We start from the raw sequence: 54,879 nt of genomic DNA, 5'->3' as shown, positions 1-54,879 counted from the left end.
ACGGCTTTATTCATCGGATTGTCAGGCAACTCGTTAAAAGATGTAGGGCAAAAGCGGGGGCATCGGCCAGGCTTTCGCGCGATGGGCGCAAGGTTACCATGGGCAGTCTGCCGGACGCAGGCATCGCAGCCGGGTAACGGTTTTCTTCGCCGAAAGGTGTAGTTATGCACGATTTATGCAAATCAGCATTTGTCTTCATTAAAAACTTCAAGCACTATGCGCGTTATGCAAAAACGCAACGTAGCCTCCGTCTTAAGAGCACTGCTCGACCAGCACGGGATCTCCCCCACGGAGCTCCACCGTCGCACCGGCGTGCCTCAATCCACTCTCTCGCGGATTCTCAGCGGGAAGATCGTCGATCCCTCGGATAAACATATCTCGAAGATCGCCGAGTACTTCGCCGTGAGCACCGATCAGTTGCGCGGGCGCGCGGATGTCGCGCCGTCGGCCGGTGCCGCGCGTGATGATGTACACGCGGAACTCAAGGACATAATGCTGTGGGACGACGATACGCCGGTCGATGATGACGAAGTATCGGTGCCGTTCCTTCGCGAGGTTGAATTGGCTGCTGGATCAGGAAGATTCGTCATCGAAGAGAGCGAGCGCTCTAGCCTGCGCTTCGGCAAGCGCAGCCTGCGCCATAACGGGGTGCAGTTCGACCAGGCCAAATGCGTGACAGTGCGTGGCAACAGCATGTTGCCGGTCTTGCGTGATGGTGCCACCGTCGGCGTCAATGCGGGCAAGTGCGGCATCGGCGACATCATCGATGGCGACCTGTACGCGATCAATCACAACGGCCAATTGCGCGTGAAGCAGCTTTATCGCTTGCCTACCGGCATTCGTCTGCGCAGCTTCAATCGCGATGAGCATCCAGACGAGGACTACAGCTTCCAGGAAATCCAGGAAGAGCAGATCGTCATCCTCGGTCACGTCTTCTGGTGGGGCATGTACGCCCGCTAACCAGACCTCTTCCAGATAAACCCGCCTTCGTTGGCGGGTTTTTTTTCGCTTGGATAAAACCACCAAACCCTTTCGCTGCGGGGCTTTCATGCGTTTGCGCATTTCTAATGCATAAATAAATGCATTTGCGCATTGACTGGATATGCATACATGCATATTCTTGCCACCAAGCCGCTCGACAAAGCGGCTGGCAAGAAAGCTCTTTAGTTCCACAAGAACAGGCAGCGATGAACCGGCCTCAACGGTTCAGAGGGTTGGCAACTGACCCGGGTGTGCAGCGTAAAGCACCAGAAGCAGTTATCCGGCGGGCAGGGACCGCGGTCGGAAAAACAATTTGAATGGACTCGTACCGCGCCAGTAGCGCCGAAAAGTCAGCTTCCTTCTTGAACACAGGATTTGAAGGAAGGCGAAGGAGCGCATTACTGAAAAGCCCGGGGTGCAAGCGCCGGGCTTTTTGGAATGCCTGCCTGATCAAACACGACATGCATTGAAAAACACACATCGAGGAATACACATGAATCTTTATGCACTGGTCGAATACAACAGAGTGGTCCAACTGAAAGAGAGCGAAATCGCTCCTGAAGCACCGGCTTCGCCAGCCTCCGTCTGGGTTGATGTCACCGGCTCGGATGTTCGATTGGGGTGGGGAGCCACATTCAACGGAATCTGGACCTTTTCTCCACCGACCGAGGAAGACCTGCGAAATGAAGCCGAACAGCAGAAATGGCAATTGCTGAATGCTGCCGCCAACTGGCTGTTGATGAACTCGTTGCAGTTCAAGGTTGACCTGGCCATGGCCACGGCAGAAGAGCAGGCCCGGCTGCTGGCTCACAAACAGTACTGCATCGCTCTCAGCGACATCGATAAACAGTCGGGGTATCCGGCAAACATCATGTGGCCGGTCGCTCCTTACTGACGCATCAAGTCTGCTGTGAAAGCAGACCCATCGTGCCTGGTTCCTTGAGCCAGAAGACCACAACCAATTCCGAAATTTATCAGGGATGAAAAACAAACCATGTTGAACAATAAAATCGCTGCGCTTTTCACGACTTTTGTACTGCTCGGCACAGGTACCCACGCACTGGCTGCCAATCTGTTGGTGAACGGCAGTTTCGAGCAATCAACCTGCGGCGCAGGCTGCATTTTGGACACTCCCGCAAAAGCCAACGCCATCACAGGCTGGACGACATTTCTGTCTGGTGCCGAATATTTCAATATGCCTAATGCGATTGGCGGCTCTGTTGCAGCAGATGGCGTGATGATCGTTGACTTGGCCAACTACGTGTACGGCAACGGCGGTGGAATACAGCAGAACTTTGCAACGACCGTGGGCGCCAAATACCGAGTGACCTTCAGTGCGGGCAATTCGCGTTTTGCCAGCCGCTCGGGCGACGGTGTCATCCAGATGAAAGTGGCAGGACAAACCGCAACCTTCAACACGCCGACCGCCAAAGGCGTTGCAGTTGAATGGGCCACTCTGACCTACGATTTCACCGCAACCACGCCGCAGACAACGCTGGCGTTTTCCAACGAGCAGAACCCGTACGCCAACTTTGCCTTTATCGATGACGTCATTGTCGAGCGTTTGTAACGCCTGTAGACGGGGAGCGCTGGTTTTACTCAAACGTGAGAGATGACCTCAACGCATCGGGTCTGCTCACAATTTCTTGTTTCCTCAACGCTACCCCGGAGGCGTGACATGACAAACGAGCAACAAGCCCTGGCCGACATGCCGATCTGGCTGGTCATCCTCCTTGCCGTAGTGGGCGGGGTGTCCGGCGAAATGTGGCGCGCCGACAAGGAGGGCGCTCGCGGCTGGTCATTGCTGCGGCGCCTGGCCCTGCGCTCGGGCGCCTGCATGATCTGCGGCGTGTCGGCGATCATGCTGCTGTATGCCGCCGGCATGTCGATCTGGGCCGCCGGCGCCTTCGGTTGCCTGACCGCAATGGCCGGCGCCGACGTGGCAATCGGGTTGTACGAACGCTGGGCTGCCAAGCGCATCGGCGTCTGCGAAGTACCGCCTCGCGACCAACCTTGAACTTGGTATTTCTCCGTGCCGCCATTTTGGCGGCAGGGCTGCGCGTGGACGATTGAAAAGGAGGTCATGTATGCCCACACCGATCCAGCAGCCGTCGCAACTGTTCACAGCCATCGCGACGACACTGCGCAACACTACCGGACTCAACCTCAGCGTCGGCAATAATGATGATTTCACTGCACCGGGCGATCAGGCCTGGGTGCTGATCGACTTCGACCGCAATGGACCGGGAGTGCGTGCCGCTGACGGGCGAATTGCTCATGTCATGACGGTCTCCCTGCAAGTCATCCCGGCCCTTGCCGCCAGCGCATTTGCAGCGTGCGATCTGATCGCGGTGCTGAAAAACCTGATTACTGACAACCGCTGGAACCTGCCCGGCGATCAATGCGATCTGCCGATGAATATTGATGGCTTGCCGTCATTGCTCATCCGCGGCGATCAGCAATACAAAGCCTGGACCCTGACGTTCAACCAGACCCTCTACCTCGGCCCGACCTTGCTGGACGATCCACTGGGTACGCCGAAATTCGCTCGCACCTGGGAGGTCAGCAATATCGACGACCCTGACCAATACACCGCGCTGGAGGCCTGACCGATGTTCGACGCATTACTGCGCATGCAACTCGGCCCGATCATCGAGCGCCTGGCCGAAATGGAAGCGGAAATCGACGACCTGCACCGCCGTGCCGAGAGCTTCTGCCGTATCGGCATTTGCCAGACCGTCGACGCCGCGAGCAACACCTGTCAGGTCAGTCACGGTGGCTTGCTCACGCCAGCCATCAAGTTCTTCAATCCCAGCGCTGGCGCGCAGAGTGAGTCGCGGATTCCGACGGTGGGCGAGCAGTGTCTGCTGTTCAACTACGGCAGCGGCGAAAGCGGTGCACAGAGCGTGGCGTTGTTCGGTTTGAACAGTGACCGTTTTCCGCCAGCCTCTACGATCCCGACGCTGACCCGTCGCGTGTATCAGGACGGTAGCGAAAGCGGCTACGACGATGCTTCACACACCCTGCACTGGCAAAACGGCCCGGCAGCTTTCAACGGTACTCGTGAATCGCTGGAGCTGAGCATCGGCCCGGCACGACTGGCAATGACACCGCAACTGATCACCCTGCAACTGGGTGCAGTCGGCCTGACCATTGACGCTTCGGGCGTGCACTTCAGCGGCCCATTGGTCGATCACCAGGGCCGTGTCATCAGCCCCTGAATCAAGAGCCTTCCATGATCGGAATCGATAGAGACAGCGGGGCCACGGTCGACGACTGGCTGCAATTTGTGCAGCGCGCGACCCGGGCCCTGACTACGCCGCTGGGTACCCGGCAAAAAAGGCCCTTGTACGGATCGCTGATCCCCTCGTTGTTGGGGCAGAACCTCGGCGACGACGTCCTGCTTCTGGCCCAGAGCCACGCGGCGCAAGCGTTCTACAACACGCAGAACGGGATCAGCGATTTTCAGCCGCAAGTGATCGTCGCCAGCCGTCAGGGCGCCGGTCTGCTGCTGCGTTTCGCCGGCACCTGGAAAAACCGTCAACAAACCTTCGAGGTCGTGACATGAGCATGTTGATCCCCGGCCAGAACCAATTGGCCGAACCCGCGCTGATCACCGTTGAAGCCTTCGAAGAATTGCTCGCTGAGTTCAAGACTTTCGTCGTCGAATACGTCGGGGCGCGTTCGCCGGACAGTGCTGCGAAACTCAAGACCAGCCTGGAAAACGAAAGTGAACTGCTGACCCTGGCGCTGGAAGCTTTCTGCGTGCGGCTGCAAACCCATGAGCGCAAATACAACGCTCGCATCAAACAGATGCTGGCGTGGTGGGCGACGGGCAGCAACCTCGATGCACGGCTGGCGGACATGGGCCTTGAGCGGCAGTTGCTTGATCCAGGTGATCCGGCAGCATTTCCACCGGTGCCGGCGATTTATGAAAGCGACGACGATGCTCGCTTGCGTTATTACCTGGCACCGCATGCACCGGCAGCGGGCTCACGGATGCAATATCGCCGCGAAGTCTTCACCCTCGGCGAGCGGCCAACGGTGAAGGTCGAATCCACCGATGCCGGTGTGGTGAGTGTCACTTACACCTTCAACCCCGATGGTCTCGCCGCGCAGGTCAAGGATGGCAACGGTCGACGCACCGCGCCCGGTGAAGTGCAGGTCACGGTGCTGTCGCGAGAGGGTGATGGGACGCCATCTGAAGGATTGCTTGAAGGCGTGCGTGAACACTTCGCCCGGCCGGATGTGCGACCGGAAACCGATCTCGTCACCGTCAAGGCTGCCGACATTCAGCGCTACAAGATTCGCGTCGTCGCCAAAATCAATTCCGGCCCCGATTCCGGCCTGACCAAAGTCGCCGCGCAACAGCAACTGCAGGCCTACGCCGACAGTTGCCATCGCCTCGAAGGCCGGGTCGATCCGAGCTGGATCGACTACACGCTGCACAGCGCCGGTGCCGTGCAACTGCAGATTCTCGAACCGCTGGCGCCGATCGTGACGACAGCGTTTCAAGCGCCGTATTGCACGGCGGTCGAGGTTGAGGTGCTGACGCTATGAGTGAACAAACTCAGCGCCCGACGCTGTTGCCGGCCAACAGTTCGGCACTCGAACGAGGTCTGGATCTCGGCTTTGGCGCCTTGCTTGATCGCATCGCACCGCCGTTTCCGGAACTGATGAACCCCGCAGAAACCCCGGTCGCCTTTCTGCCGTATCTGGCAGCGGATCGCGGTGTTGCCGAATGGAGCAGCGCCGCACCGGAAGCGGAAAAACGCCTGACCGTCGAACTGGCCTGGCCCACCGCGCGTCAGGCCGGCACCCGCAAGGCGCTGGAAAACGCCGCCAAGGGTTTGCAACTGCGCCCGGAAATCCGCGCCTGGTACGAACAGACACCGCCCGGTGCGCCGTACAGCTTTTCCGTTCGCGCCTTCAGCGACCAACCCTACAGCGAAGAAATCGATGCCCGTCTCGACCGACGCCTGGCGGATGCCAAGAGCGAGCGCGATGTGCTGACGGTCTCCGTTGGCTTGAGCGCTTTCGGCAATCACGTCATCGCCGCCGCGACATTCTGCGGAGAACTGACCACGGTTTATCCGGTGTTCATCGAAGGGCTCGAAACCTCGGGAGAGGCGTTCATGGCTGCCGGTATGTACACCGTCGAAACATCCACTATTTATCCTCAGGGGGCCTGAATGGCTGACTATTACACCCTGCTCACCAACGCAGGGATTGCCTACGAAACGGCGTGCAAGGCCGCGGGCACGCCGATCAAGTTGACACAGATTTCCGTCGGCGACGGCGGCGGCACGGTCTACAACCCGGCCGCGACCGCCACTGCGCTGAAACGCGAAGTCTGGCGCGGGCCGCTCAATGCGCTGTTCCAGGACGAGAAGAATCCGAGCTGGCTGCTCGCCGAAGTGACCATTCCGCCGGATGTCGGCGGTTGGTATGTACGAGAGGCCGGGTTGTGGACTGACACCGGGATTCTCTACGCCATCGTCAAATATCCGGAGTCGTTCAAACCGGTTCTGGCCACGTCGGGTTCGGGTAAAGAGTTCTACATTCGCTCGATTTTCGAGACGAGTAATGCGTCGCTGGTGACGTTGTTGATTGATGACACCGTGGTTAAAGCCACGCGTGCCTGGGTCATGAGTTACCTCGCCGAAGAACTCGGCAAGCTCGATGGCAAGCAGTCGGTGCGTGTTGCTGCGACTGGCAATGTCGTGTTGAACGGTGCGCAGCAGATTGATGGTGTGGCAGTGATTGCTGGCGACCGCGTGCTTGTTGCGAACCAGATCTTGGCCAAGGACAACGGCCTGTGGATAGTCGCCAATGGCGACTGGGTGCGGGCGACCGATGCCAACAGCAGCGCCAAGGTCACGCCGAGCCTGACGGTCATGGTCGAGGAGGGCGCGGCGAATGGAGATTCTTTGTGGCACCTGACCACCAATGCGCCGATTACCCTCGGCACGACCGCGCTGACGTTCAAGATGCTCGCCGGGCGCACCGGGATTGCCGCCGGGACTTACAAAAGTCTGACGGTTGATGAATATGGCCGGGCGACTGCCGGTGCGAACCCTGAAACGTTGGCCGGGTTCGGAATCAAGGATTCGTACACCAAGGCTGAAGTTGAAGCGCTGATTGCCAAGGCGTCGGCGTTGCCGGTGGGTTCGATTGTCGCGTTTCCGGTTGATGCACCACCGCCGGGTTTTCTGGAGCTGGATAACAGCGTCAAGAGCAGTGCTACGTACCCGGACCTGAGCGCTTATCTGGGCGGCAAGTTCAACAAGGGTGACGAGGGTGTTGGCAATTTCCGCTTGCCCGAGGCGCGTGGGGAGTTCTTGCGCGGTTGGGATCATGGGCGCGGAGTGGATGTCGAGCGAACTATTGGCAGCCAACAGGCCGCTACGGCGGTTTGCGCAGGGGATGCCACGAAAACATCGCAAGTTGTGGGCAGTTTTTATAACACTCAGGATGACAATGTAGCAGCCTTCAAAGCCCGATTGAATTCAGATGGTGATGCTTCTCTTACAGGTATTTCGCAGTCCTACGCCGCAGCTACCGGCAGCAACGACATTGCGAATACGGCAATCACTGTCCGTCCGCGCAACATCGCCGTCATGTGGTGCATCAAAGCCTGGAACGCCCCGGTCAATCAGGGAACCATCGATGTCGCCGCGCTGGTCAAGGAAGTCGAACGGCTTAAATCCGCTGTTCCAGTTGGCGCTGTTCTGGCATTTCCGACCGGCATCGTCGCTCCCGGTTATCTGGAACTGGATGGCAGTGTGCAGAGCATTGCTACCTATCCGGATCTGGCTGCCTATCTCGGCGCCACTTACAACAGGGGTAATGAAGGCGCAGGCAACTTCCGTTTGCCGGAATCACGCGGTGAGTTCCTGCGCGGCTGGGATCATGGGCGCGGTGTGGATGCCGGGCGGCAGATCGGAATTTATCAGGGGGACGAAGTAAAGTCCCACTATCACGATGCCCTGTTCGCAACAGGTCCAGTAGGCACTGGCTCCGTTCTGGGGATCACCAACTCGGCTGCCGGTGACAGGGTGGGAAGTGGTGCGCAATATGCGTCCAGCGGCGGCCCTCAAAGCTACATTGCCAGTACCGGAGGCGCTGAAACCCGCCCCCGCAACATCGCCGTCATGTGGTGCATCAAAGCCTGGGATGCGTCGATCAATCAGGGAAACATCGATATCACTGCGCTGGCGACTCTGGCGCAACAAGCTTCCGAAAGCAATCAAGGCACAGCAAAAATCGCCACCCAAGCCCAGACAGACGCGGGCACTGATGACAAAGCTGTAGTCACCCCCAAAAAAATGCGTTGGGGCTTTTCAATTGGCATTTCTGAGAACCTGGGCAGTAGCTACGTCGTATTTCCGACGTGGCTCGGAGGTTTGATCATTCAGTGGGGGATGACGAACGCAATCGCATCCGGCGCAAATTACCTCCAGCCCTTTCCGGTAGCGTTCCCGTTGTTTGTGCCAGCAGTGTTTACGACTTATCCCAATGCTGCAGTGGATGCGCCGACGGGCTCGACCTATATCGGGCAGGTTCGAGCTCAGAGTAGGGCGAACGTGACCATTCGCAACATTGGCCCCACCCCGGCACAATTTTATTTTCTGGCTATCGGCCGTTGAGGCCGAGAACCAGTCGAGGGTTAGCTATGAAGTTTGCAACATTTAGTGAAACCGGTGAGTTGACCGGACGTTATGACTCGGCCCTTCACTCAGTTATTCCTGAACAAGCGGTCGAACTGAGCGATGAAGTTTTTCTCGCCACCAGAACCGATCAAACGGGTGAGTGGAGGCTGGTCGATGGCGAGGTCGTAAAAGTACCCTTTGCAATAGCGGAGCCGAATTACCCCGAACTGTTTGCGCAAACGCGGTTCTTGCATGAAACACACGGTATCGCTATAGAGGGATTGAATATAGAAACAACTCGCGACAGCCAGGCGCTGATCGCCAGCACAGGTCTGTCTGCCATTCTCGACCCCGAGTATCGCTGCAACTTCAAAACCCTCGATGGTTTTGTCGAGATCGGCGCCGAGCAGATTCTCGCCATTGCCAAGGCTGTGCGCAGCCATGTCCAGGCCTGCTTTGATCGCGAACTGGATTTGCTCCGGGCCCTCGAGGCGCGAACTTATAAAGATGAAATGCTCGCTGAAGGTTGGCCGCTCTCGCCACCGATCACCGCGCATCAGTAAACGCCCCATTCTCTGGGGCGTTTTCATATCTGACCACTCACGAGGGTGGTTTTAGAGTCGTCGTTAATCACACAAGGAAGAACCTATGTTTTACGCACCCTCCACGGGCGGTTTTTACGATTCCGCCTTTCATACCGAAATTCCAAGCGATGCAGTTGAAATCTCTCAGGAGTACTGGCTCGAGTTATTGAACGGGCTGTCTACCGGCAAGATGATTGTCATGAATGAAAATAACTATCCGGTGCTGGTTGATCGGCCGGGGCCAACGCCTGCGGAACTTGAGAGCATTGAACGCTACTGGCGCAAACAGCAGATCGCGCTCACTGATCCCGTGGTCAACCGTCATCGCGACGAGGTGGACCGTTGGCCAACCCAGCTGACCCCGGCGCAGTACATCGAGTTGCAGACCTATCGCCACGTGCTGCGCATCTGGCCGGAGGGCGGTGAGTTGCCCTTGAGCGAACACCGCCCGGCAGCGCCGGAATGGCTCGCTAGCCTGCCTGAATAAAAACGCCCCGCACTGACGGGGCGTTTTCTTATCCGCTGATCAGCAACTGATAGCCCCTTGTTGAAACCAAGGGGCTTTTTCGTCTTTGGAGAAACCCGAATGGCAACCCGCCAAACCTACACCGTGCTCGTCCCATTCCCCACCGGCGGTGGGCATTGGTCGAGCATCGGTCAAGACCTTGATCTGCTCGACGTCGAGGCCAGTGCCTTGCACTTCGCCGGTCGACTGGAACTGAAAACCCCCTCCACCCAGGCCAAAAAGGCCGCTGCCAAGAAGGCTGACTGAATATGGCTGAGGTTCTGAACTTCGAGCACAACGGCATTACCGTCAATGCCACCGAATCCCCTGAGGCCATGGGTGGCCTGGGTGACAACGTCATCGGTCTGGTCGGCACTGCGCCGAAAGCCGATCCGCTGATTCCGCGCAACGCACCGTTCCGCATCAACAGCTTCACCACCCAGGCGCTGCTCGATCCGACCGGTTCGGAAGAGGGCACTTTGTACCACGCGGTTTACCAGATCCTCAAAGTGGTCAAGGTGCCGGTTTACGTGGTGATCGTCGAAGCGGGCGCAACCCCGGCTGACACCGTCAACAACGTGATCGGCGGCGTTGATCCGCTGACCGGTCGCAAGCTCGGTCTGGCTTCACTGGGCAGCGTTCCGGAAGACCTGACCATCATCGGCGCGCCGGGCTTTACCGGCACCAAAGCAGTGGCCAGCGAGTTCGCCTCGTTCGGCAAGCGCATCAAGGCCCGTGTGGTGTTGGACGGCAAGGACGCCTCGGTCGCCGATCAAGTGCTGTACAGCCAGGAACTCGGCGGCGCCGATCTCGGTTTTGACCGTTGCCTGGTGGTGCACAACATGCCCGCCGTGTATTCGAAAGCCGCGAAGAAAAACGTCTTCCTGTCGCCTTCCAGTCTGGCGATTGCCGCGCTGGCCAAGGTCAAGCAGTGGGAGAGCCCGGGCAACCAGGTGACCTACGCCGAGGACGTTTCGCGGGTCGTTGAATACAACATTCTCGACACCTCCACCGAGGGCGACCTGCTCAACCGCTACGGCGTCAGCTACTACGCCCGCACCGTGCTTGGCGGCTTCTCGCTGCTGGGTAACCGCTCGATCACCGGCAAATTCATCAGCTACGTCGGCCTCGAAGATGCGATCAGCCGCAAGCTGGTCAAGGCCGGCCAGAAAGCCATGGCCAAAAACCTCACCAAGTCCTTCATGGATCAAGAGGTCAAGCGCATCAACGACTGGCTGCAAACCCTGGTCGCCGACGAAACCATTCCTGGCGGCAGCGTGTATCTGCACCCGGAACTGAACAGCGTCGAGAAGTACAAGAACGGCACCTGGTACGTGGTCATCGACTACGGCCGCTACGCGCCGAACGAACACATGGTTTATCAACTCAACGCCCGCGATGAAATCATCGAGCAGTTCCTGGAGGACGTTCTCTAATGTTTACCAACCGCGTAAGACAGGCCATCGCGGCCACTCTGCAAGGCCTGCCGTTGTCGGCGACCGTTGAAGAATTCACCCCGCCGAAAATCGATTTCGACATGGAAAACATGACGGGCGGACGCTTCATCGTTGAGGAAATGGCCAAGAGTGCCAAGCCGCTGAATGCTCAGATCAAGCTGCAGGGCACGGGCGCCGAAGTGTTGCTCGCCATGGGTGTGAAATTGGGCGATGACATTCTGCTGAACGTGCGTGAAGCCGGTCAGGATCAGGACGGAAACACCTGGTTCACCTATCACACCATCGGCGGCAAGCTCAAAACCATGGGGGAGGACGCCATCAAAATGGGTGGCAAAGCCCTGACGACGCTGGACTTCTCGTGCCGTACCTACAACCGCCTGGAAAACGGCATTCCGGTGATCGACATCGACGTGCGCACCCAGAAGTTCGTGCTCAACGGCGTCGACATCCTCGGTGATGCGCGTCGTGCGGTGCTGATGCCGTAACCCTCCCATCACCACAAAACCCTGTAGGAGTGAGCCTGCTCGCGATGGGCCAGCACATTCAACATCAATGTGCCTGAAAGACCGCTATCGCGAGCAGGCTCACTCCTACAAGGGAATTGCTACACCCCTCAAGAATCACCAAGGAATTCATTCATGTCGTGGATGCCACCCCAGCATGACCTGCTGTCGCCAATCACCGGCGATGACGGTTCGCAGATCGAAACGATCCAGCTCAAGCCGCTGTTCTACGCCGCGCAAAAAGACGCGCTGGAGCGCGCCGGCGATGACGAAGACGATCAGTTCTTCGAACTGGCGCTGCTCGCCACCGGCCTCTCGGTCAAGGAACTCGACCAGCTCAAGCGCCCGGATTACGTGAGCATCGCCCAGTACGTGCACGAGATGTCGACACGCCCTGCGTCGTACTTTCTCGATCAGGTCGAAGACGCGGAAAAATCCGCCGATCCCGACCAGGTGCAGTTGCTGCAACCGCTCGCCGTGACCGGCCGCACCGTAACCTCGCTGTCGCTGGAAATGCCGGCACTGCGCGCGACCAAAGTGATGAAGAAACTGAAAACGGCCAAGGAACGCGCCGAGTTCATCACCGCCCATTGCACCGGCCTGATGATCCCCGATCTGGCCCTGATGACCGTCCCGGACTGGACGCAATTGCAGGTGCGCATCGACGATTTTTTAAACCAGCCGGCGGCCTACTTTCGGAACGCGACATCGAAGTAATCCTCGATATCGTCCCGCTCATTTACCCGGTAAGTGAAGCGGAGATTCTGGAATGGGACGCCGAAAAGGCGTTGCGCCGCTACGACATAGCGATCACTCGCCTTGGCGTGAAACAGGAGTAGAGCGGCATGGCAGAAACAAGGTATTCGCCAATGCTGGCCAGCGCGAACAGCAGCGTCGGGTTCAGCAACACTGGCTTGGCAGGTGAGAGGTCTGCATTCGATGTTATCGCCAATCCGCTGGCGGAGTTGAAGCTGGCGGTCTTGACCGCCAGTCAGGACATCCGGTTGTTGATCAAGGAGCAGATCAAGCTCCGGGAAGTCATGGTCGCGCTGCAATCGCTGTCGAAGGCCAGTTCGCCGACGTCGGCGCCAGTAACTGCGCCGAAGTCAAAACTCACGGCCGAGATCGAACAGCGTCAGCCTCCCGCGTTTCTGCAGCCGACCATGGCGCTTCAAACGGCCATGGCCAGGCTAAAACAAGTGCCGGGCATGGACGGCGATCTCAAGAGCATGGAGATCGCCAACCTGGCAATGGCCAGCGAAAAAACGGTGGCGGGCAGTGGTGCGACCGCGGTTAGCCTGGCCGAGGTCGAATATGCCGCGGGCAAATCCGGGGTAGGCGCCAATCTCACTGGCGACGCAAAGGAAAAGGAACTGCTGGATTTCGGCCGTGATGCCGCCACGAACGCGACAGCGTTTGGCATTGAGCTGAAAGCTGCTGGAGAAATGCTGACGGTCTGGAGAACCTCGCTCAAGCTTGATCGCGCGCAGGCTCAAAGCTTGGCCGACGCCAGTATTCATCTCGGGAAGAATTCGCTGAAAGCGACCGCAGCCGACATCGGCTCGGTGGTACAGAGTTCTGGCGAAACAGGAGTCGCGGCGGGTATTGCACCTGAGCAACTGGCTGCTCTTGCGGCCGCTTTGCTCAACGCAGATGTGAACACGTCTGGCGCCGCTACATCGGTGAAAAGCATCAGCGCTGCGCTGGCCAAAGGTACCAAAGGCTCTGTCGCCGAGCGTGCCGCTTGGGCAACACTTGGACTCCAGCCGGACAAGCTCACCGAGAATGTGCCGCAAACCGTTTTCAAAGCACTCGAGGCTCTTAAACAAAAGCCTGCGAGCGAACAATCGGCACTGATCAAGACGTTGTTCAACGGTGATGAAGGCGTCAGCAAACTGCTGGAGAAACCGCAGGATGTCGAAAAGACATTTGCGTTGCTGACCGCGAGAAAACCGCTTGATCCACAGACCGAGTTGCTGAAGACGTTGTCGACCGGCAGCGACGGTTTGCATCAGTTGATGGCGAAACCTGCTGATACGCCGGTCTCGCCGGTTCCCCTTCAAGGACCGACCCAAAGCATCGAGCCGCAGTACAAAGGTGCGGTGCAAAGGTCAGCCGATCCGACAGGCGGGAGTCCTCAGCAGAGCTGGAATGCTTTGGAGGCCAGTAGAAATCGTTTGGCGACAGCGGTAGCTCCGGATGCACAAACGCTGGACTCGCTTACCAATACATTGAACTGGGCGGCGGAAAAAGCCGAGGCAAATCCGAAAGTCGCCACGTCTCTGACTATTGCGGCGGCGGGGATTACGGCGTTTGTGGGGGCATTGCTGGCAAAGGCCGCCGATAATTTCGTTGGCAAGCTTGTGAAGGGTATCGCAACGAAACTGCCGAAGGGACTTGGCAAATGGATTGCGGATATCGATGTTGCCGGCGATAGCGGTAAACCCGTTGAGAACTCGACTTTTGATGAGCCAGATCCGAAAAAGCCTGCCCAGAGAAAGCGTGGAGGCCTGAAACCACGCAGGGTGAGCCTCGGTTCTTTGACCCAACGAAAGAGCCATCAACCATTGATAAGCTCCGGCAGCTCTGCAGCTCGCAATCCTCTCATTCGCCAGACCTCAGCGTGGCCGGCAAGCATGACGGCATTCGCCGGCTCATCGAGCGCCAGCCCAATGCACGCCGCGCCGCTGTCCGGCTCCTACGCCAAGGCCGGCGCGCTGCTGGCCAAAAAAGCGCCGCCGCTGCGCCTGCTCAGCGCAGGTTATGAACTGGTCAATGGTGTGAGGCACGGGGACACGCGTTCAGTGGTGTCATCCGGTGCTTCGTTGGCCGGGGCTTCAGCGGGCGCTGCTGTCGGTGCCGCGCTTGGCACGTTGATTCTGCCTGGCGTGGGCACTGCAATTGGCGGGTGGCTCGGAAGCATGGCGGGGGGAGCCATCGGTGAGTCGCTGGGCGACAAGCTGGGGACCCAAGTCGATCGTCTTGGCGCGCCTGCTCAGGTCAGCAAGGATCTGATCACGACCTCGGCGACCTCGGCGATCCCAGCCACCACAGCCGCCAGCCAGCCTGTCACGTTCAACTCAACAATACAGATCAATGGCCAGGATCTGGCCAGCGCCCAGGCGCTCGCCAATCTGGTGGTCCAAACAACCATGGGGCAGTTGGGGCAGATCATGCCAACCAACCCCCTCGCCACCCGCCGTGACGCAGCCCTGACCGATGGAGTCGCCTGATGAAACAACAAATGGCACTGGGCAATTTCATCTTCGGCCTCTCGCGTCAATTTGCGTACCACCAGTTGTTGCGCAAGTCCGATGGCGGCTGGAGCGAAATACAGATCCTCACCAGCAAACCGAAATCCAGCCAGACCGGCCAGAAGTCGGAAACCCTGACCATCACCGGCAGGTCGATGTACGCCGTGGCCATGGATCGGCTCGATGAACTGCGCGCCTTGCAGGCACTGCGCATACCGCTGCCATTGATTGACGGCATTGGTCGCAACTGGGGTCTTTGGCGGATCAACAACGTTCAGGAAACCCAGACCCAGATCATCGATGACGGTACGGCGATGGTGGTCGATTGGGTCATCGAATTGGCGGAGTTCAACAATGCGTAAGGTTCGAAGCATGGCCGGTGATTCGGTGAATTTGCTGCTCTACCGCGAAACCGGGCGCAGCGACGATGCCGCTGAAGAAGCCCTGTGGAAACTCAATCCGACCCTGGCCGAACACGGCCCGGTTCTGCCCGCTGGCATCTGGGTCGTGCTGCCTGAACTCGACAGCAAACCTGCTGCGATCAAAGCGCTCACGGCCTGGGATTAAGGAGGTTGTATGGCATTGGGTTTTACCCCGGTCGTGCAGATTTATGGCGCAAACGCGGATCTTCTCAACCAGCGTCTGATCAGTTGGGAGCACATCGATGCCGCCGGCATCGAGTCGGATCAACTGACCCTGACCATTGATCTGGAGGGCCTCGAAGGGCTGCCGAGCCTCGGCGGGAAAATCGGCCTGCTGGTGGGTTACCTGGAAATGGAAGAAATGGTCGATAAGGGCCAGTTCAAAGTCACTCGCCTGACACCGACGCTGTTTCCGTTTCGCCTGACCCTGGTGGCCACTGCAGCGCCGTTCAGCAAGGATGATGAAACCGGCTTCAAGCAGCGCCGCACCGCCACTCATGGACCGACGACGCTCGGTCAACTGTTTAGCAAACTGGTGTCGCAGCACGGTTTTTCATCGCGTGTCGCTGCGGACGTGTCGATGATCAAGATCGCCCACGTCGACCAGTCCAATGAAACCGATATGGGCTTTCTGACGCGGCTGGCGAAGAAGTACAACCTGGTCGCCAAGCCTTATGGCGATGCGTATGTGCTGGCGCGACCTGGGCAGATCAAATCAATCTCGGGGCAGAAACTGCAGGATGTGACGTTGTCGGTCACCCACGACAATCGTCCCGGCGATCACGCCTTCATCAGCGCCACGCTGGAAGAGGCCGCCCGCGAACAGGCAAAGGGCTGCAAGACCTGTTTTGTCGATGCTGTTACAGGCGTTTTGCATTGGGTCGAGACGGGACTCGCGCCGTTCAAGACCATCCGCCAGAAGCAACCCAATGAAGCGGATGCCATCGCCGTCGGCGAGGGCGAAGTGCGCAAAATGCTCCGGCAGAAGTACAAGGTGAAGATCACCTGCCCAGGCGATCCACGATTGGCCGCCGAAGGCCTGGTGTTGCTCGATGAGACCTGGCCGGACTTCATGCGCGGGCGCTGGTCGATCGACAAGGTCACCGCCAGTGGCAATCGCGAGAACAGCTATCGCTGCCTGATCGATGCGTCGTGCCTCGACCCCAAAGCCGAGTCCAAAGACTGACCCACGAGCCCCCCCTGTAGGAGTGAGCTTGCTCGCGATAGCGGTGCCACATTCAAAACCAACGCGCCTGACACACCGCTATCGCGAGCAGGCTCACTCCTACAGGGGCCTGCGGTAACTCCCACTATTTTGGAACACCCCCATGAAGATCACCCCGATCCTCACGCAACTGCGTGGGCAATGCCCTGGCCTTGCCAATCACATTTCGGTGGGCCTCGATCTGGCCTTGCTGCAAGGCAACCCGGATCTGCCAACACCTTCGGCCCACGTGCTGCCAAGCGCCGATCTGGCCAGCAACAGCACCACACAAAACCTCATCACCCAACCGATCCGCGAGCGCTTCGAAGTCGTCCTGGTGCTTGACGCCAGCGACGCTACAAAAGCGCTGGATCTGTTGCACGACCTGCGCGCCGAACTGTGGCGCGCGGTGGTGGGGTTCAAGCCCGATTCCGACTACAGCGCCATCGTTTACGACGGCGGCGAGATGGTCTCGATCAACAGCAGCCGCGCCTTCTACCGGCTGCGCTTTTTTGCCGAGTTCCAGCTCGGCCGCAATCTGCCAAGTCAGCCTGCGGAGAGTTGGCACGAACGCGAACTGGACGGTTTGTCGTCCTTTACCGGGGCCACCGTGCGGGTCGATGCGATCGACCCGGCCGACCCCAACCTGAAACGCCCGGGCCCTGATGGGCGCGTGGAAATGACTTTCTCTGGAGACGTAACCCCATGAGCAATCGCATCACCGTACTGCCGGCCGAAGGCCGCGTTGTACCTGACCCGGAGGCCGGCGATCTGCTGCCGCTGGAAGGCCGTGAAGTGCTGGACAGCGCCTGGTGGCGCCGACGTCTGGCCGACGGCGATATCACCCTCAAAACCGCACCAGCCAAACAAAAGGGAGCCAAATAATGGCGATCGGATTCAGCAACATCCCCGCGGACATTCGTGTACCGCTGTTCTATGCCGAAATGGACAACTCGGCCGCCAATAGCGCGAGTTCGACCCTGCGTCGTTTGATCGTCGCTCAGGTCAACGACAACATTGCCCCGACCGAAGTCGGCAAACTGGTGTTGGTCTCCAGCGTTGCGCTGGCCAAAAGCATCGGTGGTCAGGGCTCGATGCTCGCCTCGATGTACGAGACCTTCCGCAAGGCCGACCCGATCGGTGAGATCTGGTGCCTGCCGCTGCACAACACCGAAGGCGCGATCGCCAAAGGCGTGCTGACCCTGACCGGCACTGCCACTCAGGCTGGCGTGCTCAATCTGTATGTCGGCGGCGTGCGTGTGCAAGCCACCGTGGTCAACGGTGCCACTGCTGCGCAAGCAGCCACCGCACTGGCACAGAAAATCAACGCTACCGCCGACCTGCCGGTCAGCGCTGCTGCTGCCGAAGGTGTGGTCACCCTGAGCGCCAAATGGACTGGCGACAGCGGTAACGACATCAGCCTGCAATTCAATCGCCTGGGCAAGAGCAACGGCGAAGATACCCCGGCCGGCCTGACCACTGCGATCACCGCCATGACTGGCGGCGCCGGTGTGCCGGATCAGGTGGCGGCAATTGCCGCGCTGGGTGACGAGCCGTTCGAATTCATCGCACTGCCATGGTCCGATCTGTCGACCCTCAACACCTGGCAAGCGGTGATGGATGACAGCACCGGTCGCTGGTCCTGGGCCAAGCAGCTGTTCGGTCACGTCTACAGCGCCAAGCGCGGCACTGTCGGTACTCTGGTTGCCGCGGGCCAAGCGCGTAACGACCAGCACATGACTATTCAGGCGTTGGAGCCGGGTGTACCGCAACCGTTCTGGGTACAAGCCGCCGCACTGGCTGCACGCACCGCCGTGTTCATCTCTGCCGACGCCAGCCGTCCGACGCAAAGCGGCAGCCTGCCGGGTGTCGACCCTGCGCCGGCCAGCGAACGCTTCACGCTGACCGAGCGTCAGTCGCTGCTCAACTACGGCATCGCCACCGCGTACTACGAAGGCGGCTACGTGCGCATCCAGCGCTCAATCACCACCTACCAGAAAAACGCTTACGGTCAGGCCGATAACTCCTACCTGGACAGCGAAACCATGCACCAATCGGCGTTCATCGTGCGTCGTCTGCAAAGCGTGATCACCAGCAAATACGGCCGGCACAAACTGGCCTCCGACGGCACCCGTTTCGGCGCCGGTCAGCCAATCGTGACGCCAGCGACCATTCGCGGTGAGCTGATCGCCCAGTACGCCAAGCTCGAACTGGAAGGTCACGTGGAGAACGCCGAGCTGTTTGCCGAGCACCTGATCGTCGAGCGCGACGTGCAGGACCCGAGCCGCGTGAACGTGCTGTTCCCGCCGGATTACATCAACGGTCTGCGCGTGTTCGCGCTGCTCAACCAATTCCGTCTGCAGTACGACGACGCGGCTTGATCCGCGCGTTTGACGGCAAGTTTTCAGCCCACCTCGCGTGGGCTTTTTTATTCAAGGGAGTAACACCATGGGTCAACTGATTGCAGGCACCTGCTACGTCAAAGTCGACGGCGCACAACTGACCATCAATGGCGGCTGCGAAGCCCCGCTGATGGCGGTCAAACGCGAAACCGTCGTACCCGGCTTCTACAAGGAAACCGACATCGCGCCGTCTTTCAAAGTGACCGCGCTGCACACCGCCGACTTCCCGCTGAAGAAGCTGATCGAAGGCACCGACATCACCGTCACCTGCGAATTCAGCAACGGCAAAGTCTACGTGCTGGCCGGTGCCTATCTGGTCGAAGAGCCAGTTTCCAAGGGCGATGACGCCACCATCGAACTGAAATTCGAAGGCATCAAGGGGACCTGGCAATGAGCGGCGCCGTGAAGCTTCAGGTTGCGATCGAAGCTCACGGCGAGCCCCTGACCGAACTCGTCCTGCGCCGTCCGACGGTGCAGGAAGTGCGAGCGATCAAGGCGCTGCCGTACAAGATCGACAAGAGCGAAGAAGTCAGCCTCGACATGGACGTGGCGGCCAAATACATCGCCGTGTGCGCCGGCATTCCGCCGTCGTCGGTCAACCAGCTCGATCTGGCTGACCTCAATGCGCTGAGCTGGGCCGTTGCGAGTTTTTTCATGAGTGCGGCGTCGGCGCCATCACCGACCTGATCGCCGTCGCCTATGACCTGGCCTGGTTCTGGAAGGTTGACCCCGAACAGATGATGGCCAGGCCACTGGATGTGCTCCGCGAATCGCTGGAGCACGCGCAACGGATCAATGCGATGCAGCAGGTGCAGTGATGGCAGAAGAAACCAAAGCTAAAGCGTCGGTGTTGCTTACCGGCATCGATGAACTGTCGCCCAAACTCGGCGCTTTGCGAGTCAAGGTCGAGAGCTTCAAGAACAACCTCGAACAGGCCGGCCTCGGCAAACTGGACATCAGTGGTCTGTTCAAGGGCGGCAGCGTGATCACGCCGTTTGTGGACGGGATCAAATCGGCCGTAGCGTTTCAGGGCAAATTGACTGAAGTCAGCGACACGGCAAAAACCGTCGACTTGCCCGCCACACCGAAAGTCGCTGCGCAAAACATGAACGTGTTCAGTGCGTCGATGGAAAAGGTTTCCGCAGCCGTCGATGCCGCACTGGTGCCGGCGGTGGGGGCGTTGGTGGTCGGGCTGGAACCGATGTTGACCCAGGTCAGCAGTCTGCTCGCCGACAACCCGAAACTGGTCGAAGGCCTAGCGGCGGGGGCGATTGCCTTCTCGGCGATGCAAACCGCCGTCACCGGCATGACCCAAGTGATGGACGTGATGAGCATGGTGCTCAAGACCAACCCGATCATGCTGATCGCCATGGGCATCGCGGTGGCGGCCAGTCTGATTTATGCCAACTGGACGCCGATCAGTGCTTTCTTCAAAGGCATGTGGGAGGGCGTGAAAAACATCGGTGCGAGTGCGATGGCGACGTTGCGCTCGATCCTCGATTGGCGACCGCTGGATGCACTGGCGGCGCTGTGGTTACCGGTCGCGGGGTTCTTCTCGGGCATCTGGGACAAGGTAAAAACCGTCACCGCCCCGGTGATCGACTTCTTCAAATCGGTGTTCTCGTGGACGCCCGCCGGCATGATCCTGGAAAACTGGGCGCCGCTGACCGGGCTGTTTTCGGCGATCTGGGAATTGCTCAAGGCCTTGAGTGTGCCGGTGATGGCGTTTCTTAAAGGTCTGTTCGACTGGACACCGTTGGGGATGATCATCAACAACTGGGGGGCGATCACCGGGTTCTTTGCCTCGATATGGACGGCGCTGCAACCGGCGGCACAAGCCATCAAGGATTTCTTCGGCACGTTGTTCGACTATTCCCCGCTGGGGATGATTGTCAACAACTGGGGCGCCATCGTGACCTTCTTCGAACCGATCTGGACCGCGTTGCAAACGTCGGCGCAGCAGATCAAAAGTTTTTTCCAGAGCTTGTTCGAATGGTCGCCGTTGGAACAGATCGCCATGTACTGGCAACCGATCAGCGAAGTGTTTTCCGCGCTGTGGGGCGTGGTGCAAGCGTTGGCCGCGCCGGTGCTGGAGTTTTTGCACACCATGTTCGAATGGACCCCGTTGGGGCAGATCATCAAGAACTGGGGGCCGATCACCGAGTGGTTCGGCGAGTTGTGGCAAAAGCTGCAAACCGTGATCGCGCCGATCAAGGAGCTGTTCGACGGCGGCTTTGCCGGACTGATCGCCAAGGTTACCGGCAAGGTTGAAACGTTCACCGAAGCGCAACGCCAGACCAATGCCGAAGGCAAAGGAGAGCTGGCGCCGGCGTTCTTCGGGGCAAGTCCTCAAACATCGGCCAACGGTGCGCTGCAGGGTGGTTCGTTACCGCAAAGTTCTGGCGCCCTGATCCAGCAAAGCGCGGCCAACAACCGTACGCAACTCGAAGGCGGCCTGACCGTGCGCTTCGAAAATGCGCCGGCCGGGCTGCGCACCGATCAACCGCAAACCAATCAACCGGGCCTGGCGCTGTCTTCGCGCATCGGCTATCGCTCGCTGTCGATGGGAGGTTCCAATGAACTGGCGTGACCGCTTGTTGCCGGCATCCTTTCGTGGTGTCGGCTTCTGGATCGATCAGGCGAAAACCCCGGTCGGTCGCAAAGGTCAGTTGCATGAATATCCGCAGCGTGACCTGCCGTTTTTCGAAGATCTCGGTCAGCAGGCCAAGACCCACGACGTCACTGCATTCATCATCGGCGCCGATTGCCTGGAGCAGCGTGACAAGCTGCTCAAGGCATTGGAGGCGGGCAGTGGTGAACTGGTGCATCCGTGGCTCGGACGCCTGCAAGTCAAGGTCGGCGAATGCGACATGACCCACACCCGCCAGGACGGCGGGTTGGTGACCTTTACCCTGAAGTTCTATCCAGACCAACCGTTGCCGTTTCCGACCGCTACCGTCAGCACACAGAAAGTGTTGCTGGCCAAGGCTGACACGCTGTTGGGTTCGGCGGTGGCACGCTTCGAGCAGGCGATGACGTTGATCAAGGCTGCGCGGATCGGCATCGCCAATCTGCGCAACAGCCTCACCGGGGTTTATGAGGTGATCAAAGAACAGCTCAAGCCGCTGATCGAGCAGTACCGGCAGATCACCGAACTGGTCAAGGCAGTGAAAGAGTTGCCCAAGGAAGTGGCGGCTGAGTTCAAAGGTTTGCTCGGCGATATCAAAGAGCTCAAGGCATTCGCGAAGGAGGGCTACCGTGGCGTGATTGCCGACGTCTCCCAACAACTCGAAGCCATCCGCAAGGCGGATGCACCGAAGATCACCACCGGCAAGGACACCAACGCCGCGGCGCAGGCCATGGCCGATCTGGTGCAGGACACGATGCTGGTCAAAGTGGCGCAGTGGGTGGCGTCGATGCCAGTGGCGACCCCCGCGGTGAAACTGTCGTCGACACCTTCGGTGGCACATCAGGCGGATCAACCGGTGACCCGTCAGGAAGTACCGGTGACCGACGAAATGAAAGCGCTGCAGAAGGCGGTCGGGGTGGCCATTGATCCAATGCTGGACAAGGCCGATCCCAAGCACCACCAGGCAATCAACGATGTCAAGGAAGCGCTGCTGGCGCATCTCAAGGCAGTGGCGTCATCCGGTGTGCGACAGGTCACTAAATCGTTCCAGGAAAGCCTGCCGGCGCTGGTTGTGGCCTACAAGCAATTTGCCGATGCCACACGAGTGACTCAAGTGACTCAGAGCAACGCGATGAACCATCCGGGCTTTTCACCCAACGACGTGAAAGTGTCCAGGGAGTGAGCCATGAGCGAGATGGATAACCGCGTCACGTTGACCGTCAACAACATGGAATACGGCGGCTGGAAAAGCGTGGAAATCACCGCTGATCTGGAGCGCCAGTTCCGCACTTTCAAACTTGACATCACCTGGCAGTGGCCGGGGCAGACGGTGGACCAGCGGATCAAGCCGGGTGACCCCTGCGAAGTGAAAATCGGCCAGGACCTGGTGCTCACCGGCTATGTTTTCAAGGCGCCGATCCGCTATGACGGACGCCAGATCAGCCTGACCATCGAGGGCAGTTCCAAGACCCAGGATTTGGTCGATTGCGCCGCCAGGAACACGCCGAACCAGTGGCAGGAACAACCGCTGCTGAGCATCGTTCAGGCGCTGGCGATGGAGTACGGGCTGATGGTGGTCAATGAAATTCCCGAGACCGCGCGGCTGACCAAACACACGATCGTGCCGGGTGAAACGGTGTTTCAGTCGATCGACCGTTTGCTCTCGCTGCTGCGGGTATTTTCCACCGATGACGAGCAGGGCCGGCTGGTGCTGGCCAAGCCGGGCAGCGGTGGGCGGGCCAGTGATGCGCTGGAGCTGGGCAAGAATATTTTGTCCGCCAGCGCGTCGATGGATTACAGCCAGGTGTTCTCCGAATACCGGGTGATCGGCCAGCAAAAAGGTTCGGACAAGAAGAGCGGGGCGGCAGTCAGCGAGGTTGAATCCAGCGCGACCGATCTGAGCTTCAAACGTCGACGCACCACGATCATCAACGAGGGCACCGCGCTGACGTTCGAACTGGCCCAGCAACGCGCCCAGTGGGAAAGCGCCACCCGTATGGGGCGGGCGCAGACCACCACGTATCAGGTGCAGGGCTGGCGCCAGGCCAACGGTGATCTTTGGCGGCACAACACGCTGGTCAAAGTCACGGATCCGGTGCTTGGGTTTGATGGCGACATGCTGATTTCCAAGGTCACTTATTCGCTGTCGGCGCAAGGCTCGGTGACCACCCTGCAAATGGCCCCGCCGCACACCTTCGATGCCAATCCCAGCCCTCCTAAAACAACCTCATAGGCCCGGAAAAGATCGCAGCCTTCGGCAGCTCCTACAGGTGTACGCCGATCTTATGTAGGAGCTGCCGAAGGCTGCGATCTTTTGACCTCGGCCCGTTTCTTACAGGAACCAAGCATGAGCCTACTGACACGCCTGCTGGCGCGCGGCACTGTCGTGCTCGCCAATTCGGCATCCAAGCTGCAATCGCTGCAAATGCGCCTCACCGCCGGTGAAGTGAACGACGACATGGAACATTTCGAACCCTACGGCTTCACCAGCCATCCGCTGGCCGGCGCCGAGGGCGTCGTCACCTTCATCGGCGGTGACCGATCCCATGCCATCGCCCTGGTCATCGCCGACCGCCGCTATCGCTTGCAAGCGCTGGCCGCTGGTGAAGTGGCGATCTACACCGACGAGGGCGACAAGATTCATTTCAAGCGCGGGCGGATCATCGATATCGAAACCGCCACGCTGAACATCCGCGCCAGCAGCGCGGTGAACTTCGATACGCCAGTGATCAATCAGACCGGCAAGATCGTCTCCAGCGGCGATCAGCTCGCCGGTGGCATCAGCCAGATCAACCACGTGCATGTCGGCGTACAGGCCGGCAACGGCCAGACCGGCGCGCCGGCAGGAGGCAAGTGATGCTGATCAGCCCAAACCTCCACGCCGCGCTGACCCGCGCCGTGCTCATCAGCCTGTTCACCTGGCGCCGCGCCGCCGATGACGACGCCCTCGACGACGAAGAGCGTTTCGGCTGGTGGGGCGACACGTTTCCCACCGTTGCCGACGACCGCATCGGCTCGCGGCTGTGGCTGTTGCGCCGGGTCAAGCTGACCCGACAAACGCAGATGGACGCCGAGTTCTATGCCCGCGAAGCCTTGCAATGGCTGATCGACGACGGCCACTGCAGCGCCATCGACATCATCAGCGAACGCCTCGACGCCCAGCGCCTGAACCTGCGCACGGTCCTGACCCTGGCTGACGGCGAACGTCTGGACATCAACCCCGATAACAGTTGGCAGGTGATCTATGCCGTTTGAAACCCCTTCGCTGCCGGTGCTGATCAAGCGCACCCAAAGCGACCTGGCCGGCGATTCGCTGCGCCAGTCCGATGCGCAAGTGCTGGCCCGTACCCTCGGTGGCGCGGCTTATGGTCTGTACGGTTATCTCGACTGGATTGCCGAGCAGATCCTGCCGGACAAGGCCGATGAATCGACCCTGGAGCGCATCGCCGCACTGCGTCTGAATCAACCGCGCAAACCCGCGCAAGTCGCCAGCGGCAGCGTCAGTTTTACCGCCACTGCCGGTGCAGTGCTGGACGTCGACACGTTGCTGCAATCGAACGACGGTCGTACCTACAAAGTCACCGCCGCGCGCACCACGGTCAATGGCAGCAACACCACTACCATCGCCGCGCTGGATGCCGGCAGCCTCGGCAATGCCGACGCCGGTCTGGCGTTGACACCGGTGCAGCCGATTGCCGGGGTGGTCGGCACCAGTTTTGTCGTGCTGGCGCCGGGGCTCAGCGGCGGCGTGGCACGGGAAAGTCTGGAATCGCTGCGCTCGCGGGTGATTCGTTCCTACCGCGTGATTCCCCATGGCGGCTCGGCCAGTGATTACGAGACCTGGGCGCTGGAAGTGCCGGGCGTAACGCGCGCCTGGTGTCGTGGTGGCTTGCTCGGGCCAGGCACGGTGACGGTGTTCATCATGCGTGATGAAGACCCGCAACCGGTGCCCAACGATGAGCAATTGGCGGAGGTTCAGGCGTACATCGAACCGCTGCGTCCGGTGACTGCGGAAGTGCACGTACAGCGGCCGATTCAAGTGCCGGTGGTGTATCGCTTCAAGAGCGTCAATCCGGACACCACCGCTGTGCGCGCCGCCGTTGAAGCGCAGTTGCGCGACCTGCACAACCGCGAGGCCGACCTGGGTGTGCCGCTGCTGATCAGCCATATCCGCGAAGCCATCAGCAGCGCCGGTGGTGAGTACGATCACACCCTGACCGCGCCGGCCGTTGACGTGCCTGCCGGGCAAAGCGAACTGCTCACCTTCGGAGGTTGCGTATGGGGGGCATAAGAACCGCCGCGCAATATCAGGCGCAACTGCGCGCCTTGCTGCCCAGTGGCCCGGCGTGGGACCCGGAGCGTGTACCGGAACTCGAAGAAGTGCTGCAAGGCGTCGCCGTCGAACTGGCCCGCCTCGATGCCCGCGCCGCTGACCTGCTCAACGAGATGGACCCGGCCGGCGTCAGCGAACTGGTGCCGGACTGGGAGCGGGTGATGAACCTGCCCGATCCGTGCCTGGGCGCCACGCCGCTGTTCGACGACCGCCGCCTCGCCGTACGCCGGCGCTTGCTCGCGGTCGGCAGCCAGGCTGTCGGTTACTACCTCGACATCGCCAAAAGCCAGGGCTACCCCAACGCGACCATCACCGAACTCGAAGCCCCACGCATGGGCCGCTCGCGTTTTGGCTCGGCGCATTGGGGCACGTGGGAAGCGCAGTTCATGTGGACGCTCAACACCGGCGGCCGCTTGCTGCTCGGCCGGCGTTACGGCGCGAGCTACTGGGGCGAGCGTTTTGGCGTCAACCCGGGCTCGGCGCTGGAATGCCTGATCCACCGCAGCGCCCCGGCGCACACCAAGGTGCACATCAATTATGACTAGGGAGGCATGAGCCATGGATTATCCGAACAGTGTTCCCAGCGCCGGCTTGGTGAACGGGAAGTTTGTCGATGAGAACCCGATGACCGGAACCCCGGGATCGCTGATTCCGGCGGATTGGGGTAACGGGGTTACGCAGGAAATTCTCAATGTGATCAATGCGGCCGGGCTGACGCCGGACGAGAAGAAATACGATCAGCTGTTGCAGGCGATTCAATCGGTGACGGCCAAGGGCTGGAATCAGGATCTGGCGTTGCCACTGGTGGCGTTGCCGCTACCAACGGTAGCCACTGCCGATGGCCGGCTAACGGTCAGCCCGGCAGCTGCCGCTACCAGCGGTGGCAAGGTTTCGATCGCGGCGGGTACGTTTATCAGCCTGGGGCAGGAAGTGGTGAATGGCCAGTTGGGCCGCTCGCGCACTTTTGTGACATCGGCCTGGAGCAGCGTGGATCTGTTGCCCAGCAGCCATTACTTTCTGCGCGCGCAAGTTTCCGGTGGTGCGCTGACGTTCTACGTGCAGCGTGGCAACATTCATGACGTGACGCCCGAGTCGTTGAAAGGAACGGTAAACGGTGCCGCCGGTGGTGGGTTCCAGTCAACGGCACTGGACATGTGTCTGGCCTGGGTCGTGACCGGCGCACCGGGTTCGGTGCCGACGGTGCGAACGATTTACAACCGTGCCCGCTTGACCTGGACCCAGACCGTCAACGGGACCGGCGCGATTTTCCTGCCGCTGGATCCGCACGCACGTTCTGCCCGATTGGTTGCCGGCAATCCAACGCCGTCCTCGACGGCAGTGACGTCGGTCGCCTTTCCGTCAACGGGATGGGCGGGCGGTAACTATTGCTTCCTTTCGCCCATTATTGCGGGAAGTTCCAACAACCCCGGGGGCTGGAACCCGGCAACGGTTTCCCCTTGTGTGTTGTTTACCAACAACATCGTTAACGACGTGACGGTTTCAACGCTGGCCGCCAGTTTCGACCATGCCAATCTGCGCTCGTTGTGGCAGTGCTATCAGGCAGAACACAACCTTGGTCAGTCGAACGCCGACAGTGATGAGCTGTTACTCAGCATGGGCATCAAGAGCCACCCTGTCACCGACTACAGCGTCGGGATTGCGATCAACTTTGCAGACGCCGTGAACGTCCAACTGTCGTGGGAGCTTATTCGATGATCGTGATTCAGGAACTTCATCAGTTCGACGGCGAAATGCGCCTTCCTCAACCTTCTGCCGCCCATGACTGGGACGGTGAGAAGTGGGTCGTGAACGGCGATAAGCAGGCTGTGCTGAACGAGCAGGAAACTGAACGTCTGTGTACCAAAGTCGACGCCACCGCCGACAACATCCGCACCGCGCTGGCCGGCGACCCCCTCAAAGCCTTGGAGTACGCCCAAGCCGCCGCTGACGCGCAGGCTTATCAGGACGCCGGTTACCCGAAAAAGGAAGTGCCGCTGTCAGTCGCCGCGTGGGTTGTCAAAGGGCGCACGGCCAAACAGGCCGCCGAGCAGATTCTGAGCAAGGCCGATCAACTGACCGACCATCTGCTGGCGCTGCGTACGCTGCGCCTGAAAGCCAAAGCGCAAATTCGCGCACAGGCCGCCAAGGGCAACATGGATCTGGCGCGCAGCGCGGGTGAGGAAGCTTTGGTCGCCATTCGCGAGCTGGCCAGCGGCCTTTCCAACTAAGCCGAAAAGCCTCCGTTCAGCGTCACCCAAGCCCACTTCAATGTGGGCTTTTTATTTTCAGAAAACAGACCCTCGCAGGCACGCAGAAAACGCCGTGTCGACGCTGGTCATTTGTCATTTCAAAGGAACGAATAACCTATGGATTATCCAAAAAGCGTCCCCAGCGTCGGCTTGGTTGATGGCCGCTTCGTTGATGAAAACCCAGTGGCGGGTACGCCGGGATCGTTGATTCCGGCGGTGTGGGGCAACAGTGTCACTCAGGAAATTCTGAGTGTGATCAGCGGCGGTGGGTTGGTGGCCTCCGAGGCGGATACCAGCCAGCTATTCAAGGCGATTCAGTCGATTGTCAGTAATGCCAGTCCGATGCGCTCGGTGATTACCCGGCTTGCAGCTTCCAAGTCACTGACTGAGCAGGAACTCGGACTTGTTTTGATCGATGGCAGTCCCGCCCCCGTGACCCTGACTTTACCTCCGGCGGATGTTTCTCTGGGTGTACGCGATGTGATTCTTCGTCGTGTCGACAACAGCGGCAATCGCCTCGTTGTTCAAGCATCCGGCACCGACAGGATTCGCTTTCACACCTACTTGTCGGCCAGCGGTTATCCGTTTCTGGTGTTGATGGGGGGAGGTGACTGGTGGCATCTGCGCAGTGACGGAGCCGGGAGCTGGTGGCCGATAGGACGCTTCGACAATACCGCCTTGGGACGCCCGTTTTTGGAGACCACCACAACGCTTAACCCGGGAGGTTATGGCGTTCCCAACGGTGATCTGTTCAAGCGCGCCGAATGGCCGTGGCTGTGGGATTTTGCTCAGGCGTCCGGGGCACTGACGACCGAAGCGGCCCGAGCGGGCAGAGAAGGTGGCTGGACCAGTGGCGATGGCGCTTCGAACTTTCGAATTCCCGAGATTCGGGGTGAGTTTTTGCGGGTGCTGAGTGAGAGCAGAAGCGTTGATGCTGGACGTGTAATAGGCAGTCTGCAAATGCACGCCTTGCAAAGCCACAACCATTATCTGCCGACGGGAACCGGGGCGACATTCAAGCCTGCTCCAGCGATTCCGGATACCGCCTGGGACGTTACCACCAACGTCAATTTTTTACCGACTTCAGCAACGGTGGCAACGACCTATCCCAACCCAGCATTCGACAATGATGCCTACATCGGCAATATCGGCAATTTCGCTGGCGAAACCCGACCGCGAAACATCGCCTATCCCGCGCGAATCAAATTTATCTGAGGTGCACATGTTCAATTATTTGATAGATGACAGCGGTGCATTGACCGGGCCTGTCGAGTTTCCGCTGGTGCCCGGGATCGGTCTGCAACTGCCAAGCAATGCTGTGACGCTGAGCATCGAACTCTCCCCTGCGCCTGAGGGGTTTGCCTGGGCCTATAACAAAGGTTCGTTGCAACAGCAGATCGATTGTCGTGGGGATGTCTATCGCACTGACACAGGCATTCGGGAAACCTGGAACGCGCTTGGCGAATTGCCGGAGGGCTTCACCCGGTTGCCTTTTCCGGGTGGCTTTCACGTCTGGTTGGGCAACGCCTGGCAGGTCGATGAGGCCGCGCAACTGGCGGATCGCAAACGCATCGTCCTCGTTCAACGCGACGCGTTGCTTCGCGATGCGGTGCTGCGCATCGCGCCCCTGCAATACGCCGAAGACATCGGCGATGCCAGCCATGACGAACAACTGCTGCTGATCGAATGGAAGCTCTACAGCGTCGAGCTGAACCGCATCGAAAAACAGGCCGGTTTCCCCGATGAAATTACCTGGCCGGTCGCACCCGGCACATCCTTAGCCAACTGAATTCAGCACAGGGAGCAGTGCAATGGATTATCCAAAAAGTATTCCCGGGGTCGGGCTGGTCAACGGCGGCTTCGTCGATGAAAACCCGCTCGCCGGAACACCGGGATCGTTGATTCCCGCTGCGTGGGGCAACAGCGTCACGCAAGAAATTCTCAACGCGATCAAGGCTGCCGGATTAACGCCGGATGAAGCCAGAACCGATCAATTAGCCAGCGCAATCGGCGCACTGGTCGACTTCAACAAACTGAAAAATACCCCAACCACGTTGGCCGGCTATGGCATCACCGATGCGGTGGGACGGTTGTTGGCAGTCAGGCAGTTCGAAACGGTTGGGATCACGGTTTACAAGCCTAACCCCAAGGCCAAACGTATTCGTGTTCGACTGGTGGGGGGCGGTGGATCTGGCGGCGGTTGTGCACCTGTCGCCTCCGGGAACCTACGTCTCGGTGGCGGCGGCGGATCGGGGGCCTATGCGGAGAGTCTGTATGACGTGACGCCCCAGATGCTTGCCGGCGTACCCGTTTCTTTGGGGGCCGGTGGAGCTGCCAGCGCTTCGATGGGCCTGGCAGGTGGTGGGGCTTCCTTCGGCTCTTACATGAGCGTTACAGGAGGCGGCGGTGCACAGATCCTGACCATCGATACGACAACCTCTTCCTCGGGGTACGTTCAGGGTGGCACTGGAGGTCAAGACGCCGTGGGCGGCAACCTTGCCAATGCTCGGGGGCACACCGGTGGCTACGCAATGTTCAACGGTAATTGGGGAATGCTCTCCGGAGGCGGAGCGGCGAGTCCGTTTGACGGTGGCGGCCCGTACAGGGGCGTAAACAATCCGGGTTTCGCAGGCGTCCGAGGCTCGGGTGGCAGTGGTTCTTGTTCGACCAGTGCGTCCGCCTCTGTCCTTAGCGGTGTTGGCGGTAACGCTTTCTGTGAAATCTTGGAGTACGAGTAATGGCCGTTTATGCACGGATCGAAAACGGCGTAGTCGTCGAACGAATCGACACGGGTGACTACGCAATCAGCCAACTGTTTGCACCGTCCTTTGTCGAGTCGATGGTGCGAGTGCCGGATGATCAGGCGGTCGAGATCGGCGCACCGATCAGTGAGATGCCGACAGCTGCCGACCCACTGCCCGCGCAGGAAAGTCCGGTGATCCTCCAGGCGTCGGTTGTTGCAGATCAAGCGCCTTCGACAGCCGAACGTAGCTGGCGTCAGGCATCCCTTTCTGCGACTGAATGGCTGGTCACTCGCCATCGCGATGAGCAGGAACTGGGGCGCGGAACCTTGCTCAAGGCTGCGCAATACCTGGAACTGCTCGAGTACCGACAAGCGCTGCGCGACTGGCCTGATTCCAGCCATTTCCCGGAAGTGGTTTTCCGTCCGGCTGCACCCGAGTGGATGGTCGGCGTTTCTGCCTGAGACGTTTTGTTGATGCTTTGAAAATATGGAGAAGATTGATGGACTACCCAAAAAATATTCCCAGCGCCGGCCTGGTGAATGGCAGGTTTGTTGATGAAAACCCTCTCACTGGAATGCCGGGTTCGTTGATTCCGGCAAGTTGGGGAAATGCCGTTACGCAGGAAATTCTGGAAGTCATCAAAGGCTCAGGAGCGGCCGCTGATGAAAGTGATAACACTCAACTAAAAGCGGCCATTGATACGCTTATAGCGAGGAAGCAAAGCGAGAGTCTTGCCAGTCAGGACGAAGCCGAATCCGGCACCAGCACTACACGGTTGATGACGCCGTCAAGAGTCTTTCAAGCCATTGCGAAAAAAGTGCAACAGGCCACAGAGTCCCTCGTAGGAACCGCAAAAATCGCCTCTCAGGCAGAGGTCAACGCCGGTGTCAGTGACACATCTATTGTGACCCCTAAAAAGCTCAGACTCGGGTTCATGGTTAGGTTAGGGGCATCAGGTTATGTTGTTTTTCCTTCGTGGATGGGTGGCGTCATTATCCAATGGATCAGTGGCAGTGCCAGCCAGGCAGGCAATAGTAATTATGGCGATGTAAACCCATGGCCATTGATGTTTCCCAACGCATTATTTCTCGCAGTCGCTACCCATGAGGGTACTTCATCGGCAACTTTACTGGTCTGGAACAACGCGACGATCAGTCGGCTGGCGGGCATCAATGTTCGCTGTCCTGATTATCCGACAGGCTCCATTGCTGCTCGCGTAATCGGTATAGGGTACTGAATATGTATTATTTCTCTCCGCAAACTTCTGGCTTTTATCATTCAGATCTACACGGTGCGAACATCCCTGCTGACGCGTTTGCGTTGAGCGAGGGCGAGTATTGCGCGCTGGTCTCTAATGCTCCCGCAGGGACAGTTCTTTCACTGAACGCTAAAGGGCGTCCAGAGCGGGTGGTATTGGCTGGACAAACCACCGACGCCGCAGAAAGGTTCTGGCGCGACAAGGCACTGGATCGTACTCAATGGCTGGTCCTTCGCGATGCCGAAGAACTGGAAATGGGCGAGGGCACAACCTTGCGTACCGAGGAGTTCAAAGAGCTCCTCGCCTACCGGCAGGCGCTGCGCGACTGGCCCAATCATCCGGACTTCCCCGATGCCCGTTCGCGCCCGGTCGAACCTGACTGGCTTGACGGTTTGCGACAGGTCAATGGCTGAGGAATCGACATGGATTATCCAAAAAGCGTTCCCAGCGTCGGGCTGGTGAATGGCAAATTCGTCAATGAAGACGTCGTCGCGGGATTGCCCGGATCGTTGATCCCTGCGACCTGGGGCAACAGCGTTACCGATGAATTGTTGAACGTCGTCAAATCAGCCGGCCTTGAGCCGAGCGAAGCCGATGCAACCCAGTTGTTGCAAGCGATGAAAAAGCTCAGTCAGGCAGGTGAAGACAAACATGCCACTGACATCGGCGCGGCCAATCTCTACATGGCCAATTATGTGCCTGCCGTCACCGCACTGAAGGACGGATTGGCGCTGCACTTTACTGCCGGTAATGCCAATACCGGGGCGAGTACGTTTGCACCGAACGGGTTGATGCCCCGGCCGCTATTGAGCCTTGGGCTGAGTGCGTTGCGGCCAGCGGAGATTGTCGGCAGCAGTGTGTGTTCGGTGGTGTATAGCGCGGCGCTGGACAGTTGGGTGCTGGTGTATGCGAGCGGTGGTAGTGCTGCGAGCGGCCGGTTGTTGGGGGTAAAGACGTTTACCGTATCCGGTACCTATGAGCCGATAGCCGGGACGAAGCACGTTCTGGTCAAGGTTGTGGGCGGTGGTGGTGGAAGTGCGGGAGTCGGGGCGACCACAACTTCCCAGTATGCAACCGTGGGCGGCGGTGCCTCCGGTAGTTATGCTGAAGCGTGGTTACCTTCCGAGACTATTGGTTCTCGTCAGGTTGTCACGGTGGGGGCTGGCGGAAGCGCGGGACTCGCAGCGGCGAATGCCGGAGGTGGTGGTACCAGTTCTTTTGGCTCGCTGGTTTCTGCTGCCGGTGGTGGAGGGTCGCCGTGGATTGGCTTTGTCGCGAATCAGGGCATGGGGCTTTATACCGGAGGCTATCCCGGTCAGACGGCTAGTGGCGGCAACATCGTCAATAGTGCGGGAAATGCGGGCGCCCCCGGGATATCTGTCAACGGCTCAACCCTTGCTGGGCACGGTGGCAGCTCGCCATGGGGCGGAGGCGGTTTTGGCAGCAGCGCAGCAGGCTCTCTGGCTGCACCCGGTTCCGGTTTCGGCTCCGGTGCGGGAGGAATCGCCAACGCCCCCAATCAACCTGGCAGACCAGGTGGCGCAGGTGCCTCGGGCGCCGTGATCATCTACGAGTACGCCTGATGAAAACCTACGCACGCATCTTCAACAGCACCGTGGTCGAGCTGTTCTCCACCGATGGCAATATGGCCGAGATGTTTCATCCGGATCTGCTCTGGGTCGACATCACTGAAATCACTCCGGTACCGCAAATCGACTGGACCGCCCACTTCGGTACCCTCGGTTGGGTGTTCGACGTGCCCGAAGAACTTGCACCGGACAGCACGCTGAAAACTCTGGCAAAAAAATGGCTGACGGGCATTGGCCGCCAACCATGATTCAATCGGGGCAATATCCAGGGAGGATCAAGCATTATGCAAATAACTGAAAGCAACCTTATCGACATCATGCCGAACGCCCGCTCCCAAGCGGGCGTTTTTGTTTCTGCGCTCAACAGTGCCATGGCTCGCCGCCATATCGACTCGCCCAAACGCGTCGCGGCGTTCCTCGCGCAAATCGGACACGAGTCGGGTCAATTGCGTTACGTGCGCGAACTGGGCAACAACCAATACCTGAGCAAATACGACACCGGCACGCTGGCGCTGCGCCTGGGCAACACGCCCGAGGCCGATGGCGATGGACAGAAATATCGCGGTCGCGGGCTGATTCAGATCACTGGCCGCAGTAACTATCGTCAGTGCAGCCTCGGATTGTTCGGCGATGATCGTTTGCTGTCCCTGCCCGAACTGCTCGAACAGCCACAATGGGCTGCCGAGTCCGCGGCATGGTTCTGGGAGCAGAACGGCTTGAATGAACTGGCCGATCGCGATCAGTTCAACACCATCACCCGGCGAATCAACGGCGGGTTGAACGGCTTGCAGGATCGCCTGGAAATCTGGGCGCGGGCGAGGGCAGTGCTATGCCAATCCCCTGGCGAGTGATCGGCATCTTATTGCTGGCCGCTGGTGCTTTTGCTGCGGCCTGGCAGTTTCAGGGGTGGCGCTACGAACGGCAATTGGCCGAGCAGGCCCGGTTAAACGCCGAAACCCTCAATCAACTGACGCAGACCGCCGCTGCAGCGCAGCAGGCCGAGCAGGATAAACGTCTGGCGTTGGAGCAGCGGCTCGCGGCCAGTGAACAAACCCATTACCGAGCGCTGAGCGATGCCCAACGTGATCAGGATCGCCTGCGCGATCGTCTTGCCACTGCTGATGTGCGCCTGTCAGTCCTTCTCGACGCCAGCGACGCTGCCCCAGGCTGCAACGTGCCAGCCACCGCCGGCGCCGGCAACGTGGATCATGCAACCGTACGCGCCCGACTTGACCCGGCGCATGCTCAACGAATTATCGCCATCACCGACACCGGCGACCGTGGACTGATCGCCTTGCAGGCGTGTCAGGCGTATGTCAGAGCGCTCGCGCCCGAACATTTTGAATGAGTCTGTGTATTGAAAGCGCAACCGGCTCGTGTACGGTGGAGGCATTCCACACGATCCGGAGCACGCCGTGAAAGAGATCACTCAACTGGCCGCCGACCTTGGCCGACGTCTGCAACTGCTCAATGCCCACGTCACCACCGCTGAGTCCTGTACCGGTGGCGGGATCGCCGAAGCCATCACGCGGATTCCGGGCAGTTCGGCGTGGTTCGAGGCGGGCTACGTCACGTATTCCAATCGACAAAAAAACCAGCAGTTGAATGTGCCAACCGAGTTGTTCGAAACGGTGGGCGCGGTCAGTCGCGAGGTGGTTGAAGCGATGGTGCGTGGTGCGCAGGACAAAAGCCTGGCGCGATTTGCCGTGGCGGTCAGCGGGGTGGCCGGGCCGGACGGTGGTTCACCGAACAAACCGGTGGGCACTGTGTGGCTGGCCTGGGGTGTTGGCGAAACGGTCACCAGTGAGGTTCAGCACTTCCCCGGCAACCGCGATGACGTCCGCCGACAAACGGTGAAGGCCGCGCTAGAGGGGCTCCTGCGACTAGCGGCACGAGAAATCGAAAATCAGGGGTAGGCGATCCGCGAACGCTGTGGAATAATACTGGCTACTTATACAGGTGTTGGCCGTCAGGCCTTATTGATTACGTGAGGACTTTAATGGACGACAACAAGAAGAAAGCCTTGGCTGCGGCCCTGGGTCAGATCGAACGTCAATTCGGCAAGGGTGCCGTGATGCGTATGGGCGATCAAGACCGTCAGGCGATCCCGGCTATCTCGACTGGCTCTCTGGGTCTGGACATCGCGCTCGGCATTGGCGGCCTGCCAAAAGGCCGTATCGTTGAAATCTACGGTCCTGAATCCTCCGGTAAAACCACACTGACCTTGTCCGTGATCGCCCAGGCTCAAAAAGCCGGCGCGACCTGCGCATTCGTCGACGCCGAACACGCCCTCGATCCTGAGTACGCCGGCAAGCTGGGCGTCAACGTCGACGACCTGCTGGTGTCGCAGCCGGACACCGGCGAACAGGCGCTGGAAATCACCGACATGCTGGTGCGCTCCAACGCCGTTGACGTGATCATCGTCGACTCCGTGGCAGCCTTGGTACCGAAGGCTGAAATCGAAGGCGAAATGGGTGACATGCACGTGGGCCTGCAAGCCCGTCTGATGTCCCAGGCGCTGCGTAAAATCACTGGTAACATCAAGAACGCCAACTGCCTGGTGATCTTCATCAACCAGATTCGTATGAAGATCGGCGTGATGTTCGGTAGCCCGGAAACCACCACCGGTGGTAACGCGCTGAAGTTCTATGCTTCGGTCCGTCTCGACATCCGCCGTACCGGCGCGGTGAAGGAAGGCGACGAAGTGGTCGGCAGCGAAACCCGCGTCAAGGTTGTGAAGAACAAGGTCGCTTCGCCGTTCCGTCAGGCCGAGTTCCAGATTCTTTACGGCAAAGGCATCTACCTCAACGGCGAGATGATCGACTTGGGCGTGCTCCACGGTTTCGTCGAGAAGTCCGGCGCCTGGTACGCCTACGAAGGCACCAAGATCGGTCAGGGCAAGGCCAACTCGGCCAAGTTCCTGGCAGACAACCCGGAAATCGCCGCGAAGCTCGAGAAGCAACTGCGTGACAAACTGCTGACGCCTGCAGTGATCGATTCCAAGGCTTCTGCAGTCAAAGAGACTGAAGACGACCTGGCCGACGCTGATATCTGATTGCAGCGATGACCACCGCCGTACTCGATACCCTCGTCGCTGTGCGGCGAACCGCCATGGACCTGCTCGCACGCCGCGAGCACGGTCGAGTCGAGCTGACGCGCAAACTGCGTCAGCGCGGCGCTGAAGCGGAGATGATCGAAACAGCCCTCGACCGTTTGACGGAAGAGGGGCTGCTTTCCGAAGCCCGTTACCTTGAAAGCTTTGTTTCCTACCGCGCCCGCTCCGGCTATGGCCCGCTGCGGATTCGTGAGGAACTGAGCCAGCGCGGTTTGCAGCGCGCCGATATCGAACTCGCCCTGCGCGAAAGCGGTATCAGCTGGCAGGAGCAACTTCAGGAAACCTGGCGCCGGAAGTTCTCCGGGCATTTACCGATTGATGCGAAAGAACGGGCCAAGCAAGGCCGGTTTCTGGCGTATCGGGGGTTCTCGATGGAGATGATCAACCGCTTGTTCAGCGGTCGCGGCATGGACGATTAAACCGCTTCAATAAAAACGGCCCGCTATGAAAATAGCGGGCCGTTTTTTTTTGCCTTCAAATTGCCTTTGACGGCTCGCGGCTGCGTTGCGCTGTTTGCGGTTTTGAATCGGCCCAGTTTTCCGGCAGATTGATGTAATCGATCAACTCCCTCAGACGCCCGTGCGTTCGGGCATTGAAAGCGAAGGCCAGTCGTGCCAAATGGCTGAACTGCGCTTCATCGTGTTCCTCGCCGGCGTAGGCGTGTTGATGAAACTGGTCACTCAGGCACAGATCGGCGAATGCTTCCTGCATGTGCGCCAACGCCTGATCGCTGAGCTTGTGATTCATACGAATCACGAATTGGCGCTTGAGCCAGCGGCTGGAGTGGAAGTTGCTGTAGAACTGGGCGATCTGTTCCACCGCTTCCTCAACGGAGTAAACCAGACGCATCAGTCTCATATCGGTCGGCAGGATGTAATGGTTTTCCTCCAGTTGCTGGCGAATGAAGTCCATCGCGCCTTGCCAGAATGTGCCGCCCGGCGCATCCAGCAGCACCACCGGCACCAATGGACTTTTCCCGGTCTGGATCAATGTCAGCACTTCCAGCGCTTCATCCAGCGTGCCGAAACCGCCCGGGCACAAGACCAGCGCGTCGGCTTCTTTGACGAAAAACAGTTTGCGCGTGAAGAAGAAGTGAAACGGCAACAGATTGCCGGTGCCGTCCACCGTAGGATTGGCATGCTGCTCGAAGGGCAGGGTGATGTTGAAGCCGAGACTGTGATCGCGGCCGGCACCTTCATGCGCGGCAGCCATGATGCCTCCCCCGGCGCCAGTGATGACCATCATCCCCGAGCGGGTCAACGCCGCGCCGAGTTCACGGGCCATCGCATACAGCGGATGCTCGACCGGCGTGCGCGCCGAACCGAATACCGTGACTTTGCGTCGGCCTTTGAACTGCTCCAGGACCCGAAACGCCTGCTCCAGTTCGCGCAGGGCTTGCAAGGTAATCTTGGCATTCCAGCGGTTATGGTCTTCCTGGGCCATGCGCAGCACGGTCAGGATCATGTCGCGGTAGATGGGGATATTCGGGCTGTTGGGTGAAACACGGTTGAGTTGTTCTTCGACCTTACTGATGAGGTCGGGACCGCTTTCCTGAAAATGACGGCTCAAGAGGTCATTCGGTTGGTAAGGCATTCAACGTCTCCTTCTGCACAGAGCGGATGGCCCTGACGAGCGGCGTCAGTGCCGCGCTGCAAAAAACACACGATCGGCAGTTCCTTGTCTGCCGTTGAAAAATGATCGGGAATACTCTGAATCTAGACCCTTGCGCGCATTTGCGCTGACTTGATCATTGCGCCGTAAAGTTTTGGCTGGCAATCGTTTGTTGATTTTCCGCGCGTTGCTTCACCGCTCGTCCGAACGTGCACCGAATGGCAAACCCTCTGATTAACTAACGTACAGGCGCCTTACGACAGCTTTAGGTCAATAACCGTACGCAAGGTGCACGCGATTCAAGGATTTGCGGGTGGCAAGGAGGCGGGACACATGGCCAGAGTGATTCTGGAGATCGATACGCAGTTGTATCGGATGTTGAAGGCATCAGCCGAGACCAATCAACTCAGTCTCGAAGAGGAGTGCTGCCGGCGGTTGGCGGGTGGCGAGCGTCGTTCGCACTATTTACAGGCTTTGCTGGCTGAACTGCGCGCCGAGGATGAACAGCGGCGCGCCAATTCGCGATAGTTACTTCTTCTTCGCCGGGGCGGCTTTCGGGCAATCCGATTCCTGATAGCTGGCGGAGCCGATCGCTTTGTTGGTTTTCACTTCCGTGAAGTCGTAACGCATGATCGCACCCTTGGCCATCAGCTTGCGGTACGACGGGTTGTTGCATACCGAGGCGCCCAACTGGAAATACACGGCTTTAGGGTCAGCGCGCATTTTGTCGGCGTGGCTCTTCTGTACGCTCAGGTGGTTGATCAACTGAGTGCCTTCAACGGTGTAGCCCTGATCAAGAATGTCTTCATTGATTGCCCGAGGCGTGCCGACGCTGCTCTGGGCGGCGACGTTGCGCAGCTCTCGGTTCAGATTCTGCTCACTCAGGGATGCAGCCTGAGCGGTGAAGGACGACGCCAGCAGAATGGCAGCGGTAGGAACGATAAGGCGCAGCATGAAACTCTCCTGATTCAGTGACTGGTGGTTCGACCAGCCCTGTGGCTGTGCGTTCAGTGGCGCCGGATTATAGGGGAGCCGGTCGGGACGGTACAGGTTTGCACTCGCCGCTCTGGTAAACTGCCGGCCTTTATAGCCTTGCCGAGTGCTGTGCGTGTCGAGTTTTCCTGCCGTAAGGCGTTGCCCGTGACCCATCATGCCCCCAACGCCGTAGCCCGCTTGCGCGATCAGCGCGAGGACGAGGGCATCAAGCCGATTCAGGCCCGTGGCTTTCGCTCCGAGCGTTGCCGCGACTGCCGGGTGATCATCAGCCATTGTTTGTGCGCCTGGCGTCCGAGTGTCGAAACCCGATCGGGCGTGTGCCTGATCATGACCGGCAAGGAAGTGTTCAAACCGAGCAACACCGGTTGGCTGATAGCCGACGTGGTGCGCGATAACCATGCGTTTATCTGGTCGCGTACCGAGCCTGATCCGCAGATGCTGGCGCTGCTCAATGATCCGCAATGGCAACCGTATCTGGTGTTTCCCGGCGAATACGTCGAGCCGTCGCGAGTGACCAATACTGTCGCGATCGATAGCAGCAAGCGCCCGTTGTTCATTCTGCTGGATGCGACCTGGACCGAGGCGCGGAAGATTTTCCGCAAGAGCCCGTATTTTGATCGCTTGCCGATTCTCAGTCTGCTGCCCGACAAACTCTCGCGTTACCGCTTGCGCCGTTCGACCCGCAGTGAGCACCTGTGCACCGCCGAAGTCGCGGCATTGTGCCTGGAACTGGCTGGTGACAGCGACGCCGCCTCTGCGCTGGACGCCTATTTTGACGTGTTCAGCCAGCATTATCTGGGCGCCAAACAGCAACTGGACATGAATGAGTCAACGCCGGCTCACGCCGAGTTGTTGCCCTATATACGAAAGCCGCAGCCGGAGTTGGCCCAATAGTGGCCCATACTGTACAAGCCAGCGGCCGTGCTGCTTGACCACCCCGTCTTCGCTGGGCATGCTTGGCGCCGATTGGGGTGCGGCCAAGGTTTGAAACGCCGTGTTTGCTGTTGATTGGCGTTGAACGTGCCCCTGTAGATACCGCTTTCAAGCGGCATCTTGAGTTGCTTTGGCCAGACCGGAATGCACCGGGTCTGCCATCAAAAACAGGATCATTTGAAAAATGGCCACATACGACATCCTGATTGCCGATGACCACCCATTGTTTCGTAGCGCCCTGCATCAAGCGGTGACGCTGGGCCTTGGCCCGGACGTCCGGCTGGTAGAAGTGGCGAGCATCGCCGAGCTGGAATCTCGCCTGACCGAAAAGGCTGACTGGGATCTGGTCCTGCTGGACCTGAACATGCCCGGCGCTTTCGGGTTTTCCGGTTTGGTCATGCTGCGCGGGCAGTACCCGCAGATTCCGGTGGTGATGGTTTCGGCGCAGGAAGAAGCGTCGGTGATGGTCAAATCCCGTGAGTTCGGCGCCAGTGGTTTTATCCCCAAGTCCAGCGACCTCAGCGTGATTCAGGAGGCCGTGCGCAAAGTGCTCGATGGCGATGTTTTCTGGCCGCCGCAGGCGTTCGAGGCAGTCGCCGTTTCCGATGAAGCCAAAGCCGCCAGCGATGGTCTCGCCAGCCTGACCCCGCAGCAGTTCCGCGTCTTGACCATGGTCTGCGAAGGCCTGCTGAACAAGCAGATTGCCTATGAGCTGAGTGTGTCGGAAGCGACCATCAAGGCCCACGTCACGGCGATCTTTCGCAAGCTGAATGTGCGCACTCGTACGCAAGCGGCTTTACTGCTGCAACAACTTGAGTCAATTCCGAGCCAATAAAGGCTGGCGTCTTCACGCTTTTTTGACTTTTGTTGCTCTAGCTTTCCCACTCCTTTTTGGTTGGTTTCTACTTTATGTCACCTTTCAAGGGCCAGACCGGCCTGAAACGCATCCTCAACGCCTCCGGTTACTCGCTGGACGGCCTGCGCGCAGCCTTCACCGGTGAAGCAGCCTTTCGCCAATTGGTACTGCTCAATGTGGTGCTGATTCCGCTGACGTTCTTCCTCAATGTCAGCCGCGTTGAGCAGGCACTGTTGATTGCCGTGTGCCTGCTGGCGCTGATCGTCGAGTTGCTGAATTCGGCTGTGGAAGCGGCCATCGACCGCATTTCGCTGGAGCTGCACCCGCTGTCGAAGAACGCCAAGGACATGGGCAGCGCCGCACAATTCGTCGCACTGAGCATGATTGCGCTGGTGTGGGCAGTGATTCTGCTTTAAGCGATTGTCGGCAACACGATCTCGTCGCTGCGCTGCACCCCGGCGGTGAAAGCGCGGCACAGCTCGAGAAATTCGCGCATGGCCGAAGTCTGGTACTTCTGCTTGTGCCAGATGAAGTAAAACTGTCGGGCCAGATCCAGGTCCGGCGTCTCCACCGGCACCAAGCTGCCGCGTCGGAACGCGTCACGCAGCGCCAGCCGCGAGATGCAGCCAATCCCCAGTCCTGATTCCACAGCGCGTTTGATCGCTTCGGTGTGTTCCAGCTCCAGACGAATATTCAGCGCACTGCGATGGTGACGCATGGCCTGATCGAAGGTCAGCCGCGTGCCGGAACCCTGTTCGCGCAGAATCCATGCCTCGTGCGTCAGCTCCTCCATGGTCGCCGTACCGCGTTGGGCCAGTGGATGCTGCGGCGCGCAGAACACCACCAGCTCATCTTCAACCCAGCTCTGCACTTCGATATCCGGGTGGCTGCAATCGCCTTCGATTAGACCCAGATCAATTTCGTAATGGGCGACTTGCTGCACGATATTGGCAGTGTTCTGCACGTGCAGCTTCACCTGACTTTCCGGGTGGCGTTGCATGAAACTGCCGATCAGCAGCGTCGCCAGGTAATTGCCGATGGTCAGCGTTGCGCCCACCGACAGCGAGCCGAAACCGGATTTGCCGTTGAGCAGGTCTTCGATTTCCTTGGCCTGATCGAGCAGCGCCACCGCTTGTGGCAACAGCTGTTTGCCGAGGGCGTTGAGGCTCAGCCGTTTGCCGGCGCGGTCGAACAGCTGGCAGCTGGATTGGCGCTCGAGCTCGGTGATCGAGGTGCTCGCGGCCGACTGCGAGAGGTTGAGCAGACCCGCAGCACGGGATACGCTTTCCTGCTGGGCGACGGCGACGAAGACTTGCAGTTGACGGAGAGTAAATCGCATATCGATATAACCGATAACCCTTATCTTAATAATCCAGTTAACAGATATTGTCGTCGCTATTAGAATGCGATGCAATTGCGCACCGTCGCCTTCAAAAGCCAGCGCAGACCCAATCTCCAGGAGTCAAACGTACATGAGCAACATGAACCACGAGCGTGTCCTCAGTGTTCATCACTGGAACGACACTCTGTTCAGCTTCAAGTGCACCCGCGATCCGGGTCTGCGCTTCGAGAACGGTCAGTTCGTGATGATCGGCCTGCAACAGCCCAACGGCCGCCCGCTTATGCGCGCTTACTCGATCGCCAGCCCGAATTGGGAAGAGCATCTGGAGTTCTTCAGCATCAAGGTGCAGGACGGCCCGCTGACTTCGCAACTGCAGCACTTGAAGGAAGGCGACGAGATCATCATCTCGAAGAAGCCTACCGGCACCCTGGTGCTGGACGACCTGAACCCGGGCAAGCACCTGTATCTGCTGAGCACCGGCACTGGCCTGGCGCCGTTCATGAGCGTCATTCAGGACCCGGAAACCTACGAGCGCTTTGAAAAAGTGATCCTGGTCCACGGCGTGCGTTACGTCAACGAAGTCGCCTACCGCGAATTCATCACCGAGCACCTGCCACAGAACGAGTTCTTCGGCGAAGCGCTGCGTGACAAGCTGATCTACTACCCGACCGTGACCCGCGAGCCTTTCGAGAATCAGGGCCGTCTGACCGACCTGATGCGCAGCGGCAAGCTGTTCAGCGACATCGGCCTGCCTCCGATCAACCCGCAGGACGACCGCGCGATGATCTGCGGCAGCCCGAGCATGCTCGACGAGACCAGCGAAGTGCTCGACAGCTTCGGCCTGAAGATCTCGGCGCGGATGCGCGAGCCGGGTGATTACCTGATCGAGCGTGCGTTCGTCGAGAAGTAAGCCCCACTGAAAAAGCCCCCATTGCCTTTGCAGGCAATGGGGGCTTTTTTATGCCCGAACATTTCCCTGTAGGAGCTGCCGCAGGCTGCGATCTTTTGATCTTGCTTTTGAAGAGCAAAATCAAAAGATCGCAGCCTGCGGCAGCTCCTACATTGGGCGCGGTTTCAGACCATGGCGGGAATGACTTCCAGCACGCGGATCTGCTCCGGTGTCGGGTAATGCCAGCGCACGTCCAGATCCCAGAACTGTGCGCCATATTCACGCTCAGGCACCGGGGTTTGATAGGCCGGGCGCGGATCCTGCGCCAGGCACTGTTCAATCAGCTCAACCAAGGGTTCGCCAAGGCGCTGAGCGTGTGTGTGCGCCTGTTTCAGTGCTGAGTCCGTCCACTGCACGTCAATCAGCTGCGGTGCTGCACTGGCGATGCTGTTGGAAGCTTCGGGAATGATGTCGGCGTAAGGCACGTAGGGTTTGATGTCGAGAATCGGCGTGCCGTCGAGCAAGTCGATCCCGGAGATGAACAGCCGATGGGCTTCGACCTTGTCCAGTTTCACCACTGACTGACCGATGCCGTTCGGCCGGTGAGTCGCGCGGGTGGCGAACACGCCCATGGACTTGTTGCCGCCCAGGCGCGGTGGGCGGACTTTCAGGCGCGGTTTGTCTTCCAGTGCCTGATGAAACAGGAACAACAGCCACACATGGCTGACCTGTTCCAGACCTTGCACGGCGTCACCCTGATCGAACGGCGCCACCAGTTCCAGCACGCCACGGGCGGCGGGGGCCAGTTGTGGCTGGCGCGGGATGGCGAATTTCTCCTTGAAGCAGGAGCGCACGAAGCCGATGGGGGAGACGCTGTAAGTCATGGTTTGCATTCGAAGCGGGGCAGGGTGGGCATGATAACCCGACAGCCCTCAAGTCTGGTGGTGGTCGGGCGGCCGCCATCGCTGGCAAGCCGGCTCCCACAGGGTTCTCGAGTGGCTACATAATCCAAGTACACCACAAAAACCTGTGGGAGCTGGCTTGCCAGCGAAGGCCGCACCGCCGATCTCAGAGACTGAACCCGCCATCCAGCGGAATAATATTCCCGGTCATATAAGCCCCAGCTGTACTCGCCAGACTGATCGCCAGCGCCGCCATCTCTTCCTCCCGCCCCCAACGCTTCATCGGAATCAAAGCCGTATCCTCAGCCAGCGCCTTCTCATCATTACCAATATGCTGAGTCATCTTGCTCGGAAACCGCCCCGGTGCGATCACATTGACGTTGATGTGCTGGCTCACCAGCTCCCGCGCCAGAATCCGCGACAATTGATGCAGGGCGGCTTTACTCGGCCCGTAGGCATACGCCTGCTCACCAAACGAAGAAATCCCCGCCACCGAACCAATGTTGATAATCCGCGCCGGATTCGCCGCTGAGCCAGCCTTGCGCAACAGCGGCAGAAATTGCTGGATGCAACTGAACACCGACGTCACGTTGAGCTGCATGACCTTCTCCCAGCCCTTGACCGGATAGCTCTCCAGCGGCGCGCCCCAAGTAGTGCCGGCGTTGTTCACCAGAATATCCAGATGCGTGATCTGCTCACCCAGGCGCGCGGCCAGCTCCTGTACGCCTTCTTCCGTCGCCAGATTCGCGGCGATGCCATGACATTTGCCCAGGGCACTGAGTTCTTCAGCCGTTTGATGGCAGGCTTCGGCATCGCGCGAGCAGACATAGACGCGGGCACCAGCCTCGACAAAGGCCTTGGCGATCATCTTGCCGATACCACGTGTGCCGCCGGTCACCAGAGCGGTGCGGCCTTGCAGGGAGAAATACGGGTGCATGGCGAGTCCTGAGGATTAGGGATCAGTACACCCTAGTCGTCAGCCGCACGAAGCGGAGCCATTATTTCTGGAGGGAATGAACAATCATGCGTTGCGGCGGCGACCATCAGTCGCCACCGCAGAAGGGGATCAGGCCGGGCGAACGCGCAGGGTCAGACCCTTGAGGAAGTTGCGCAGCAACTGGTCGCCGCACGGGCGATAGTTGGTGTGGCCAACCTTGCGGAACAGTGCGCTCAGCTCAGGCTTGGACACCGGGAACTCGGCAGCCTTGAGAATCGCGTGCATGTCGTCTTCTTTCAATTCGAAGGCCACGCGCAGTTTTTTCAGAATGATGTTGTTGGTCACCGGCACTTCGATCGGCTGCGGCGGACGGCTTTCGTCCTTGCCACGCTTGAAGATCACCAGACCGTCGAGGAAGTGCGCGATGACTTCGTCCGGGCAGCGCACGAAACCTTCTTCGTCTTCTTCTTTCTTGTCGAGCCAGGTCACCACGTCGGCGAGCGCGACTTCCATGCCGCCGAGTTTGATGATCTCGACAACCTTCTTGTCGCTGATGTCGAGCATGTAGCGCACGCTGCGCAATACGTCGTTATGAATCATGTGAGTCATCCTGATAAGCGTTGTGGGCAGCACGCGGGCGCGCTACCGGAATGTGTGGCGGCAGTGGAAGTCTTAGAACTTCTCTTTGCCGGACAGGTAGCGCCATTGGCCGACCGGGACTTTGCCGATCGAGACACCGCCGATACGGATGCGGCGGATGCCGATGACCTTCAGGCCGACCGCTTCGCAGAACTGGGCGATGATGCCGGGCTGCGGATTTTTCATGGCGAAACGCAGACGGTTTTCGTTCTGCCAGCTGGCCTTGACCGGCGGCAGCTCCTTGCCCTTGTGGGTCAGGCCGTGCTGCAAACGGTTGAGGCCGTGAGCGACCATGTCACCTTCGACCTCGACCACGTATTCCTGCTCGATCTTCGCGGCGTCGGCGGTGAGCTTGCGGAGGATTTTCCAGTCCTGAGTGAACACCAGCAGGCCGCTGGCCTTGGCTTGCAAGTCGGCGCTGGCGGTCAGGCGCAGGAAGTGCCCGCGCAACGGGCGCTTGCTGAAACGGTGCTCTTCGCTGAGGGTTTCGGCGCTGAGCGACTGCATGGCAGTCTCGACGTCCATACCGGCCGGCGCGTTGAGCAGGATGGTCACCGGCTCCGGTGCGGTGGCCTTGGCGTCCTTGTCGAGCTCGACCTTCTGGTCGCCGACCTTGAATTGCGGCTCGTCAATCACTTCGCCGTCCACGGTGACCCAGCCGCCCTCAATGAACAGCTCGGCCTCCCGGCGGGAGCAACCGACCAGTTCAATGAGGCGTTTGGAGAGGCGAATCGGGTCAGTCATGACAGGGCCGTAACAAAAAAGGGGTGGGCATTGTACCTGTGTGGCGCCGGTTAAGTCCGGTTCCATTTTCACGGTGTCCGTATTCCCTGTGGGAGCTGGCTTGCCAGCGATGGCATCACCTCGGTGCATCTGTCAGACCGAGGCGTCTGCATCGCTGGCAAGCCAGCTCCCACAGGGGGCCATGGTGTGTCAGCCGTTACTGGAGCGCTGCTGGTTCTGACGCAACCGCATATGCAGCAACGGATACGGCTGGCCCATGCCATCCACCTCCGAGCGGCCGATCACTTCAAAACCCTGCTTGAAGTAGAAGCCCAATGCCTGTGGGTTCTGTTCGTTGACGTCGAGTTCATCAGCATTCAGGTGCTGCATCGCGTAGTTGAGCAGTTTCTTGCCCAAGCCCTGACCGCGATGATCGGGGTCGATGAACAGCATTTCGATCTTGCCCGCCGCAACACCGGCAAACCCGGTGATGCGCTGATTGGCGTCTTTGGTGCAGATCAGCATCACCGCATCCAGATAACGGGTGAGCACCAGGTTGCGCAGCAGCTCGATATAGCTGTCCGGGAGAAAATCATGGGTCGCGCGGACCGAGGCCTCCCAGACCTGGGTCAGTTCCTGGTAATCGCTGAGTTTCGGTGTGTGGATGACCGAATGGTGACGCATGCCCGTCTGCCTCATGTCCGTTTCAAGGGAGTCCGTCCCCCGCTAAACGATAGCCGTAAAAAAGCCCCGCATCTCGTAAAAAGAGCGGGGCTTTCCGTATTTATTGCGGTGTCTGGCTGGCTATTTCTGTCGCCAGCAAGATCTCTCCCCCTCACCCCAACCCTCTCCCCCAGAGGGGGCGAGGGGGAAGGGAGCTGATCTTCGTGCTGTTCAAAACCTGAGTTCGACTCGATATTTCAAGTCGCCGTCATTCTGAAGAGCACCTCGATCAGTCCCCTCTCCCCCAGAGAGGGCGAGGGGGAAGGGAGCTGAACTTCGTGCTTTTCAAACCTGAGTTCGACCGGATAGCTCAGGTCGATGTACCTCGAAAGAACAACACGGTCAGCCCCCTCTCCCTCTGGGAGAGGGCTGGGCGGGCGGCGTTCCGATGAGGGGCTTTTGATCTTCAGATCAGATCTGCTCTGCCCACAGGTCATATTCGTCAGCGTCAGTCACCTTGCACCAGACCTTGTCACCCGGCTTCAAATTGCTGCCGTTATCAATAAACACGTTACCGTCGATTTCCGGGGCATCGAAGAAGCAGCGGCCAACAGCGCCTTGCTCATCAACTTCGTCGACCAGCACTTCGATTTCACGGCCGATGCGCATTTGCAGGCGTGCCGAGCTGATCGCTTGCTGGTGCGCCATGAAGCGATCCCAACGATCCTGCTTGACCTCGTCCGGTACGATCTCCAGATCCAGATCATTGGCTGGCGCGCCGTCTACCGGCGAGTACTGGAAACAGCCGACGCGGTCGAGCTGGGCTTCGGTCAGCCAGTTGAGCAGGTACTGGAAGTCTTCTTCGGTTTCGCCCGGGAAGCCGACGATGAAAGTCGAACGGATGATCAGGTCCGGGCAGATTTCGCGCCAGTTCTTGATCCGCGCCAGTGTCTTGTCTTCGAAGGCCGGGCGTTTCATCGACTTCAACACTTTCGGGCTGGCGTGCTGGAACGGGATGTCCAGGTACGGCAGGATCTTGCCGGCGGCCATCAGCGGGATCAGCTCGTCGACGTGCGGGTACGGGTAAACGTAGTGCAGACGGACCCAGACGCCGAGGGTGCTCAGCGCTTCGCAGAGTTCGGTCATGCGGGTTTTCACCGGCGCGCCGTTCCAGAAACCGGTGCGGTATTTCACATCTACGCCGTAAGCGCTGGTGTCTTGCGAAATGACCAGCAACTCTTTAACGCCGGATTTGACCAGGCGCTGAGCTTCGTCCAACACATCACCGACCGGACGGCTGACCAGTTTGCCGCGCATCGACGGGATGATGCAGAAGGAGCAGCTGTGGTTGCAGCCTTCGGAAATCTTCAGGTAGGCGTAGTGGCGCGGGGTCAGCTTGATGCCTTGCGGCGGCACCAGGTCGATCAGCGGGTTGTGATCTTTACGCGGCGGCACCACTTCGTGCACAGCATTGACCACTTGCTCGTACTGCTGCGGACCGGTCACGGCCAGCACGCTCGGGTGCACGTTGCGGATGTTGCCTTCTTCCACGCCCATGCAACCGGTGACGATCACCTTGCCGTTTTCCTTGATCGCTTCGCCGATCACTTCCAGCGACTCAGCCTTGGCCGAATCGATGAAACCGCAGGTGTTGACGACTACAACGTCGGCGTCCTGATAGGTGGACACCACGTCATAGCCTTCCATGCGCAGCTGGGTCAGGATGCGCTCGGAGTCGACCAGTGCTTTCGGGCAACCCAGAGATACAAAGCCAACCTTTGGATTGGCCGGCGCAGGAGTGGTGGACATGTCTAACCTCGGTATTTTGTGACATCGCTTTCTTGGTGCGAAAGCCGACGGACGGGCGCTTAGGGCGCGCCTCTGATCAAAAAGTGCGCAATTCTAGCGGCGGGCAACGCACTTGACCAGCTTTATGCAGGGAAATACGACGAGTGCTGCGCTATGCTTCGCGCCGTTGAGCTTTACCAATTTTTTACAGTCAACAAAACGTCTGTAACAACAGGTAAAACAGCGCATGCTGCACCACAAAGCATAGTGCTTCATTCAAGAAGCCGGTTCTGAGAAGTAGGAGTGTTGGATGGGTCAGGCAAGTAGTCATGCGGCAGGCGCCGAGGGTTCGGCCTCCAAGCCGCTGAGCATGCTGGTCGCGGCGGTCGGGGTGGTTTACGGCGACATCGGCACGAGCCCGCTGTACACCCTCAAAGAAGTGTTTTCCGGCGCTTACGGCGTATCGGTCAATCACGATGGCGTGCTGGGTATTCTGTCGTTGATCTTCTGGTCGCTGATCTGGGTCGTGTCGATCAAATACATGATGTTCGTGCTGCGCGCCGACAACCAGGGCGAGGGCGGCATCATGGCGCTCACCGCACTGGCACGGCGGGCGGCGGGGCATCGCAAGAAGCTGCGCTCGTTGCTGGTGGTGTGCGGACTGATCGGCGCGGCGCTGTTTTATGGCGACAGCATGATCACCCCGGCGATTTCCGTACTGTCGGCGATTGAAGGTCTGGGGCTGGCGTTTGATGGTATCGACCATTGGGTCGTGCCGTTGTCGCTGGTGGTGCTGGTGGCGCTGTTTCTGATTCAGAAACACGGTACGGCGCGGATCGGCATTCTGTTCGGGCCGATCATGGTCACCTGGTTCCTCGTCCTCGGCGCCCTCGGTGTGTATGGCATCAGCCACGCGCCAGAAGTGTTACATGCGATGAACCCGATCTGGGCGGTGAATTTCTTCGTCGTTCATCCGGGCATGGGCGTAGCGATTCTCGGTGCCGTAGTGCTGGCGCTGACCGGTGCCGAAGCGCTGTACGCCGACATGGGCCACTTTGGCCGCAAGCCGATTGCCCGCGCGTGGTTCATCCTGGTGTTGCCGGCGCTGGTGCTCAACTACTTCGGGCAGGGCGCTTTGTTGCTGGAAAACCCGGAAGCGGCGCGTAACCCGTTCTATCTGCTGGCGCCGAGCTGGGCGCTGATTCCACTGGTCGGTCTGTCGACGCTGGCCACGGTGATTGCCTCGCAAGCGGTGATTTCCGGTGCATTTTCCCTGACCCGTCAGGCGATCCAGCTCGGTTACATCCCGCGCATGTACATCCAGCACACTTCCAGCGACGAGCAAGGCCAGATCTATATCGGCGCGGTGAACTGGGCGCTGATGGTCGGCGTGGTCCTGTTGGTGCTCGGTTTCGAATCCTCTGGCGCACTGGCCTCGGCCTATGGCGTGGCGGTGACGGGCACTATGCTGATGACCACCATTCTGGTGTCGGCAGTGATGCTGCTGCTGTGGAAATGGCCGCCGATCCTCGCGGTGCCGGTGCTGATCGGCTTCCTGCTGGTGGATGGTCTGTACTTCGCCGCCAACGTGCCGAAGATCGTTCAGGGCGGTGCCTTCCCGGTGATCGCCGGTATCGCGCTGTTTGTGCTGATGACCACCTGGAAACGCGGTAAGCAGTTGCTCGTCGATCGCCTCGACGAAGGCGCACTGCCGCTGCCGATCTTCATCAGCAGCATCCGCGTGCAACCACCGCACCGCGTGCAGGGCACCGCCGTGTTCCTCACCGCGCGCTCCGACGCCGTGCCCCACGCGCTGTTGCACAACCTGCTGCACAACCAGGTACTGCATGAGCAAGTGGTGTTGCTGACGGTGGTCTACGAAGACATCCCGCGTGTGCCGCCATCGCGGCGCTTCGAAGTGGAAGCCCACGGGGAGGGTTTCTTCCGGGTGATCCTGCACTTCGGCTTCACCGACGAACCGGACGTGCCGCAAGCGCTGAAGCTGTGTCATTTGGATGATCTGGACTTCAGCCCGATGCGTACCACGTACTTCCTCAGTCGCGAAACGGTGATTGCTTCGAAGCTGGAAGGCATGGCGCGTTGGCGTGAGGCGTTGTTTGCGTTCATGTTGAAGAATGCCAATGGGAACTTGAGGTTCTTTAATTTGCCGTTGAACCGGGTGATTGAACTCGGCACGCAGGTAGAAATGTAAGCCTCGCTTCAACTGAAAAGCCCCCGTCAGCCTTGTGGCTGGCGGGGGCTTTTTTGTGTCCGCTGATAAACCTCAAATCCACCACAAATCCCCTGTGGGAGCTGGCTTGCCAGCGATGAGGCTGGCACATTCAGAATCAATGTCGACTGAATCACCGCCATCGCTGGCAAGCCAGCTCCCACAAGGTTATGAGGTGGGTTCAGCCAGTTCGGTTTCGGATTCAGTCTTCGTCCGCGCAGGTCGTGGCATCAGCGCTTGGATCACGTCATCAATCAAGGCTTTGCCCATCACCGTCAGGTAATGCGCGGCCCAGGCATGGCGGTCGGTGTCTTTGATGAAGGCAGCATCCTCGGCGAAGGATTTTGCGAGGGATAGCAGGTCGGAGGATTGGGACAAGGCATCGATGATCGGGATGCCGGAGCGGACGTTGAAGAACGCTTGATCCGAGTTGTAGAGGAAAGGGGTGAAGCCGATGGTTTTAAGATCAGATGGATTGTTCATTGTCAGTTCCCTTGATTTCGAGAGCTGCCGCATCCGATACCAAGCGAATGGGTGGCAGCTGTGCGCAGGTTGGTAAACCGGGGAATCAAGGAAACCGGCACGCCCGTAAGCGTCCCACGCACAGCTGCCATAACATAGAGGCTCGGACGGGAAACGCCTGAGTCGTGTCGGGTGCGCTGTTGCGCCTTATTCCACCGGGTTACCAAGCCCGATCGCTGAATGGGTCAGCGACGTCCGGAGAGTATCCCGTCGAAAAACAGCGTAATAGAGCGGCACAGCGCCCCAACAAGAGTTTCGGAGTTTGCCTACAAGGTCCGTGGGCGTCATCTGATATTGCGAGACTGGAAGTAAACGATACTAAACGTCTGACACGAACCGACGTGTGCAAAGCATTCAGGTACGTATGACAGCATCAGCGCAACAAGAAGCACAGGATGAACCGAAGGACCTTCGGCTCGAAAAGAAGGCCAGTGAACGATTGCTCATCTTTGATCTGGCCCAAGCAATCAGCCATGAAGATATGCGGGCAAGGTATGCAGCGATTAGTGATCGACCCAAGGGCTTGACGACCCGACCTCGTCAGTGAGACAAGTGTCCACGTTTTATGGAATGTGGACACTTGAGGTTTTGAGCTAAATGAAGAGTCAAGACATTTTACTTTTGTTCAAAATGGCCAGTCTCCACGCTCAGGAAGAGAACCTCTTGGGGGAGATGGAGGCCGAATCAAATTCGGACAGGGTCGAAGAGCTGCTCAGGCCCTATGTCGTCAGCCGAATGACCGCAGGGGAGGGTGTGGGGAAGCCATTGGTTACCTATTCCACTGATGGGGAAGACACAGTCTTCCAGCGCCGCGAATTCGATTCGCCTTTCGCTGATGGGCCAGGCTGGGAGGGATGGGCGGAACCAGCATCTGATCCACCGCTGACAAGTTGGAGCGATCGCTACTCTCTGCGTGCGCTGTCTGCCTCTCTCGGACTGAGCAAAAGCGAAGTCTCAAATGCTCTCGCCCGGTGCCGGGAATCTGGATTGCTCATTCATGATTACGACACCGGGCTTGCCAAAGTGCACCGCCGGGAACTGCTGAAAATTACCGAGCACGCGCTGAAGTACTTCTTCCCGGTCAAGCCTGGCGCGATGGTTCGTGGCATACCCACAGGTTTTGCAGCGCCTGCGCTGTCCAAAAGCATCAAGAGTGCGGGTGGTTTGATTCCGGTCTGGCCGGATGCGCAGGGAACCGAGCGAGGTCAAGCGATCGAGCCGCTTTACAAAACAGTGCCGGAAGCGGTGAAAAAAGACCGGATCCTTTACCACTATCTGGCGCTCGCTGATGCAATCCGTCTGGGTGGTCCGCGTGAGTGTGGTGTGGCAATCAGTATTCTGAAGGCAGGAATGGGGCTGAAATAACATGTCGTCAAACGCGGATCACAACTACGAGCTCATTGAGTTCGTGGCTGAAGGCTTGGGCGAGGCGTTTCTCGCCGAAGTTGCTTTTGTTGGCGGTTGCACAACCGCCATGCTGGTTACAGATACAGCAGTGCTGGACGACATTCGTTTCACTGATGACGTTGATCTAGTGATCGAGTTGGCCGGTATCAGCGCCTGGAACCAACTCACTGAACGGCTGGCTGCCAAGGGATTCAAGATCACCGGTGAGGACGAGGTCAATTGTCGTTTTCGCTTCAATGACGTTGTTGTGGATGTCATGCCTTCCGACCCTGCAGTGCTCGGCTATGCCAACCGCTGGTTCGTCGAGGGGCTGGCGAGGGCGGATAAATTCACCCTACCCAGCGGCACTGTCATCCAGATATTCCAGCCCACATATTTTCTCGCGACGAAACTGGAAGCTTTCGCCGGTCGGGGAAATGGTGATCCTTATCACAAGGATGTCGAGGACATGATCATCTTGATCGATGGTCGGCCTGAGCTGTTGGAGGAGGTGGGCCAAGCTGACAAGGACCTCAAGGCGTTCATCACAGAGGGAGTCCAGAAGCTGATGGCGCTCGATGGGGTTGGCTACGTGATCGAAAGTTCAGGCTCGGTGCAGGCGAATCCGGGCAGAGGGCAGATTATTCACAGGCGTATGAAAGCGCTGGCCAACGCATGAGATAACACTCCCGATCAATCACTGGGCAAGCCAGCAGGGCAAATAATGACTATGCCGGAGCGACCTGTAATGTTGACAGTGGGTTTTTTGTTGTCGCGGATGGCACTTCCAGGCGCGGCAGTGGACAGCTGGCTGAAAGCTTCGTAAGCGGCATGTTGGCGGCTCATTCCACACAGATGGAGCAGGGGGGCTATCCTGCAGACCCCGCAGCTGTTGAGCGTCTATTGGGTTCAATACTGTCGGATTTTCATGCGTCGTTGCCTGCTGATCAGGCGGGAGCCATCTGTTAGCTGATTGGCTTGGTAGCTCATGGCCGACTCGCCGTTGCGTACGAAGGTGACTGTTCATGCGGGATTGTGCCGCTGGCGGGAGCCATCGAGTGGATTACGCCACCTCACTGCAAGGCCAATTGGCGGCGCGACCGTTCGCACTGTGAATTGGCACAAGACCCGGCGCGAAATTCGGTAACACGATGCTTGAAGATCAATCGGGTCCCGAACCCTGACTTTGTTTGTTGTGCACTGGACGCTGTTGAGCGCTTGGTGTTTGTCACTGATGGCTTTTGGGCGGACTTGACGCAAGTGCAGCAAAGCAGTTTGTTGGCGGCGCGGGATAGCTACTTTAGCGTTGGCGACGATGATGTCACGTGGATAGATGTCCAGCTTGGCCAGCGAGACTGACGGGTTGTCTGAATCCAGCCCAATACCCCTGTGGGAGCGAGCCTGCTCGCGAAGACGTAGTGTCAGTCGACGAATCTGTAAACTGACCCACCGCTTTCGCGAGCAGGCTCGCTTGTATGGTAGGACTTGAAGGGAGGAGGAGGGACAAGGCTCGATTCTGACTGTTGACGCAGCACAGACCGTGGGAGATTTCGCCCCTCCTCCTTTCACCCAAGCGCCGAT

Annotated in this window: 66 protein-coding genes (1 of these 66 only partly in view); 55 read left to right on the top strand and 11 right to left on the bottom strand. The window is 59.1% G+C overall.

The window, feature by feature from the left end:
* Window positions 1-14 carry the start of a DNA mismatch repair protein MutS gene (mutS, locus tag CKW38_RS08785; RefSeq protein ID WP_095112503.1) on the bottom strand. The gene continues 2,569 nt to the left of window position 1, outside the view, so the window shows 14 of its 2,583 coding nt (coding positions 1-14); the start codon lies at window positions 12-14; the stop codon falls past the left edge of the window.
* 211 nt (window positions 15-225) lie between these two features.
* Here mutS and CKW38_RS08780 point away from each other — a divergent pair, with 211 nt between their 5' ends.
* From CKW38_RS08780 to recX, 47 genes are all read left to right on the top strand, one after another.
* Window positions 226-960 (top strand): XRE family transcriptional regulator, encoded by a 735-nt coding sequence (locus tag CKW38_RS08780; protein ID WP_007908821.1) that lies wholly within the window; start codon window positions 226-228, stop codon window positions 958-960.
* Between the two features lie 514 nt (window positions 961-1,474).
* Window positions 1,475-1,876: a tail fiber assembly protein gene (locus CKW38_RS08775; RefSeq protein WP_095112501.1), complete on the top strand. Its 402-nt coding sequence runs from the start codon at window positions 1,475-1,477 to the stop codon at window positions 1,874-1,876.
* Window positions 1,877-1,975: 99 nt separating this feature from the next.
* A complete protein-coding gene (locus CKW38_RS08770) occupies window positions 1,976-2,551 on the top strand; it encodes a DUF642 domain-containing protein (protein WP_007908819.1) in 576 nt (191 codons plus the stop codon).
* 108 nt (window positions 2,552-2,659) lie between these two features.
* Entirely contained in the window at window positions 2,660-2,998 is a 339-nt protein-coding gene (locus tag CKW38_RS08765; RefSeq protein ID WP_007908817.1) for a phage holin family protein, read from the top strand.
* A gap of 70 nt (window positions 2,999-3,068) precedes the next feature.
* Window positions 3,069-3,590, top strand: a complete 522-nt coding sequence (locus CKW38_RS08760; RefSeq protein WP_095112500.1) for a hypothetical protein — start codon at window positions 3,069-3,071, stop codon at window positions 3,588-3,590.
* A gap of 3 nt (window positions 3,591-3,593) precedes the next feature.
* Complete coding sequence (locus tag CKW38_RS08755) at window positions 3,594-4,202, top strand: phage baseplate assembly protein V (protein WP_095112498.1); 609 nt, start codon at window positions 3,594-3,596, stop codon at window positions 4,200-4,202.
* Between the two features lie 14 nt (window positions 4,203-4,216).
* Window positions 4,217-4,549: a phage baseplate protein gene (locus CKW38_RS08750; RefSeq protein ID WP_095112497.1), complete on the top strand. Its 333-nt coding sequence runs from the start codon at window positions 4,217-4,219 to the stop codon at window positions 4,547-4,549.
* On the top strand, window positions 4,546-5,541 hold the full coding sequence (locus CKW38_RS08745; RefSeq protein WP_095112496.1) for a baseplate J/gp47 family protein: 996 nt from the start codon (window positions 4,546-4,548) through the stop codon (window positions 5,539-5,541). Before CKW38_RS08750 ends, CKW38_RS08745 begins: the two co-directional genes overlap by 4 nt.
* Entirely contained in the window at window positions 5,538-6,173 is a 636-nt protein-coding gene (locus CKW38_RS08740; protein WP_095112494.1) for a phage tail protein I, read from the top strand. The genes CKW38_RS08745 and CKW38_RS08740 overlap by 4 nt, the downstream gene beginning before the upstream one ends.
* Window positions 6,174-8,630 (top strand): phage tail protein, encoded by a 2,457-nt coding sequence (locus CKW38_RS08735; protein ID WP_095112492.1) that lies wholly within the window; start codon window positions 6,174-6,176, stop codon window positions 8,628-8,630.
* 26 nt (window positions 8,631-8,656) lie between these two features.
* Window positions 8,657-9,196 (top strand): DUF4376 domain-containing protein, encoded by a 540-nt coding sequence (locus tag CKW38_RS08730; RefSeq protein ID WP_095112490.1) that lies wholly within the window; start codon window positions 8,657-8,659, stop codon window positions 9,194-9,196.
* Between the two features lie 85 nt (window positions 9,197-9,281).
* On the top strand, window positions 9,282-9,704 hold the full coding sequence (locus CKW38_RS08725; protein ID WP_007949656.1) for a hypothetical protein: 423 nt from the start codon (window positions 9,282-9,284) through the stop codon (window positions 9,702-9,704).
* A gap of 99 nt (window positions 9,705-9,803) precedes the next feature.
* Window positions 9,804-9,989: a hypothetical protein gene (locus CKW38_RS08720; protein ID WP_016985057.1), complete on the top strand. Its 186-nt coding sequence runs from the start codon at window positions 9,804-9,806 to the stop codon at window positions 9,987-9,989.
* Between the two features lie 2 nt (window positions 9,990-9,991).
* Window positions 9,992-11,158, top strand: coding sequence for a phage tail protein (locus tag CKW38_RS08715; RefSeq protein ID WP_095112488.1), 1,167 nt, complete (start codon window positions 9,992-9,994; stop codon window positions 11,156-11,158).
* Window positions 11,158-11,664, top strand: coding sequence for a phage major tail tube protein (locus tag CKW38_RS08710; protein WP_007908799.1), 507 nt, complete (start codon window positions 11,158-11,160; stop codon window positions 11,662-11,664). The genes CKW38_RS08715 and CKW38_RS08710 overlap by 1 nt, the downstream gene beginning before the upstream one ends.
* A 153-nt stretch (window positions 11,665-11,817) precedes the next feature.
* Window positions 11,818-12,399, top strand: a complete 582-nt coding sequence (locus CKW38_RS08705; protein WP_007908797.1) for a phage tail assembly protein — start codon at window positions 11,818-11,820, stop codon at window positions 12,397-12,399.
* Between the two features lie 152 nt (window positions 12,400-12,551).
* Window positions 12,552-14,915, top strand: a complete 2,364-nt coding sequence (locus tag CKW38_RS08700; protein WP_256588357.1) for a phage tail tape measure protein — start codon at window positions 12,552-12,554, stop codon at window positions 14,913-14,915.
* Window positions 14,915-15,298, top strand: a complete 384-nt coding sequence (locus tag CKW38_RS08695) for a phage tail protein (RefSeq protein ID WP_007908793.1) — start codon at window positions 14,915-14,917, stop codon at window positions 15,296-15,298. The genes CKW38_RS08700 and CKW38_RS08695 overlap by 1 nt, the downstream gene beginning before the upstream one ends.
* Window positions 15,291-15,503, top strand: coding sequence for a tail protein X (locus CKW38_RS08690; protein WP_095112484.1), 213 nt, complete (start codon window positions 15,291-15,293; stop codon window positions 15,501-15,503). Before CKW38_RS08695 ends, CKW38_RS08690 begins: the two co-directional genes overlap by 8 nt.
* 9 nt (window positions 15,504-15,512) lie before the next feature.
* Entirely contained in the window at window positions 15,513-16,544 is a 1,032-nt protein-coding gene (locus CKW38_RS08685) for a phage tail protein (RefSeq protein ID WP_095112482.1), read from the top strand.
* A 142-nt stretch (window positions 16,545-16,686) separates the two neighbouring features.
* Window positions 16,687-17,271, top strand: a complete 585-nt coding sequence (locus CKW38_RS08680; protein WP_095112481.1) for a hypothetical protein — start codon at window positions 16,687-16,689, stop codon at window positions 17,269-17,271.
* On the top strand, window positions 17,268-17,447 hold the full coding sequence (locus CKW38_RS08675; RefSeq protein ID WP_007908782.1) for a DUF2635 domain-containing protein: 180 nt from the start codon (window positions 17,268-17,270) through the stop codon (window positions 17,445-17,447). The genes CKW38_RS08680 and CKW38_RS08675 overlap by 4 nt, the downstream gene beginning before the upstream one ends.
* A complete protein-coding gene (locus CKW38_RS08670) occupies window positions 17,447-18,943 on the top strand; it encodes a phage tail sheath subtilisin-like domain-containing protein (RefSeq protein WP_095112479.1) in 1,497 nt (498 codons plus the stop codon). The genes CKW38_RS08675 and CKW38_RS08670 overlap by 1 nt, the downstream gene beginning before the upstream one ends.
* Window positions 18,944-19,010: 67 nt before the next feature.
* Window positions 19,011-19,358, top strand: coding sequence for a phage tail tube protein (locus CKW38_RS08665; protein WP_007908779.1), 348 nt, complete (start codon window positions 19,011-19,013; stop codon window positions 19,356-19,358).
* On the top strand, window positions 19,355-19,651 hold the full coding sequence (locus CKW38_RS08660) for a phage tail assembly protein (protein ID WP_007908778.1): 297 nt from the start codon (window positions 19,355-19,357) through the stop codon (window positions 19,649-19,651). The genes CKW38_RS08665 and CKW38_RS08660 overlap by 4 nt, the downstream gene beginning before the upstream one ends.
* A 130-nt stretch (window positions 19,652-19,781) precedes the next feature.
* Window positions 19,782-21,554 carry a phage tail protein gene (locus CKW38_RS08655; protein WP_095112478.1) on the top strand — a complete coding sequence of 591 codons (1,773 nt, stop codon included), beginning with the start codon at window positions 19,782-19,784 and terminating at the stop codon, window positions 21,552-21,554.
* Window positions 21,541-22,776, top strand: a complete 1,236-nt coding sequence (locus CKW38_RS08650; RefSeq protein ID WP_007908775.1) for a DNA circularization protein — start codon at window positions 21,541-21,543, stop codon at window positions 22,774-22,776. Before CKW38_RS08655 ends, CKW38_RS08650 begins: the two co-directional genes overlap by 14 nt.
* A gap of 3 nt (window positions 22,777-22,779) precedes the next feature.
* A complete protein-coding gene (locus tag CKW38_RS08645; protein ID WP_095112476.1) occupies window positions 22,780-23,826 on the top strand; it encodes a phage baseplate assembly protein in 1,047 nt (348 codons plus the stop codon).
* A gap of 114 nt (window positions 23,827-23,940) precedes the next feature.
* A complete protein-coding gene (locus CKW38_RS08640; RefSeq protein WP_007908773.1) occupies window positions 23,941-24,450 on the top strand; it encodes a phage baseplate assembly protein V in 510 nt (169 codons plus the stop codon).
* Complete coding sequence (locus CKW38_RS08635; protein WP_093436478.1) at window positions 24,450-24,848, top strand: phage GP46 family protein; 399 nt, start codon at window positions 24,450-24,452, stop codon at window positions 24,846-24,848. Before CKW38_RS08640 ends, CKW38_RS08635 begins: the two co-directional genes overlap by 1 nt.
* Window positions 24,838-25,884, top strand: a complete 1,047-nt coding sequence (locus CKW38_RS08630; protein WP_095112475.1) for a baseplate J/gp47 family protein — start codon at window positions 24,838-24,840, stop codon at window positions 25,882-25,884. The genes CKW38_RS08635 and CKW38_RS08630 overlap by 11 nt, the downstream gene beginning before the upstream one ends.
* Window positions 25,872-26,471 carry a YmfQ family protein gene (locus CKW38_RS08625; RefSeq protein WP_095112473.1) on the top strand — a complete coding sequence of 200 codons (600 nt, stop codon included), beginning with the start codon at window positions 25,872-25,874 and terminating at the stop codon, window positions 26,469-26,471. Before CKW38_RS08630 ends, CKW38_RS08625 begins: the two co-directional genes overlap by 13 nt.
* 13 nt (window positions 26,472-26,484) lie before the next feature.
* A complete protein-coding gene (locus CKW38_RS08620; RefSeq protein WP_095112472.1) occupies window positions 26,485-27,642 on the top strand; it encodes a phage tail protein in 1,158 nt (385 codons plus the stop codon).
* On the top strand, window positions 27,639-28,154 hold the full coding sequence (locus CKW38_RS08615) for a phage tail protein (RefSeq protein WP_095112471.1): 516 nt from the start codon (window positions 27,639-27,641) through the stop codon (window positions 28,152-28,154). Before CKW38_RS08620 ends, CKW38_RS08615 begins: the two co-directional genes overlap by 4 nt.
* A 138-nt stretch (window positions 28,155-28,292) precedes the next feature.
* Window positions 28,293-29,390: a hypothetical protein gene (locus CKW38_RS08610; protein ID WP_007908764.1), complete on the top strand. Its 1,098-nt coding sequence runs from the start codon at window positions 28,293-28,295 to the stop codon at window positions 29,388-29,390.
* A 7-nt stretch (window positions 29,391-29,397) separates the two neighbouring features.
* The gene (locus CKW38_RS08605) at window positions 29,398-29,964 is read left to right on the top strand and encodes a tail fiber assembly protein (RefSeq protein ID WP_095112469.1); all 567 of its coding nucleotides are present in this window, start codon (window positions 29,398-29,400) and stop codon (window positions 29,962-29,964) included.
* Window positions 29,965-29,986: 22 nt separating this feature from the next.
* Window positions 29,987-30,913, top strand: coding sequence for a hypothetical protein (locus tag CKW38_RS08600; protein WP_095112468.1), 927 nt, complete (start codon window positions 29,987-29,989; stop codon window positions 30,911-30,913).
* Window positions 30,913-31,380: a phage tail assembly chaperone gene (locus CKW38_RS08595; protein WP_095112467.1), complete on the top strand. Its 468-nt coding sequence runs from the start codon at window positions 30,913-30,915 to the stop codon at window positions 31,378-31,380. Before CKW38_RS08600 ends, CKW38_RS08595 begins: the two co-directional genes overlap by 1 nt.
* A 38-nt stretch (window positions 31,381-31,418) precedes the next feature.
* Window positions 31,419-32,156: a hypothetical protein gene (locus tag CKW38_RS08590; RefSeq protein WP_095112466.1), complete on the top strand. Its 738-nt coding sequence runs from the start codon at window positions 31,419-31,421 to the stop codon at window positions 32,154-32,156.
* A 2-nt stretch (window positions 32,157-32,158) separates the two neighbouring features.
* Complete coding sequence (locus tag CKW38_RS08585; protein ID WP_095112464.1) at window positions 32,159-32,590, top strand: phage tail assembly chaperone; 432 nt, start codon at window positions 32,159-32,161, stop codon at window positions 32,588-32,590.
* 9 nt (window positions 32,591-32,599) lie between these two features.
* Window positions 32,600-33,760 carry a hypothetical protein gene (locus CKW38_RS08580; protein ID WP_095112462.1) on the top strand — a complete coding sequence of 387 codons (1,161 nt, stop codon included), beginning with the start codon at window positions 32,600-32,602 and terminating at the stop codon, window positions 33,758-33,760.
* Window positions 33,760-34,014, top strand: coding sequence for a hypothetical protein (locus CKW38_RS08575; RefSeq protein ID WP_007908751.1), 255 nt, complete (start codon window positions 33,760-33,762; stop codon window positions 34,012-34,014). Before CKW38_RS08580 ends, CKW38_RS08575 begins: the two co-directional genes overlap by 1 nt.
* Window positions 34,015-34,050: 36 nt before the next feature.
* On the top strand, window positions 34,051-34,617 hold the full coding sequence (locus CKW38_RS08570) for a glycoside hydrolase family 19 protein (protein WP_095112460.1): 567 nt from the start codon (window positions 34,051-34,053) through the stop codon (window positions 34,615-34,617).
* Window positions 34,596-35,114 (top strand): lysis system i-spanin subunit Rz, encoded by a 519-nt coding sequence (locus CKW38_RS08565; RefSeq protein ID WP_007908749.1) that lies wholly within the window; start codon window positions 34,596-34,598, stop codon window positions 35,112-35,114. The genes CKW38_RS08570 and CKW38_RS08565 overlap by 22 nt, the downstream gene beginning before the upstream one ends.
* Before the next feature lie 67 nt (window positions 35,115-35,181).
* The gene (locus CKW38_RS08560; RefSeq protein WP_095112458.1) at window positions 35,182-35,682 is read left to right on the top strand and encodes a CinA family protein; all 501 of its coding nucleotides are present in this window, start codon (window positions 35,182-35,184) and stop codon (window positions 35,680-35,682) included.
* A gap of 83 nt (window positions 35,683-35,765) precedes the next feature.
* Complete coding sequence (gene recA, locus CKW38_RS08555) at window positions 35,766-36,821, top strand: recombinase RecA (protein WP_007908746.1); 1,056 nt, start codon at window positions 35,766-35,768, stop codon at window positions 36,819-36,821.
* 8 nt (window positions 36,822-36,829) lie between these two features.
* Window positions 36,830-37,300 (top strand): recombination regulator RecX, encoded by a 471-nt coding sequence (recX, locus tag CKW38_RS08550; protein ID WP_095112456.1) that lies wholly within the window; start codon window positions 36,830-36,832, stop codon window positions 37,298-37,300.
* 55 nt (window positions 37,301-37,355) lie between these two features.
* Here the strand turns inward: recX and CKW38_RS08545 are convergent, their stop codons facing one another.
* Window positions 37,356-38,474, bottom strand: a complete 1,119-nt coding sequence (locus CKW38_RS08545; protein ID WP_095112454.1) for a TIGR00730 family Rossman fold protein — start codon at window positions 38,472-38,474, stop codon at window positions 37,356-37,358.
* A gap of 351 nt (window positions 38,475-38,825) precedes the next feature.
* Here CKW38_RS08545 and CKW38_RS08540 point away from each other — a divergent pair, with 351 nt between their 5' ends.
* The gene (locus CKW38_RS08540) at window positions 38,826-39,020 is read left to right on the top strand and encodes a hypothetical protein (RefSeq protein ID WP_007908740.1); all 195 of its coding nucleotides are present in this window, start codon (window positions 38,826-38,828) and stop codon (window positions 39,018-39,020) included.
* Here CKW38_RS08540 and CKW38_RS08535 read toward each other — a convergent pair whose 3' ends face one another.
* Window positions 39,021-39,446 carry a PA3611 family quorum-sensing-regulated virulence factor gene (locus CKW38_RS08535; protein ID WP_007908738.1) on the bottom strand — a complete coding sequence of 142 codons (426 nt, stop codon included), beginning with the start codon at window positions 39,444-39,446 and terminating at the stop codon, window positions 39,021-39,023.
* Between the two features lie 186 nt (window positions 39,447-39,632).
* On the opposite strand from CKW38_RS08535, the gene CKW38_RS08530 reads away from it, so the two are divergent.
* The 3 genes from CKW38_RS08530 (at window position 39,633) to CKW38_RS08520 (ending at window position 41,693) form a co-directional block, all read left to right on the top strand.
* The gene (locus tag CKW38_RS08530; RefSeq protein ID WP_007908736.1) at window positions 39,633-40,382 is read left to right on the top strand and encodes a tRNA-uridine aminocarboxypropyltransferase; all 750 of its coding nucleotides are present in this window, start codon (window positions 39,633-39,635) and stop codon (window positions 40,380-40,382) included.
* A 223-nt stretch (window positions 40,383-40,605) separates the two neighbouring features.
* Complete coding sequence (gene erdR / locus CKW38_RS08525) at window positions 40,606-41,256, top strand: response regulator transcription factor ErdR (protein ID WP_007908734.1); 651 nt, start codon at window positions 40,606-40,608, stop codon at window positions 41,254-41,256.
* A gap of 74 nt (window positions 41,257-41,330) precedes the next feature.
* Window positions 41,331-41,693: a diacylglycerol kinase gene (locus CKW38_RS08520; RefSeq protein WP_003222276.1), complete on the top strand. Its 363-nt coding sequence runs from the start codon at window positions 41,331-41,333 to the stop codon at window positions 41,691-41,693.
* Here the strand turns inward: CKW38_RS08520 and CKW38_RS08515 are convergent.
* Window positions 41,690-42,616 carry a LysR family transcriptional regulator gene (locus CKW38_RS08515; protein ID WP_007908725.1) on the bottom strand — a complete coding sequence of 309 codons (927 nt, stop codon included), beginning with the start codon at window positions 42,614-42,616 and terminating at the stop codon, window positions 41,690-41,692. The two genes, CKW38_RS08520 and CKW38_RS08515, sit on opposite strands and share 4 nt — an antisense overlap.
* Before the next feature lie 133 nt (window positions 42,617-42,749).
* Here CKW38_RS08515 and fpr point away from each other — a divergent pair, with 133 nt between their 5' ends.
* Window positions 42,750-43,529: a ferredoxin-NADP reductase gene (gene fpr, locus CKW38_RS08510; protein WP_007908723.1), complete on the top strand. Its 780-nt coding sequence runs from the start codon at window positions 42,750-42,752 to the stop codon at window positions 43,527-43,529.
* 164 nt (window positions 43,530-43,693) lie between these two features.
* On the opposite strand, the gene tsaA is transcribed toward fpr, so the two are convergent.
* The 6 genes from tsaA to rimO form a co-directional block, all read right to left on the bottom strand.
* Window positions 43,694-44,401: a tRNA (N6-threonylcarbamoyladenosine(37)-N6)-methyltransferase TrmO gene (gene tsaA / locus CKW38_RS08505; protein WP_095112453.1), complete on the bottom strand. Its 708-nt coding sequence runs from the start codon at window positions 44,399-44,401 to the stop codon at window positions 43,694-43,696.
* A gap of 175 nt (window positions 44,402-44,576) precedes the next feature.
* A complete protein-coding gene (locus CKW38_RS08500) occupies window positions 44,577-45,347 on the bottom strand; it encodes an SDR family oxidoreductase (RefSeq protein ID WP_007908720.1) in 771 nt (256 codons plus the stop codon).
* A 129-nt stretch (window positions 45,348-45,476) separates the two neighbouring features.
* Complete coding sequence (locus CKW38_RS08495) at window positions 45,477-45,947, bottom strand: DUF1456 family protein (RefSeq protein ID WP_007908719.1); 471 nt, start codon at window positions 45,945-45,947, stop codon at window positions 45,477-45,479.
* A gap of 72 nt (window positions 45,948-46,019) precedes the next feature.
* Complete coding sequence (locus tag CKW38_RS08490) at window positions 46,020-46,730, bottom strand: rRNA pseudouridine synthase (RefSeq protein ID WP_042704893.1); 711 nt, start codon at window positions 46,728-46,730, stop codon at window positions 46,020-46,022.
* Between the two features lie 189 nt (window positions 46,731-46,919).
* The gene (locus tag CKW38_RS08485) at window positions 46,920-47,393 is read right to left on the bottom strand and encodes a GNAT family N-acetyltransferase (RefSeq protein WP_007908717.1); all 474 of its coding nucleotides are present in this window, start codon (window positions 47,391-47,393) and stop codon (window positions 46,920-46,922) included.
* Between the two features lie 450 nt (window positions 47,394-47,843).
* Entirely contained in the window at window positions 47,844-49,181 is a 1,338-nt protein-coding gene (gene rimO / locus CKW38_RS08480; RefSeq protein WP_095112452.1) for a 30S ribosomal protein S12 methylthiotransferase RimO, read from the bottom strand.
* A gap of 349 nt (window positions 49,182-49,530) precedes the next feature.
* Between rimO and CKW38_RS08475 the strand changes: the two genes are divergently transcribed.
* A complete protein-coding gene (locus CKW38_RS08475; RefSeq protein WP_371857960.1) occupies window positions 49,531-51,372 on the top strand; it encodes a potassium transporter Kup in 1,842 nt (613 codons plus the stop codon).
* Between the two features lie 186 nt (window positions 51,373-51,558).
* Here CKW38_RS08475 and CKW38_RS08470 read toward each other — a convergent pair whose 3' ends face one another.
* Entirely contained in the window at window positions 51,559-51,873 is a 315-nt protein-coding gene (locus tag CKW38_RS08470) for a DUF3077 domain-containing protein (RefSeq protein ID WP_095112449.1), read from the bottom strand.
* Between the two features lie 636 nt (window positions 51,874-52,509).
* Between CKW38_RS08470 and CKW38_RS08460 the strand changes: the two genes are divergently transcribed.
* Both CKW38_RS08460 and CKW38_RS08455 read left to right on the top strand, forming a co-directional pair.
* Complete coding sequence (locus CKW38_RS08460; RefSeq protein ID WP_095112447.1) at window positions 52,510-53,277, top strand: MarR family transcriptional regulator; 768 nt, start codon at window positions 52,510-52,512, stop codon at window positions 53,275-53,277.
* Window position 53,278: 1 nt separating this feature from the next.
* Complete coding sequence (locus tag CKW38_RS08455) at window positions 53,279-53,977, top strand: hypothetical protein (protein WP_095112445.1); 699 nt, start codon at window positions 53,279-53,281, stop codon at window positions 53,975-53,977.
* Window positions 53,978-54,879 lie beyond the last annotated feature (902 nt).

The sequence above is a fragment of the Pseudomonas sp. Irchel 3H7 genome (assembly GCF_900187605.1).
GTDB lineage: Bacteria > Pseudomonadota > Gammaproteobacteria > Pseudomonadales > Pseudomonadaceae > Aquipseudomonas.
Note: the sequence above shows the minus strand (reverse complement) of the source record. Positions and strands in the feature narration are given on the sequence as shown.

Coding starts and splice junctions, on each gene's coding strand:
- CKW38_RS08780 (WP_007908821.1), top strand. CDS start 226: ATGCAAAAACGCAACGTAGCCTCCGTCTTAAGAGCACTGCTCGACCAG.
- CKW38_RS08775 (WP_095112501.1), top strand. CDS start 1,475: ATGAATCTTTATGCACTGGTCGAATACAACAGAGTGGTCCAACTGAAA.
- CKW38_RS08770 (WP_007908819.1), top strand. CDS start 1,976: ATGTTGAACAATAAAATCGCTGCGCTTTTCACGACTTTTGTACTGCTC.
- CKW38_RS08765 (WP_007908817.1), top strand. CDS start 2,660: ATGACAAACGAGCAACAAGCCCTGGCCGACATGCCGATCTGGCTGGTC.
- CKW38_RS08760 (WP_095112500.1), top strand. CDS start 3,069: ATGCCCACACCGATCCAGCAGCCGTCGCAACTGTTCACAGCCATCGCG.
- CKW38_RS08755 (WP_095112498.1), top strand. CDS start 3,594: ATGTTCGACGCATTACTGCGCATGCAACTCGGCCCGATCATCGAGCGC.
- CKW38_RS08750 (WP_095112497.1), top strand. CDS start 4,217: ATGATCGGAATCGATAGAGACAGCGGGGCCACGGTCGACGACTGGCTG.
- CKW38_RS08745 (WP_095112496.1), top strand. CDS start 4,546: ATGAGCATGTTGATCCCCGGCCAGAACCAATTGGCCGAACCCGCGCTG.
- CKW38_RS08740 (WP_095112494.1), top strand. CDS start 5,538: ATGAGTGAACAAACTCAGCGCCCGACGCTGTTGCCGGCCAACAGTTCG.
- CKW38_RS08735 (WP_095112492.1), top strand. CDS start 6,174: ATGGCTGACTATTACACCCTGCTCACCAACGCAGGGATTGCCTACGAA.
- CKW38_RS08730 (WP_095112490.1), top strand. CDS start 8,657: ATGAAGTTTGCAACATTTAGTGAAACCGGTGAGTTGACCGGACGTTAT.
- CKW38_RS08725 (WP_007949656.1), top strand. CDS start 9,282: ATGTTTTACGCACCCTCCACGGGCGGTTTTTACGATTCCGCCTTTCAT.
- CKW38_RS08720 (WP_016985057.1), top strand. CDS start 9,804: ATGGCAACCCGCCAAACCTACACCGTGCTCGTCCCATTCCCCACCGGC.
- CKW38_RS08715 (WP_095112488.1), top strand. CDS start 9,992: ATGGCTGAGGTTCTGAACTTCGAGCACAACGGCATTACCGTCAATGCC.
- CKW38_RS08710 (WP_007908799.1), top strand. CDS start 11,158: ATGTTTACCAACCGCGTAAGACAGGCCATCGCGGCCACTCTGCAAGGC.
- CKW38_RS08705 (WP_007908797.1), top strand. CDS start 11,818: ATGTCGTGGATGCCACCCCAGCATGACCTGCTGTCGCCAATCACCGGC.
- CKW38_RS08700 (WP_256588357.1), top strand. CDS start 12,552: ATGCTGGCCAGCGCGAACAGCAGCGTCGGGTTCAGCAACACTGGCTTG.
- CKW38_RS08695 (WP_007908793.1), top strand. CDS start 14,915: ATGAAACAACAAATGGCACTGGGCAATTTCATCTTCGGCCTCTCGCGT.
- CKW38_RS08690 (WP_095112484.1), top strand. CDS start 15,291: ATGCGTAAGGTTCGAAGCATGGCCGGTGATTCGGTGAATTTGCTGCTC.
- CKW38_RS08685 (WP_095112482.1), top strand. CDS start 15,513: ATGGCATTGGGTTTTACCCCGGTCGTGCAGATTTATGGCGCAAACGCG.
- CKW38_RS08680 (WP_095112481.1), top strand. CDS start 16,687: ATGAAGATCACCCCGATCCTCACGCAACTGCGTGGGCAATGCCCTGGC.
- CKW38_RS08675 (WP_007908782.1), top strand. CDS start 17,268: ATGAGCAATCGCATCACCGTACTGCCGGCCGAAGGCCGCGTTGTACCT.
- CKW38_RS08670 (WP_095112479.1), top strand. CDS start 17,447: ATGGCGATCGGATTCAGCAACATCCCCGCGGACATTCGTGTACCGCTG.
- CKW38_RS08665 (WP_007908779.1), top strand. CDS start 19,011: ATGGGTCAACTGATTGCAGGCACCTGCTACGTCAAAGTCGACGGCGCA.
- CKW38_RS08660 (WP_007908778.1), top strand. CDS start 19,355: ATGAGCGGCGCCGTGAAGCTTCAGGTTGCGATCGAAGCTCACGGCGAG.
- CKW38_RS08655 (WP_095112478.1), top strand. CDS start 19,782: ATGGCAGAAGAAACCAAAGCTAAAGCGTCGGTGTTGCTTACCGGCATC.
- CKW38_RS08650 (WP_007908775.1), top strand. CDS start 21,541: ATGAACTGGCGTGACCGCTTGTTGCCGGCATCCTTTCGTGGTGTCGGC.
- CKW38_RS08645 (WP_095112476.1), top strand. CDS start 22,780: ATGAGCGAGATGGATAACCGCGTCACGTTGACCGTCAACAACATGGAA.
- CKW38_RS08640 (WP_007908773.1), top strand. CDS start 23,941: ATGAGCCTACTGACACGCCTGCTGGCGCGCGGCACTGTCGTGCTCGCC.
- CKW38_RS08635 (WP_093436478.1), top strand. CDS start 24,450: ATGCTGATCAGCCCAAACCTCCACGCCGCGCTGACCCGCGCCGTGCTC.
- CKW38_RS08630 (WP_095112475.1), top strand. CDS start 24,838: ATGCCGTTTGAAACCCCTTCGCTGCCGGTGCTGATCAAGCGCACCCAA.
- CKW38_RS08625 (WP_095112473.1), top strand. CDS start 25,872: ATGGGGGGCATAAGAACCGCCGCGCAATATCAGGCGCAACTGCGCGCC.
- CKW38_RS08620 (WP_095112472.1), top strand. CDS start 26,485: ATGGATTATCCGAACAGTGTTCCCAGCGCCGGCTTGGTGAACGGGAAG.
- CKW38_RS08615 (WP_095112471.1), top strand. CDS start 27,639: ATGATCGTGATTCAGGAACTTCATCAGTTCGACGGCGAAATGCGCCTT.
- CKW38_RS08610 (WP_007908764.1), top strand. CDS start 28,293: ATGGATTATCCAAAAAGCGTCCCCAGCGTCGGCTTGGTTGATGGCCGC.
- CKW38_RS08605 (WP_095112469.1), top strand. CDS start 29,398: ATGTTCAATTATTTGATAGATGACAGCGGTGCATTGACCGGGCCTGTC.
- CKW38_RS08600 (WP_095112468.1), top strand. CDS start 29,987: ATGGATTATCCAAAAAGTATTCCCGGGGTCGGGCTGGTCAACGGCGGC.
- CKW38_RS08595 (WP_095112467.1), top strand. CDS start 30,913: ATGGCCGTTTATGCACGGATCGAAAACGGCGTAGTCGTCGAACGAATC.
- CKW38_RS08590 (WP_095112466.1), top strand. CDS start 31,419: ATGGACTACCCAAAAAATATTCCCAGCGCCGGCCTGGTGAATGGCAGG.
- CKW38_RS08585 (WP_095112464.1), top strand. CDS start 32,159: ATGTATTATTTCTCTCCGCAAACTTCTGGCTTTTATCATTCAGATCTA.
- CKW38_RS08580 (WP_095112462.1), top strand. CDS start 32,600: ATGGATTATCCAAAAAGCGTTCCCAGCGTCGGGCTGGTGAATGGCAAA.
- CKW38_RS08575 (WP_007908751.1), top strand. CDS start 33,760: ATGAAAACCTACGCACGCATCTTCAACAGCACCGTGGTCGAGCTGTTC.
- CKW38_RS08570 (WP_095112460.1), top strand. CDS start 34,051: ATGCAAATAACTGAAAGCAACCTTATCGACATCATGCCGAACGCCCGC.
- CKW38_RS08565 (WP_007908749.1), top strand. CDS start 34,596: ATGCCAATCCCCTGGCGAGTGATCGGCATCTTATTGCTGGCCGCTGGT.
- recA (WP_007908746.1), top strand. CDS start 35,766: ATGGACGACAACAAGAAGAAAGCCTTGGCTGCGGCCCTGGGTCAGATC.
- recX (WP_095112456.1), top strand. CDS start 36,830: ATGACCACCGCCGTACTCGATACCCTCGTCGCTGTGCGGCGAACCGCC.
- CKW38_RS08545 (WP_095112454.1), bottom strand. CDS start 38,474: ATGCCTTACCAACCGAATGACCTCTTGAGCCGTCATTTTCAGGAAAGC.
- CKW38_RS08540 (WP_007908740.1), top strand. CDS start 38,826: ATGGCCAGAGTGATTCTGGAGATCGATACGCAGTTGTATCGGATGTTG.
- CKW38_RS08535 (WP_007908738.1), bottom strand. CDS start 39,446: ATGCTGCGCCTTATCGTTCCTACCGCTGCCATTCTGCTGGCGTCGTCC.
- erdR (WP_007908734.1), top strand. CDS start 40,606: ATGGCCACATACGACATCCTGATTGCCGATGACCACCCATTGTTTCGT.
- CKW38_RS08520 (WP_003222276.1), top strand. CDS start 41,331: ATGTCACCTTTCAAGGGCCAGACCGGCCTGAAACGCATCCTCAACGCC.
- CKW38_RS08515 (WP_007908725.1), bottom strand. CDS start 42,616: ATGCGATTTACTCTCCGTCAACTGCAAGTCTTCGTCGCCGTCGCCCAG.
- fpr (WP_007908723.1), top strand. CDS start 42,750: ATGAGCAACATGAACCACGAGCGTGTCCTCAGTGTTCATCACTGGAAC.
- tsaA (WP_095112453.1), bottom strand. CDS start 44,401: ATGCAAACCATGACTTACAGCGTCTCCCCCATCGGCTTCGTGCGCTCC.
- CKW38_RS08500 (WP_007908720.1), bottom strand. CDS start 45,347: ATGCACCCGTATTTCTCCCTGCAAGGCCGCACCGCTCTGGTGACCGGC.
- CKW38_RS08495 (WP_007908719.1), bottom strand. CDS start 45,947: ATGATTCATAACGACGTATTGCGCAGCGTGCGCTACATGCTCGACATC.
- CKW38_RS08490 (WP_042704893.1), bottom strand. CDS start 46,730: ATGACTGACCCGATTCGCCTCTCCAAACGCCTCATTGAACTGGTCGGT.
- CKW38_RS08485 (WP_007908717.1), bottom strand. CDS start 47,393: ATGCGTCACCATTCGGTCATCCACACACCGAAACTCAGCGATTACCAG.
- rimO (WP_095112452.1), bottom strand. CDS start 49,181: ATGTCCACCACTCCTGCGCCGGCCAATCCAAAGGTTGGCTTTGTATCT.
- CKW38_RS08475 (WP_371857960.1), top strand. CDS start 49,531: ATGCTGGTCGCGGCGGTCGGGGTGGTTTACGGCGACATCGGCACGAGC.
- CKW38_RS08470 (WP_095112449.1), bottom strand. CDS start 51,873: ATGAACAATCCATCTGATCTTAAAACCATCGGCTTCACCCCTTTCCTC.
- CKW38_RS08460 (WP_095112447.1), top strand. CDS start 52,510: ATGAAGAGTCAAGACATTTTACTTTTGTTCAAAATGGCCAGTCTCCAC.
- CKW38_RS08455 (WP_095112445.1), top strand. CDS start 53,279: ATGTCGTCAAACGCGGATCACAACTACGAGCTCATTGAGTTCGTGGCT.